At 71.7% G+C, this 57,671-nt stretch carries 48 protein-coding genes and 1 pseudogene; 20 read left to right on the forward strand and 29 right to left on the reverse strand.

Going from position 1 to position 57,671, the window contains the following annotated elements:
• The coding region (locus E1182_RS03435) for a sorbosone dehydrogenase family protein (RefSeq protein WP_243706008.1) at positions 1–1,108 on the reverse strand (1,108 nt) is incomplete at its 3' end.
• A gap of 514 nt (positions 1,109–1,622) precedes the next feature.
• Between E1182_RS03435 and E1182_RS03440 the strand changes: the two genes are divergently transcribed.
• From E1182_RS03440 to E1182_RS32790, 5 genes are all read left to right on the forward strand, one after another.
• Positions 1,623–2,630, forward strand: coding sequence for a LacI family DNA-binding transcriptional regulator (locus tag E1182_RS03440; RefSeq protein ID WP_132261149.1), 1,008 nt, complete (start codon positions 1,623–1,625; stop codon positions 2,628–2,630).
• A 181-nt stretch (positions 2,631–2,811) separates the two neighbouring features.
• On the forward strand, positions 2,812–3,954 hold the full coding sequence (chvE, locus tag E1182_RS03445; protein ID WP_132261150.1) for a multiple monosaccharide ABC transporter substrate-binding protein: 1,143 nt from the start codon (positions 2,812–2,814) through the stop codon (positions 3,952–3,954).
• An 87-nt stretch (positions 3,955–4,041) separates the two neighbouring features.
• Complete coding sequence (gene mmsA, locus E1182_RS03450; RefSeq protein WP_132261191.1) at positions 4,042–5,580, forward strand: multiple monosaccharide ABC transporter ATP-binding protein; 1,539 nt, start codon at positions 4,042–4,044, stop codon at positions 5,578–5,580.
• Positions 5,577–6,827 carry a multiple monosaccharide ABC transporter permease gene (mmsB, locus tag E1182_RS03455; RefSeq protein WP_132261151.1) on the forward strand — a complete coding sequence of 417 codons (1,251 nt, stop codon included), beginning with the start codon at positions 5,577–5,579 and terminating at the stop codon, positions 6,825–6,827. The genes mmsA and mmsB overlap by 4 nt, the downstream gene beginning before the upstream one ends.
• A gap of 434 nt (positions 6,828–7,261) precedes the next feature.
• Positions 7,262–9,763, forward strand: a complete 2,502-nt coding sequence (locus tag E1182_RS32790; RefSeq protein WP_305792119.1) for a rhamnogalacturonan lyase — start codon at positions 7,262–7,264, stop codon at positions 9,761–9,763.
• Positions 9,764–9,811: 48 nt separating this feature from the next.
• On the opposite strand, the gene E1182_RS03465 is transcribed toward E1182_RS32790, so the two are convergent.
• Both E1182_RS03465 and E1182_RS03470 read right to left on the reverse strand, forming a co-directional pair.
• Positions 9,812–10,525, reverse strand: a complete 714-nt coding sequence (locus tag E1182_RS03465) for a hypothetical protein (protein WP_132261153.1) — start codon at positions 10,523–10,525, stop codon at positions 9,812–9,814.
• Positions 10,518–11,072 carry an RNA polymerase sigma factor gene (locus E1182_RS03470; protein WP_132261154.1) on the reverse strand — a complete coding sequence of 185 codons (555 nt, stop codon included), beginning with the start codon at positions 11,070–11,072 and terminating at the stop codon, positions 10,518–10,520. The genes E1182_RS03465 and E1182_RS03470 overlap by 8 nt, the downstream gene beginning before the upstream one ends.
• A 99-nt stretch (positions 11,073–11,171) precedes the next feature.
• Here E1182_RS03470 and E1182_RS03475 point away from each other — a divergent pair, with 99 nt between their 5' ends.
• The 4 genes from E1182_RS03475 (at position 11,172) to E1182_RS03490 (ending at position 15,248) form a co-directional block, all read left to right on the forward strand.
• Complete coding sequence (locus E1182_RS03475) at positions 11,172–12,413, forward strand: YncE family protein (protein WP_132261192.1); 1,242 nt, start codon at positions 11,172–11,174, stop codon at positions 12,411–12,413.
• 97 nt (positions 12,414–12,510) lie between these two features.
• Positions 12,511–13,194 carry a hypothetical protein gene (locus E1182_RS03480; RefSeq protein ID WP_132261155.1) on the forward strand — a complete coding sequence of 228 codons (684 nt, stop codon included), beginning with the start codon at positions 12,511–12,513 and terminating at the stop codon, positions 13,192–13,194.
• 5 nt (positions 13,195–13,199) lie between these two features.
• On the forward strand, positions 13,200–14,885 hold the full coding sequence (locus E1182_RS03485; RefSeq protein ID WP_132261156.1) for a hypothetical protein: 1,686 nt from the start codon (positions 13,200–13,202) through the stop codon (positions 14,883–14,885).
• A 9-nt stretch (positions 14,886–14,894) separates the two neighbouring features.
• Positions 14,895–15,248, forward strand: a complete 354-nt coding sequence (locus tag E1182_RS03490) for a hypothetical protein (protein ID WP_132261157.1) — start codon at positions 14,895–14,897, stop codon at positions 15,246–15,248.
• A gap of 117 nt (positions 15,249–15,365) precedes the next feature.
• On the opposite strand, the pseudogene E1182_RS31925 reads toward E1182_RS03490, so the two are convergent.
• The 13 genes and pseudogenes from E1182_RS31925 to E1182_RS03550 form a co-directional block, all read right to left on the reverse strand.
• Positions 15,366–15,563, reverse strand: a pseudogene (locus tag E1182_RS31925) (IS1380 family transposase); the annotation flags it as partial.
• Positions 15,564–15,664: 101 nt separating this feature from the next.
• On the reverse strand, positions 15,665–16,255 hold the full coding sequence (locus E1182_RS03495; protein WP_132261158.1) for an L-2-amino-thiazoline-4-carboxylic acid hydrolase: 591 nt from the start codon (positions 16,253–16,255) through the stop codon (positions 15,665–15,667).
• A 103-nt stretch (positions 16,256–16,358) separates the two neighbouring features.
• The gene (gene fabF, locus E1182_RS03500) at positions 16,359–17,600 is read right to left on the reverse strand and encodes a beta-ketoacyl-ACP synthase II (RefSeq protein ID WP_132261159.1); all 1,242 of its coding nucleotides are present in this window, start codon (positions 17,598–17,600) and stop codon (positions 16,359–16,361) included.
• Positions 17,597–19,249, reverse strand: coding sequence for a class I adenylate-forming enzyme family protein (locus E1182_RS03505; RefSeq protein ID WP_207921250.1), 1,653 nt, complete (start codon positions 19,247–19,249; stop codon positions 17,597–17,599). Before E1182_RS03505 ends, fabF begins: the two co-directional genes overlap by 4 nt.
• Positions 19,239–20,270: a beta-ketoacyl synthase N-terminal-like domain-containing protein gene (locus E1182_RS03510; RefSeq protein ID WP_132261160.1), complete on the reverse strand. Its 1,032-nt coding sequence runs from the start codon at positions 20,268–20,270 to the stop codon at positions 19,239–19,241. Before E1182_RS03510 ends, E1182_RS03505 begins: the two co-directional genes overlap by 11 nt.
• A complete protein-coding gene (locus E1182_RS03515; RefSeq protein ID WP_132261161.1) occupies positions 20,267–21,448 on the reverse strand; it encodes a beta-ketoacyl synthase in 1,182 nt (393 codons plus the stop codon). Before E1182_RS03515 ends, E1182_RS03510 begins: the two co-directional genes overlap by 4 nt.
• Complete coding sequence (locus E1182_RS03520) at positions 21,445–21,684, reverse strand: acyl carrier protein (RefSeq protein WP_165942492.1); 240 nt, start codon at positions 21,682–21,684, stop codon at positions 21,445–21,447. Before E1182_RS03520 ends, E1182_RS03515 begins: the two co-directional genes overlap by 4 nt.
• Positions 21,685–21,689: 5 nt before the next feature.
• Positions 21,690–21,956, reverse strand: a complete 267-nt coding sequence (locus E1182_RS03525) for an acyl carrier protein (protein WP_132261163.1) — start codon at positions 21,954–21,956, stop codon at positions 21,690–21,692.
• Positions 21,957–21,989: 33 nt separating this feature from the next.
• On the reverse strand, positions 21,990–23,213 hold the full coding sequence (gene fabV, locus E1182_RS03530) for an enoyl-ACP reductase FabV (RefSeq protein WP_132261164.1): 1,224 nt from the start codon (positions 23,211–23,213) through the stop codon (positions 21,990–21,992).
• Entirely contained in the window at positions 23,210–24,637 is a 1,428-nt protein-coding gene (locus tag E1182_RS03535) for a class I adenylate-forming enzyme family protein (protein ID WP_165942493.1), read from the reverse strand. The genes fabV and E1182_RS03535 overlap by 4 nt, the downstream gene beginning before the upstream one ends.
• A gap of 43 nt (positions 24,638–24,680) precedes the next feature.
• The gene (locus E1182_RS03540) at positions 24,681–25,796 is read right to left on the reverse strand and encodes a 3-dehydroquinate synthase II (protein ID WP_132261166.1); all 1,116 of its coding nucleotides are present in this window, start codon (positions 25,794–25,796) and stop codon (positions 24,681–24,683) included.
• Positions 25,793–26,716 carry a 2-amino-3,7-dideoxy-D-threo-hept-6-ulosonate synthase gene (locus E1182_RS03545; protein WP_256370803.1) on the reverse strand — a complete coding sequence of 308 codons (924 nt, stop codon included), beginning with the start codon at positions 26,714–26,716 and terminating at the stop codon, positions 25,793–25,795. Before E1182_RS03545 ends, E1182_RS03540 begins: the two co-directional genes overlap by 4 nt.
• A 168-nt stretch (positions 26,717–26,884) precedes the next feature.
• Positions 26,885–29,737 (reverse strand): AAA family ATPase, encoded by a 2,853-nt coding sequence (locus E1182_RS03550; protein ID WP_132261168.1) that lies wholly within the window; start codon positions 29,735–29,737, stop codon positions 26,885–26,887.
• Between the two features lie 266 nt (positions 29,738–30,003).
• Between E1182_RS03550 and E1182_RS03555 the strand changes: the two genes are divergently transcribed.
• Entirely contained in the window at positions 30,004–31,449 is a 1,446-nt protein-coding gene (locus E1182_RS03555) for a glucose-6-phosphate dehydrogenase (RefSeq protein ID WP_132261169.1), read from the forward strand.
• A 44-nt stretch (positions 31,450–31,493) separates the two neighbouring features.
• On the opposite strand, the gene E1182_RS03560 is transcribed toward E1182_RS03555, so the two are convergent.
• From E1182_RS03560 to E1182_RS03590, 7 genes are all read right to left on the reverse strand, one after another.
• Positions 31,494–31,883, reverse strand: a complete 390-nt coding sequence (locus E1182_RS03560) for a peptidase inhibitor family I36 protein (RefSeq protein WP_132261170.1) — start codon at positions 31,881–31,883, stop codon at positions 31,494–31,496.
• A 204-nt stretch (positions 31,884–32,087) separates the two neighbouring features.
• Positions 32,088–35,255, reverse strand: coding sequence for a glycoside hydrolase (locus tag E1182_RS03565; protein WP_207921251.1), 3,168 nt, complete (start codon positions 35,253–35,255; stop codon positions 32,088–32,090).
• The gene (locus E1182_RS03570) at positions 35,252–35,989 is read right to left on the reverse strand and encodes a hypothetical protein (RefSeq protein ID WP_132261171.1); all 738 of its coding nucleotides are present in this window, start codon (positions 35,987–35,989) and stop codon (positions 35,252–35,254) included. Before E1182_RS03570 ends, E1182_RS03565 begins: the two co-directional genes overlap by 4 nt.
• A 7-nt stretch (positions 35,990–35,996) precedes the next feature.
• Positions 35,997–36,902: a carbohydrate ABC transporter permease gene (locus tag E1182_RS03575; protein WP_132261172.1), complete on the reverse strand. Its 906-nt coding sequence runs from the start codon at positions 36,900–36,902 to the stop codon at positions 35,997–35,999.
• Positions 36,899–37,813, reverse strand: coding sequence for a carbohydrate ABC transporter permease (locus E1182_RS03580; protein WP_132261173.1), 915 nt, complete (start codon positions 37,811–37,813; stop codon positions 36,899–36,901). The genes E1182_RS03575 and E1182_RS03580 overlap by 4 nt, the downstream gene beginning before the upstream one ends.
• Before the next feature lie 88 nt (positions 37,814–37,901).
• Positions 37,902–39,179: an ABC transporter substrate-binding protein gene (locus tag E1182_RS03585; protein WP_243706009.1), complete on the reverse strand. Its 1,278-nt coding sequence runs from the start codon at positions 39,177–39,179 to the stop codon at positions 37,902–37,904.
• A 42-nt stretch (positions 39,180–39,221) separates the two neighbouring features.
• Positions 39,222–40,235 (reverse strand): hydroxyacid dehydrogenase, encoded by a 1,014-nt coding sequence (locus tag E1182_RS03590; RefSeq protein WP_132261196.1) that lies wholly within the window; start codon positions 40,233–40,235, stop codon positions 39,222–39,224.
• A 167-nt stretch (positions 40,236–40,402) separates the two neighbouring features.
• On the opposite strand from E1182_RS03590, the gene E1182_RS03595 reads away from it, so the two are divergent.
• The gene (locus E1182_RS03595) at positions 40,403–41,500 is read left to right on the forward strand and encodes a LacI family DNA-binding transcriptional regulator (protein WP_132261174.1); all 1,098 of its coding nucleotides are present in this window, start codon (positions 40,403–40,405) and stop codon (positions 41,498–41,500) included.
• A 135-nt stretch (positions 41,501–41,635) separates the two neighbouring features.
• On the forward strand, positions 41,636–42,631 hold the full coding sequence (locus E1182_RS03605; protein WP_165942494.1) for a hypothetical protein: 996 nt from the start codon (positions 41,636–41,638) through the stop codon (positions 42,629–42,631).
• 168 nt (positions 42,632–42,799) lie between these two features.
• Here the strand turns inward: E1182_RS03605 and E1182_RS32795 are convergent, their stop codons facing one another.
• The 4 genes from E1182_RS32795 to E1182_RS03625 are packed head-to-tail and all read right to left on the reverse strand — an operon-like array spanning position 42,800 to position 47,696.
• On the reverse strand, positions 42,800–44,770 hold the full coding sequence (locus E1182_RS32795; protein ID WP_132261177.1) for a DUF2264 domain-containing protein: 1,971 nt from the start codon (positions 44,768–44,770) through the stop codon (positions 42,800–42,802).
• The gene (locus tag E1182_RS03615; protein ID WP_243706010.1) at positions 44,757–46,655 is read right to left on the reverse strand and encodes a heparinase II/III family protein; all 1,899 of its coding nucleotides are present in this window, start codon (positions 46,653–46,655) and stop codon (positions 44,757–44,759) included. The genes E1182_RS32795 and E1182_RS03615 overlap by 14 nt, the downstream gene beginning before the upstream one ends.
• Entirely contained in the window at positions 46,648–47,424 is a 777-nt protein-coding gene (locus E1182_RS03620; protein WP_207921252.1) for a sugar phosphate isomerase/epimerase, read from the reverse strand. Before E1182_RS03620 ends, E1182_RS03615 begins: the two co-directional genes overlap by 8 nt.
• 53 nt (positions 47,425–47,477) lie before the next feature.
• A complete protein-coding gene (locus E1182_RS03625) occupies positions 47,478–47,696 on the reverse strand; it encodes a hypothetical protein (RefSeq protein ID WP_132261179.1) in 219 nt (72 codons plus the stop codon).
• Between the two features lie 159 nt (positions 47,697–47,855).
• On the opposite strand from E1182_RS03625, the gene E1182_RS03630 reads away from it, so the two are divergent.
• The 6 genes from E1182_RS03630 to E1182_RS03655 all read left to right on the forward strand — a co-directional run bounded on the left by E1182_RS03630 (position 47,856) and on the right by E1182_RS03655 (position 54,270).
• Positions 47,856–49,535, forward strand: coding sequence for an extracellular solute-binding protein (locus tag E1182_RS03630; RefSeq protein WP_132261180.1), 1,680 nt, complete (start codon positions 47,856–47,858; stop codon positions 49,533–49,535).
• Positions 49,532–50,557: a sugar ABC transporter permease gene (locus E1182_RS03635; RefSeq protein ID WP_132261181.1), complete on the forward strand. Its 1,026-nt coding sequence runs from the start codon at positions 49,532–49,534 to the stop codon at positions 50,555–50,557. Before E1182_RS03630 ends, E1182_RS03635 begins: the two co-directional genes overlap by 4 nt.
• The gene (locus E1182_RS03640) at positions 50,554–51,477 is read left to right on the forward strand and encodes a carbohydrate ABC transporter permease (protein ID WP_132261182.1); all 924 of its coding nucleotides are present in this window, start codon (positions 50,554–50,556) and stop codon (positions 51,475–51,477) included. The genes E1182_RS03635 and E1182_RS03640 overlap by 4 nt, the downstream gene beginning before the upstream one ends.
• Before the next feature lie 56 nt (positions 51,478–51,533).
• A complete protein-coding gene (locus tag E1182_RS03645) occupies positions 51,534–52,511 on the forward strand; it encodes an aldo/keto reductase (RefSeq protein WP_132261183.1) in 978 nt (325 codons plus the stop codon).
• 97 nt (positions 52,512–52,608) lie between these two features.
• Complete coding sequence (locus E1182_RS03650; protein WP_132261184.1) at positions 52,609–53,448, forward strand: fumarylacetoacetate hydrolase family protein; 840 nt, start codon at positions 52,609–52,611, stop codon at positions 53,446–53,448.
• A gap of 66 nt (positions 53,449–53,514) precedes the next feature.
• Positions 53,515–54,270, forward strand: coding sequence for an SDR family NAD(P)-dependent oxidoreductase (locus E1182_RS03655; RefSeq protein WP_132261185.1), 756 nt, complete (start codon positions 53,515–53,517; stop codon positions 54,268–54,270).
• Between the two features lie 12 nt (positions 54,271–54,282).
• Here the strand turns inward: E1182_RS03655 and E1182_RS03660 are convergent, their stop codons facing one another.
• On the reverse strand, positions 54,283–55,257 hold the full coding sequence (locus tag E1182_RS03660) for a hypothetical protein (RefSeq protein WP_132261186.1): 975 nt from the start codon (positions 55,255–55,257) through the stop codon (positions 54,283–54,285).
• Positions 55,258–55,465: 208 nt separating this feature from the next.
• Between E1182_RS03660 and E1182_RS03665 the strand changes: the two genes are divergently transcribed.
• Positions 55,466–55,690 carry a hypothetical protein gene (locus E1182_RS03665; RefSeq protein WP_132261187.1) on the forward strand — a complete coding sequence of 75 codons (225 nt, stop codon included), beginning with the start codon at positions 55,466–55,468 and terminating at the stop codon, positions 55,688–55,690.
• Between the two features lie 51 nt (positions 55,691–55,741).
• Complete coding sequence (locus E1182_RS03670) at positions 55,742–56,344, forward strand: DUF1349 domain-containing protein (RefSeq protein ID WP_132261188.1); 603 nt, start codon at positions 55,742–55,744, stop codon at positions 56,342–56,344.
• A 93-nt stretch (positions 56,345–56,437) separates the two neighbouring features.
• On the opposite strand, the gene E1182_RS03675 is transcribed toward E1182_RS03670, so the two are convergent.
• Positions 56,438–57,541, reverse strand: coding sequence for a CaiB/BaiF CoA-transferase family protein (locus E1182_RS03675; protein WP_132261198.1), 1,104 nt, complete (start codon positions 57,539–57,541; stop codon positions 56,438–56,440).
• Between the last annotated feature and the right edge of the window lie 130 nt (positions 57,542–57,671).

The raw sequence follows: 57,671 nt of genomic DNA on the forward strand, positions 1-57,671 counted from the left end.
GCGGGGTGGTGTCGCGCGGTGGGAAGCGCAGGATCCGGTCGTCGGTGGCTGCCGGGGACCCACGCCCGTCCCGGTTGCTGCTGGTGACCCAGAGCCAGCCGTCCGGGCCGTACTCGACGGTCCGCAGCCGTCCGTACGTGCCGACGAGTTCGGCCACCGGGGTACCGACGCCGGTGCCGGCGAGCGGTACGTTCCACAACCGGGCGCCGCGCAGGGCGGCCACGTAGAGCCGGTTGCCGGCCACCGCCGCCCCGCTGGGGGATGCCTGGGCGGTCGACCAGACCAGCAGCGGGTCGCGGAACCGTGGGTCGTTGCCGCGGCCCTCGACCGTCGGCCAGCCGTAGTTGCCGCCGGCGATGATCACGTTCACCTCGTCCCACGCGTTCTGCCCGAACTCGGTGGCGAGCAGCCGGCCCTGCGCGTCCCAGGCCAGGCCCTGCACGTTGCGGTGGCCGAGGCTGTAGACCAGGGAGCCGGGGAAGGGATTGTCCGGGGGTGCCGAGCCGTCCGGCCGCATACGCAGGATCTTGCCGTTACGGCTCCGCGGGTCCTGCGCGGCTGCCGTCTGCCCGGCGTCGCCGACTCCCGCGTAGAGCATCCCGTCCGGGCCGAACGCGATCCGGCCGCCGTTGTGGACGTTGGCCCGGGCCAGGCCGGTGAGGATTGGCTGCTGGGTCTGCGGCGCGGTGGGCCGGAACCGGACGATCCGGTTGTCGGAGGTGGTGGTCAGGTAGACGTAGACGTAACCGTCCTGGGCGTAGGTGGGGGAGACGGCCAACCCGAGCAGGCCGCCTTCCCCGCTGGCGGCGACGCCGGAGATCTGGGCCACCGGTTCCGGGGACTGCCCGGACCGGACCCGGAGGATCTGGCCGGAGTTGCGCATCGCCACCAGGGCGCTGCCGTCGGGCAGGAAGTCCATCCCCCAGGGGACGGTCAGACCGGTGGCGACGGTCTCCGGTCGGGTGAGGTCGAAATCGCCGACGGCCAGCGTCGAGCCGTCTCCGCCGAAGGGAGCGGCCGACGTCGTCCGGGCGAGCGCGCCGGCTCCGAGACCGGCGACCGTGCAACCGGCGACGACCGCTGTCACCATCATCGACCGTACGCGCACGACGACCACCTCCACCAAAGTGACTTTTGTCAATATAGAGGATGGCGGGTCGGTGTGCAGGGGTGCTGTTGCCCGCCGCCGGACGGATGGGAGGTGACCGGCTGGCCGCCCCCGCCCACCGTCGACGGTCCGAACTCGCCGTGGCGAGAGGAATGTTATCGCTAACATTGTCGGCGGCCCTCTCGTCGCTCCGCGACCTTGAGAACCGGCCGCTGCGGCGACCCGGCCAACGACGATCATCACGGTCTGGGCGGCGGCAGGAATGCTCGGCCCCGCCGACGTCGAAAGCTGGTGGCCACCGCGCGTGAGGCGTCCTGCGTCCGCTGAACCGGCCTGACGCCCGGCCCACCGGGCGGGTCGGGCGTAACGCTGCCGCGTCACCGGTTGGCGTAGAGTGTCCCTGCCAGCGCTCTCCGCCCGATGAGACGTGCACCTCGGGTGCCGGGAGACGACCGGGCAGTGATGCCCCGGTCCGCCACGGACGGGGTGACCAAGGGGCAGGTGGGGTAGCGAGATGGCGGTACGCGGTCCGGCGATGACCGATGTGGCCCGTCTCGCCGGCGTCTCCCACCAGACGGTGTCGCGGGTGCTCAACGGGCACCCCTACGTCCGCGAGCAGACTCGGCTGCGGGTCGAGGCGGCCATCGCCGAGCTCGGCTACCGGCCCAACCGGGCCGCCCGTGCCCTGGTCACCGGCCGCTCGCAGGTGATCGGCGTGGTCGCGCAGAACACCACCCTCTACGGCCCGGCCTCCCTGCTGGCCGCCCTGGAGCAGGTCGCCGCCGAGGCCGGCTTCGCCGTCAGCGTGGGCAGCGTTCGTGACCTGGACCACCGGTCGATCTCGGCGGTGGTGGAGCGGCACCTGGCGCACGGGGTCGCCGGCATCGTGGTGATCGCGCCGGTCGAGTCGGCCGGTCCGGCGCTGGAGCGGCTGCCGAAGGAGGTGCCGCTGGTCACCGTCGACGGCGACCCGCGCCGGTTGGTCCCGCTGGTGACGGTCGACCAGGCGGCCGGCGCACGGCAGGCCACCCAGCATCTGCTCGACGCGGGGCACCGCACGGTCTGGCACGTGTCCGGCCCGGCCGACTGGTTCGACAGCGCCGGCCGGATCAAGGGCTGGCGGGAGGCGCTGCTGGCGGCGGGGGCCGAGGTGCCGACGCCGGTGCCCGCGGACTGGTCCGCATCCTCCGGGTACCGGTGCGGGCAGATGCTGGCGCGGATGCCTGAGGTCACGGCCGTGTTCACCGCCAACGACCACCTCGCGCTCGGCGTGCTGCGCGCCCTGCACGAGTACGGCCGGCGGGTGCCGGACGAGATCAGCGTGGTGGGGTTCGACGACGTGCCCGAGGCCGCGTACTTCATCCCGCCGCTGACCACGGTGCGGCCGGACTTCGCCGCGGTGGCTCGGGCGAGCCTCGATCTGCTGCTGACCCAGATCGAGGGCGAGAGCGGCGGCGAGCTGCGCCAGACCATCGCTCCCACCCTGGTGATCCGGGACAGCGTCGCCGCGCCGCCGGCCTGATCGACGGGCGTGCCCCAGCGCGAATGACACCTTTCCATCGCTCTTGCCCCTGTTACGAGACCGTGACGTAGAGATTTCGCCGCACCCGTTGACGATCCCTTTGTGAGCGCTAACACTCAGCCCCTGAACGTGTTACCGGTGCGGCCCTGCCGTCGGTGGGAGTTTCGAGAGGAGCAAGCCTGTGAGCAGGAAATTCCTGGCTGCTGTGGGTAGCGCTGCGCTGGCGCTGACCCTGGCTGCCTGTGGTGGTGAGGGTGCCGGTAGTGGTGGCGACACCAGCGACAAGAAGCCGGCCGATCTGACGATCGGCGTCTCGATGCCGACGCAGACCTCCGAGCGGTGGATCGCGGACGGCAACGCCGTGAAGCAGAAGCTCGAGTCGAAGGGTTACAAGGTCGACCTGCAGTACGCGGGCGACGACATCCCGACCCAGTCCCAGCAGGTCGACCAGATGATCACCCGGGGCGCGGACGTGCTGGTGATCGCGGCGATCGACGGCACCGCGCTGTCCAGCCAGCTGCAGACGGCAGCGGACGCGAAGATCCCGGTCATCGCGTACGACCGGCTCATCCGGGACAGCAAGAACGTCGACTTCTACGTCAGCTTCGACAACTACAAGGTCGGCGTCGCCCAGGCGACCGCCCTGCTGGTCGGCCTCGGCCTGCAGAACAAGGACGGGTCGAAGGGCACGGCGACCGGGCCGTTCAACGTCGAGCTCTTCGCCGGCTCGCTGGACGACAACAACGCCCACTTCTTCTACAACGGCGCGATGGACACCCTCAAGCCGTACATCGACAACAAGTCGCTGGTGGTCAAGTCGGGCCAGACGAAGATCGAGCAGGTGGCGACCCTGCGCTGGCAGCAGGAGACCGCGCAGAAGCGCATGGAGGACCTGCTCACCTCCGCCTACAACGACGGCGCGAAGATCGACGGCGTCCTGTCGCCGTACGACGGCCTGTCCCGCGGGATCATCACCGCGCTGCAGAACGCCGGGTACGGTGGCGCGGGCAAGAAGATGCCGGTGGTCACCGGCCAGGACGCGGAGATCGCCTCGGTCAAGCTGATCAACGACGGCGTGCAGGGCTCCACCATCTTCAAGGACACCCGTCTGTTGGCCGAGCAGGCCGTGGTCGCGGCGGAGGCGTACCTGCAGGGCAAGGAGCCGCAGGCCAACGACGTCAAGACCTACGACAACGGGGTGAAGGTCGTCCCGTCGTTCCTCCTGCCGGTGCAGACGGTCTACAAGGACGACATCAAGCCGGTCCTGATCGACTCCGGCTACTGGTCGGCCGAGGAGGTCGCCTCGGGCCAGGCCAAGAGCTGACCCGACCGTGCGGGCCCGGTGACCACGGCCGCCGGGCCCGCACCCCATTTCGCAGTACGACCAGGATCGACGATCAGGACGATGACCATGGACGACACCATCCTCGAGATGCGCGGCATCACGAAGAGGTTCCCCGGGGTGACGGCCCTCCAGGACGTCAACCTCGCGGTGCGGCGCGGCGAGATCCACGCCATCTGCGGCGAGAACGGCGCCGGCAAATCCACCCTCATGAAGGTGCTGTCGGGCGTCTACCCATCCGGCTCCTACGAGGGGGAAGTCGTCTTCGACGGCAAGCCCGTGCACTTCCGCGGCATCCGGGACAGCGAGGCCCAGGGCATCGTTATCATTCACCAGGAACTCGCCCTGGTGCCGTACCTGTCGATCGCGGAGAACATCTTCCTCGGCAACGAGCGGCGCGGGCGCGGCGGCCTGATCGACTGGAACCGGGCCAACGCCGACGCCGGAACCCTGCTGGAGTCCGTCGGGCTTCGCGAGAACCCGGTCACTCCGGTCATCCAGCTCGGCGTCGGCAAGCAACAACTGGTGGAGATCGCCAAGGCGTTGTCCAAGCAGGTTCGGCTGCTCATCCTCGACGAGCCGACCGCGGCCCTCAACGACGTGGACTCGGCGCACCTGCTCGATCTGCTGCGTCGGCTGCGGGAGCAGGGCATCACCTGCATCATGATCTCCCACAAGCTGAACGAGATCACCGCGATCGCCGACTCCACCACGGTCATCCGCGACGGTCGCACCGTGGAGACGCTCGACGTGCGCTCCGGCGGGGTGACCCAGGAGCGGATCATCCGCGGCATGGTCGGCCGTGACCTCGACAGCTTCTACCCCGACCGGGTGTCGTCCCCGGGCGAGGAGGTGCTGCGCATCGAGGACTGGAGCGTGCGGCACCCCACCCAGGACCGTCTGGTCGTCGAGGGCGTCAACCTGCGCGTCCGGGCCGGCGAGGTGGTCGGCATCGCCGGGCTGATGGGTGCCGGGCGCACCGAGCTGGCGATGAGTGTCTTCGGTCGGTCCTACGGACGCGACATCAGGGGTCGCCTGATCGTCCGAGGCCGGGAGGTGAAGGCCCGTACCGTGGCCGAGGCGATCGACAACGGCATCGCCTATGTCACCGAAGACCGCAAGCGCTTCGGTCTCAACCTCATTGACGACATCCGCCGTAACGTCTCCGCCGCCGCGTTGGGCAAGCTCGCGCGGCTGGGCTGGGTGAACGGCAACGAGGAGATCAAGGTCGCCGAGCAGAGCCGCCGCGACCTGAACATCAAGACCCCGAGTGTGATGGCGGTGGTCGGCAAGCTCTCCGGCGGCAACCAGCAGAAGGTGGTGCTGTCGAAGTGGCTGTTCACCGATCCGGACGTACTGATCCTCGACGAGCCGACGCGCGGTATCGACGTCGGAGCGAAGTTCGAGATCTACACGATCATCAACCGGCTGGTGGCCGACGGGAAGGCCGTGATCGTCATTTCCTCGGAACTGCCGGAACTGCTCGGAATGTGCGATCGGATCTACACCCTCTCCGCCGGACGGATCACCGGTGAGGTGCCGATCGGTATGGCGACCCAGGAGAACCTCATGGAGCTCATGACGAAGGACAAGGAGCCCGTCGGATGACCAGCACCAAGAACCCCTCGACGCGGCCCACCGCCTCCTCCGGCAGTACCCCCGCCGCGGCCCTGCACACCGGGGCCAGCGACGTGCGGACGCTGCTGATGGGCAACCTGCGGCAGAGCGGGATCTACGTCGCGCTGGTCGTCATCGTCGCGCTCTTCGCGATCATGACCGATGGCGTCTCGTTGAGCCCCGGCAACATCACGAACATCGTCCTGCAGTACTCCTACATCCTGGTCCTCGCGATCGGCATGGTGATCGTGATCATCGGCGGTCACATCGACCTGTCGGTGGGGTCGGTGGTCGCGCTCAGCGGCGCGGTCTCCGCCGTGCTCGTCATCCGGCAGGGGCAACCCTGGTGGGTCGGCATCCTGGCCGCGTTGGCCGTCGGTGTCGCGGTCGGTGCCTGGCACGGTTTCTGGGTCGCCTACGTCGGGATTCCGGCGTTCATCGTGACCCTGGCCGGCATGCTGCTGTTCCGCGGGCTCACCCTGCGGGTGCTCGACAACATCTCGCTGTCGCCGTTCCCGGCCGAGTACCAGCAGGTCGCGGCCGGTTTCCTCAACGGGCTGATCGGTGGAGACGGCTATGACGCCTTCACCCTGCTCGTCGGCGCGCTCGCGGTGGCCGGGTACGCGGTCAGCGGCTTCCGCACCCGCGTCGCCCGCGTCCGTTACCAGCAGCCCGTCGAGTCGTTCCCGCTCTTCGTGGCCCGGGTGGTCGCCGTCGGTGCCGTCATCATGTACTTCGCGTGGCAGTTGGCCCACGCCCGGGGACTGCCGATCGTGCTGATCATCCTTGCGGTCCTCGTCCTGGTCTACGGGCTGCTGACCCGGCGTACCGTCTTCGGTCGCCAGGTCTACGCGATCGGCGGCAACCTGTCGGCGGCGACGCTGTCGGGCGTGAAGGTCAAGACGGTCAACTTCTGGATGTTCGTCAACATGGGCTTCCTGGCGGCCATCGCCGGGGTCATCTACTCCTCCCGCTCCAACGGCGCGCAGCCGGCCGCCGGCAACATGTTCGAACTCGACGCGATCGCCGCGGCGTTCATCGGCGGCGCGGCAGTCACCGGCGGGGTGGGCACGGTCGTCGGCGCCATGGTCGGTGGCCTGATCATGGCGGTGATGAGCAACGGTATGCAGCTCATGGGCGTGGACCAGTCGTTGCAGTCGGTGGTGAAGGGGCTCGTGCTGCTCATCGCCGTGGCCTTCGACGTCTGGAACAAGCGCCGCGCCGGCGCCGCCCGCTGACGCGGTACGCCACGGGTCGGGCCAGCCGGCCCCACCCGTCGGCGTCCACCCCACCAACTTCATCAACACCGGCGGCAGGGCCGGCGCACACTCCGTGAGGGACGGGAGTGCGCCGGCCCTGCCGCCGTTGTTGCGCAGCCGTCCCCGATCGGTGGAGAGAAACCGCCGGGGTCGGCGATGTCGTCTTTCCGGGCCGTGTCGCCAGGAGCCGAGGGCCGCTAATATATCTAAATCCTTGATCCTTAAAACGTTTCACGAAGTGTTGGCATCCGGCCCCGTCGGGCACCCCGCGCCGGCAGAGGTCCGCTGGACCACCATCGGCCGCGCCCGGCATCGACCCAGGAGACCAGATGAGTCCTCGCACCAGATCCCGTCGCGGACTCGCCGCGACATCAGGGGCACTGCTGGCGGCTGTCTGCGCCATCGCCGTGCCCGTGGCATCCCTCCCGGCCTCGGCCGATCCTGGACGCGGCGGTTCCGGCCGCGTCCAACTGGAGCACCTCGACCGCGGGCTGGTCGCCGCGACCACCAGCGACGGCGTCTTCCTCAGCTGGCGCCTGCTCGGGCACGAGGTCACCGGTGCCTCCGCCACCGGCATGACCGGGTCGAACTTCCATGTCTACCGCGACGGCAAGCGGATCGCGACGGTCACCGACAGCACCAACTACCTGGACCGGGCCGGCACCGCCACGGCCAGGTACCGGGTGGCGGCGGTCGCCGACGGGCACGAGGTCGACCGGAGCGCGACGGTGACCGCCTGGTCGGATGCCTTCCGTGACCTGCCGCTGCGCAAGCCGGCCGACGGCGTCACCCCGGCGGGGGAGAGCTACACCTACTCCGCCGGCGACCTCAGCGTCGGCGACGTCGACGGCGACGGCCAGTACGAGTACATCGTCAAGTGGGATCCGTCGAACGCCAAGGACGTCTCGCAGGTCGGCTACACCGGCAACGTCCTCATCGACGCGTACGAGTCGGACGGCACGCTGCTGTACCGCGTCGACCTGGGCGTCAACATCCGCGCCGGCGCGCACTACACCCAGTTCCTGGTCTACGACTTCGACGGCGACGGCCGCTCGGAGATGATGTTCAAGACCGCGCCCGGTACGAAGATCACCCGGTACGCCACGACCGGCGAGGTCATCTCCGAGCGGTACATCAAACTCCCGCAGAAGGACGTCCGGGCGGGCGTCTCGCACACCGACGACTACCGCCTCAGTCCGACCGACTACTACGAGCACGTGGTGGAGATGTTCCGGCAGTGGCACCGCCACCCCGAGGTGGTGGCCGGACGCTGGCCCGCCACCCTGGAGCAGGCCTTCGGCATCGAGCCGCGCTACCAGTACCCGCTGTCGCAGCAGGACGCGCAGGCCCTCGCGGACCACTTCATGGACGTCTACGCCCCCAGTCGCAGCACCCGCAACAACCTGCGGGCGTTCCAGGGCTTCATCCTGCACGGGCCCGAGTACCTCACCGTCTTCGACGGCGCCACCGGACGGGACCTGCACACCGTCGACTACCAGCCCGGACGGCACGACGACGGCCTCAGGTGGGGCGACTACGCGATGGCGCGCATCGAGCCGGGAAACCGGGTCGACCGGTTCCTCGCCGGCGTGGCGTACCTGGACGGCCGCCGCCCGTCGGCGGTCTTCGCCCGTGGCTACTACACGCGTTCGACGCTCGCCGCCTACCGCTGGGACGGCGAGCGGTTGACGCAGAACTGGTACGTCGACAGTGGGTGGACGCCCATGACCAACCCGTTCAACGACAGCCCCCACGGCCGGGACGGCGCCGACCCGCGGTTCGGCACGATCACGACCCAGGGTCAGCACTCGCTCAGCGCGGCCGACGTGGACGCCGACGGCAAGCAGGAGATCGTCTACGGCGGGGCCACCATCGACCATGACGGCACCCTGCTGTACAGCTCGTTCGGGCCCATGCCGCCGGAGAGCGCCGACCCCGGCGCGTCGGCCAGGATCGGTCACGGCGACGCCATGCACGTCACCGACATCGACCCCGGCCGTCCAGGGCTGGAGATCTACGAGGTGCACGAGGGCGGGCGGTGGGCGCCGTACGGCTACAGCCTGCGCGACGGCGCCACCGGCCAGCTGATCTACGGTGGCTACACCGGAGTCGACACCGGTCGCGGCATGATCGGTGACGTCGTCCCCGAGCACCCCGGCCTGGAGACCTGGTGCTCGCAGCCCTCCGGGTCGATCAGCGGCCTCGGGCTGCGCGGCGCGGACGGGGCGCGACTCGGAGACCGGGTGCCCGGCACGAACCAGAGCATCAGGTGGGCCGCCGACATGACCACCCAGATCGTCGGCGGTTCGCTGGAGGTCACGCCGACCATCGGCGACTGGCGACGCGGCACCCTGCTCACCGCCGAGGGGACCCGCACGAACAACCACACGAAGGGCAACCCCGGCCTCGTCGCCGACGTCTTCGGCGACTGGCGGGAGGAGATGCTGGTGCGGACGGCGGACAGCTCGGCGATCCGGATCTACCTGAGCACCGAGGTGACCGACCGCAAGCTGTACACGCTCATGCATGATCCGCAGTACCGTGCCGAGGTGGCCCGGCAACAGACGACGTACAACCAGCCGTCGTACCCGAGCTTCTACCTCGGCTCGGACATCAACTTCTCCCAGGTGCCGGTGCCGAAGATCTGGGCTCCGGGCAGCGTCGCCGCGCTCGGCGACCAGCTCGACGCGCAGGTCCGTGCGGGCGAGGTGTCCGGCCTCGTGGTGCTGCGGCTGAAGGTGGCGCTCGTCGAGGCCGAGTACCAGCTCGACCGGGGCCGGCAGTCCGCGGCGGTCCGGGCGCTGGAGCGCTTCGTCCGGGACCTCGGGCAGGTCAAGCGCCCGAGCCGGGTCTCCGATTCCGCGTACGCGACGCTCACCTACCAGGCCAGGGCCGTGATCGCGATGCTGTCCTGACCGGGCGGGCCGGGAGGGCTTTCCACGGCCCTCCCGGCCTGCCGCACGTCACCTCAGGGAGGCCGCGATCCCGACGGCCTCGGCTGCGGTGAGCTGGCCCTCGAGCCGGTAGGTGACCCCCGCGTCCTGCCAGACCAGGGTCGCGGCCGCCAGGCGGGCGCTCTCCACCCGGACCGCGCCGTCGCGGTCCACGTAGGACACCGGGTGTGGGCCGCCGATCCAGATCGCCGGCTCCTCACCGACCTGCACCCACTGGGTGCCCGGCCCGCCCGCCTGCTTGAAGAAGACCCCGTCGAGGCGACCGTCGAAGGCGTCCAGACGCAGCGCGCCGCCCCGGTAGAGCAGGGTCGCGACCCGGTGGCTGCCGGTGCTGTCCGGGTCGGCCACCAGCACCTGCTCGGGCGGGCCCAGCTTCGCCGGTACCCGGATCGGGAACCGCACCGCGCGCTGCGCCTCGTCGAACCCGGCCGGCCGCTGCGCCGGCAACGGCGACGGGGAGCCGGTCGGCAGCGCCGGCGGGGACGACGTGCTGATGGTGATCCCGGCGAAGCGCAGCAGACCCGCCACGGCGTCGGCGAGCGCGGCCCGTCCCGGCGGCAGCGCCGCGACCACCAGCGCGGTCGACACCACCGCGACCAGATACCGCCACCGGCGCCGCTTGGGTGCGGCGAGCCGCGCGCGGACCCGGGTCACCACCTCGGGCGGGTCGGGGGTCTCCAGCCAGGCCGACAGGTCCCGCAGCTCGCGCTCCAGGTCATCCACGGGCGACCTCCTCGACGGCGAGCAGACCGCGCAGCTTGGCAAGGGCCCGGGAGGTCCGCGACTTCACCGTGCCCCGGGGCCAGCCCAGCATCGTGACCGTCTCGTCCTCGTTGAGGTCGAGGAAGTACCGGCAGACGATCACCTCCCGGTCCTTGACCGGAAGCATGCGCAGGGCCCGCACCAGCGCGGCGCGGCGCTCCCCGGCCAGCACGGTGCCGACCGCGGCGTCCTCGGCGACCTCCGACTGCGGGTTCGCCGTCGCCGCCCGCAGCACGAGCCCGTGGCGCCGGTCGCGGGACCGGTGCAGGTTGCGCGTCTCGTTGGCCACGATCGCCAGCAGCCAGGAGCGGAAGGACGACTCCCCGCGGTATCGGGAGAGCTTGTGGTACCCCTTCACGAACGCCTCCTGGATCACGTCCTCCGCGTCCGAACCCGCGCCCAGCAGCGTCGCCGTCCGGTACGCGGCCGCGGTGTACCGGGCGACCAGAAACTCGTACGCCTTCCGGTCACCTGCCCGCGCGCGGGTGACAGCCTCGTCGTCGTTCAGGGCAACCTCCGCCTTCGATCACACTGTTGACACCGCCGGGCCGGCGTCGGTTCCACCACGCCGGAACCCGCGTCCGGTCGGTGGTGTCAGGGGAGCATGATGGCGAAGAGCACCTTTCCGCGTCGCACCGTCCTGACCGCGCTCGCCGGCGCCGGCGCCGCTGCGCTGGTCGGCTGCGAGCCGGCCCGACGTCCCCCCACGGCGATCCCCGATCCACTGCTGGTCGACCTCGACGGCGGAGTCGGCCTGTTACGCGGCACGGACCGGGAGACGATCCCGCACGCCGTAGCCGCTCCGGACGGGCGGGTGGTGCACGCGACCGCCTCGGAAGGAGCCGACACCGCCTGCTGGCGCCTCGACGTGTCGACCGGCCACACCTCGCAGCACGTCACGTTGCCCGGCCGCTGGGTGCCGCAGACGGTTTCCACCGACGGCTCGCTGGTGGCGCTGACCCCGGACGCGGTGAGCGTCACCGCCGCACGTCCCGGCCCCCGGGACGTCACGCCCGTGCTGGTCGTCGACTCCGACGGGATCCGGCACCGGCTCCGGTTGCCGGGCAACGTGGTGCCGGAGGCGTTCACCGACGACCGGTCCGGGCTCTTCGTGCTGGAGTGGCTGCCGCCGCACGCGCCGGACCGCTACCGGGTCCGCGTCGTCGACCTCGCCACCGGCACCGCCGCCGCGTTGTCCACCCGGGACAAGAGGCCCGTCCCGGCCGGCGCGGAGGAGGAGATGCGCGGCGACGGGCGGCAGGCGGTGCTGGCCCCGAACCGCACCATCCTCTACACGCTCTACACCCACCAGCCCGACCACCAGCACACCCGGGACCTGGTCAGCGGGCGGCCGGGCGACGTGCACGCGTTCGTGCACACCCTGCACCTCGGCGGCCGGTGGGCGTACTGCATCGACCTGCCACACCCGTTCGGCGAGGGGCCGGCGAACGGGCACGCCATGGCGCTCAGCCCGGACGGCAGCCGCCTGCTGGTCACCGACGTCACCTCGGGCGCCGTCGCGGAGATCTCCACCGAGGAGTTGACGGTGCGCCGCACCGCCACGCTGGCCGGCGGCACCGGGCCCGCGTACGCGGTGGCCGACCGGGACCGCCTGATCGTCGGCGCCGGCCGAACCCTGCGCGTCGTCGACCTCGCGGGCCTCCGCGTCGCCGCCGAGCGGCCCGTCCGCGACCCGGTCACCGGTCTGCTCCGCGGTCCGGGCGGCGCACGCCTGTACGTGGGCCAGGACGCCGCGGTGAGCTGGCACGATCCCACCACCGCCGAGGAGGTCGGCCGGGCGGCCGTGCCGGGGCTGGCGGGACTGTGTGCCCCGGCCGTCCCGGCCTGACGACGCGCGTTCCTCGCGGACACGCCGGTCAGCCGGTAACTGGCGCATGTCGGACAGTAGCGATCACGGTGCTGCCGGGTGCGTCGATGATGGACCCATGATTCCGTGGACCTCGCCCGGTCCGGGCGGCGGGGAGCCACCGACGGCGCGCGGCCCGCTGGCCGCGTCGCCGCTGGATCCGCTGCCGCCGCGCATGGTGCCGCCGCCGCCCCCGCCGAGCGGTCGCACGTTGCCGCCCACCGCGCATGTGCTGGTGGCCGCGGTCCTGATCCTCGGCAACCCGTGGGTGTTCCCGGTGCTCTTCGAGTGGGTGTACGACCTGCCCGACGCCGACGGTTTCGCCGGGCTCGTCGCCGAGCTCGGCGAGATGACCGTGTTCGCGCTGCGTTGGCCGCACTGGGATCCGCGGCTCGCCGACCCCCGAATGCTGGGCTACGCGCTGGCACAGAATTCGCGGACGCTGCTGTTCGTCCTGGTCACGGTCTGGCTGCTGCGCCGGCTGGCCACCGGCGCCCCGCCCCGGCGGGCGTACCGGGTGCTCGCCACGTTCGCCGCGCCCCTGGTGGGTGCGGCGGTCGCGGCGATCGGCGTCACCGCCCTGCTCGTCATCGTCGACGGCGTGCACGTCTACGGCTACCGCGACGATGCGGCGCGGATGGTGCGCGACATGCTGGCCGGCGGGCTGCACGCCGGGTTCGTGCTGGGGACGCTGCTGGCCTGGATCCAGGCCAGCCGGCCCGGCCCGGCCGCCGCCGACGTTTTCGCGACCGACCGGAGGTGAACGCGATGCTGCGCCAGAGCGTGGGGTCCGGGCGGGACGCGCCGCGACCGCGACCGGAAGCCAGCGAGGCCACCCGCTATCTGTGCGCCGCCGCGCACACCGACGAGTCCTTCGCCGAAAGGGCGCTGGCCGAGGCGGTCGACGACGACCTGCGTGCGGTGGCTCCGTCGGTGGGCTTCGACCTGACGTCGGTGCTGCGGCACTGCCTGCACGCCCGTCAGCGGCGACGTCGGCGGGACCTGCGCCTGGTGGTCGCCGGCGGTCTCGCGGTGCTGCTCGCGCCGCTGTGGACGCTGCTGGCCGGTACGGTGATGGTGGTCGGCACGAAACTGGCCCCGTTCCGGCCGAGCCGACACGGCCTGGTGGGGCCGGTGGCGGCGCTGTTCTCGGTGGCGTTGGTCGCCCTGGTGCTGCTCGTCCAGCTCCCGGGCGTCGGCGGGTCCGAGGGGGAATCCGGCCTGCCCGGCTGGTTCGTCGGCCGGCCGGTGCTGGCCCTGCCCTTCGGTGTGGTCGCGTACCTGGTGCTGGTGGCCCATCTGCTGGGCACCCGGCGGCTGCTGGTGACCCAGTTGCGGCGTGGCCGGTTCCGTCCGCCGGGCGCCGACGCCGCGCGGGACGGCCGGTACGCCGACCGCCTGGCCGCCGTCGACGAGGCCCAGCGGGGCAACGTCACGGTCTACGGCGGGTACGTGCCGTTCGTCGGACACGGCACCCCGGTCGCCGGCTGGTCGTTCGCCCTGCCGATCGTTCCGGCCGGCCATGGGTCGCTGCTGTCCGGCGTACCACCCGACCCGGCGGACCCGCCGGTGTCGTTCGCGGTGGACGACCTGATCGATCACGTCCGGTCGCGGCTCGGGGCGGTCCGGCTGGACGCCTCGGACACCGACCGGCTGCCGGACCTGCGGCTGGAGGACCGGATTTTCGTCGGGGGGCGGCTGCTCACCGACGATCCGCGGTTGCTGCCCGACCGGGAACGAATGCCCCGGCAGCGCTGGACCGACGAGGAGGTCCGGGAGGTCGCCACCCACCCCCGGGGGGTGGCCCGGCACTACCTGTGCGCCCTGGTCCCGTCCTGGGGCGGCGAGGTGGTCGCCAGCACCTTCCTGCACTTCTCCACCGACGGTCGGGTGCTCTATCTGGAGTGCGCCCGTACCCTGCTGGAGCCGCCCCGGTGGGACCATCACGACGTGGACCGGCTGACCGAGTGGCTGCCGGCGAACCAGTTCGCCCAGCTGCTCGTCACCGCCGGCGAGACGCTACTGCGTACGGCGCTCGGGGCGCCGCTGCGGTTGTTGCAGGATCTGATCCGCGCCGTCCGCTTCCACCCGCGGCGGGAGCGGGCCCGGCGGCTGGCCCGGGAGGATCTGGGCCACGACTACGGCGCCCGGGTCGGGGTGCGGGAGCTGGCGGCCGGAACCGGGTACCACAACTACTTCCAGGTGTTGGACGCCGCCAAGCACCTCAAGGTCGTGGAGCGGCACGTGCTGGCCGCCATCGTCGACTTCCTCGACGACCGGGGGGTGGAGACCGCCGAGTTCCGCAACCGGCAGACGATGATCCTCAACCAGGGCGTCATCCAGACCGGCGGGCTCAGCGTGGTGGGTAACCAGGCGGTGGGCTCGGGAGCCCGCGCGGAGCAGCGGAGCGAGGCGGTGCCCACGCCTCGCGCCGGCCAGGCGCCAACGGGGTGAGGGAGCGGCATGGCCGAGATCAACTACGGGATTCAGCAGTCCGGCGGGACCAGCCAGGTCGGCAACCAGGCGGTCGGCCCCGGGGCGTCCGCCACCGGGGGGAGCCTGCACGCCACCGCGCCGCCGGCCGTGGACGTCGCCGGACTGCTGCGGCAGCTGACGGAGGTGGTCGACCGGCACCGCGGTGCGCTGCCGGAGCCGGCGGTGACGGTCGCGGCGCAGGTCCGCGCGGAGCTGTCCCGGCCGGAGCCGCGGCCGGCGCGGGTGGCGGAGCTGCTGCGCCGGCTGGCCGAGCTGGCGGCCCCGGTCGCCCCGGTCGCGGCGGCGGTGACCGAGGTGATCAGGGCGGTGCAGTCCGTCTGATTAGCCTGGATCCGTGGACCCGGCATGGCAAGTTGTGGTCTTCGGCTGCTTGTGAATGCTTGCGTTTGGGGGTGTGTCGAGTCCGCTGGCCTGCGCTGCCAGCTTCCTCCGTCCTTGTGGTCGGCGTTGTGGCCGGGCCAGGCGGGCGGGGACGTTGATGATGTGCTCGCGCTGAGTGGCGCCGCGGGCCACGGCGTAGCAGGTGGTGTTGGTGAGGGTGCCGGCAGCGCGTAGCAGGTTGTGGGTGATCGCGGCGAGCGTGGTCCAGGCGGCGTTGGCCGGGAACGAGCCGGACGGTTGGTGTGCCCAGGTCCCACGGCTGCACCAACGTCTCCTCCGCCGCCGACCTGGCTGATGGGCGTCACCCAGGTCGGCGATCTGGTCACGATCCAGCGCACCTGGGTGGAACTGGCCCGTCAGCGGGCGTCAGCCGCGGGTTCCTCCGGATCGCGCTCGGCGCCGTCCGGCTCCTCCGCGCCGTACCCGTCGACCCGCGCGACGAAGGTGCAGCACGAGGCGCCCTCGCGCATGCACTGCTCGACGCGGTTCTCCACCGGCCGCAGTCCCAGACCCTCGAACCACCCTTCGCGCATCCGCAGGCACGGGCACTGGTAGTGCTCCAGCGTGCCGGCGCGGCGGAGCATGGACAGCGCGAAGTTGCGCCTGCTGTGGACCACGAACTCTCCCGGGCCGGTCGGCTCGCAGTCGAAATCGACCAGCTCCGGCGGCCACATCAGCGTCGGGCAGCGCGCGAACGCGTCCACGACGTCCAGCCACTCGAGTTCGTCGACGGGCTTGCCCAGGCCTTGTGCGACGCTCCGCGCGACGCGCGCCGACACGAACTTCAACGCCTTCGCGTTGATCTCGTTGGCCGCCTCGAACCCGAACCGCGCGGCCACCTCCTGGTACCAGCGGGCGTCGTGCAACCACCACCATTGGAAGAGCTGGTTGGGCACCGGCTCGTTGGCGGCGGGCTTGTCGGTCATGGGCTTGTCGTCGCTTGCCATCGCGCCTCGCTCGTTCTCGTGGGTTGTAGGGACGTTCAGCGTGCCGCCGGTCGGCTCGCTGGGCTGCCGGGCCGGACCAAACCGGCGGTCGAGTGGGACATGCTCACGGTTTCTTGAAGACCAGGCAGGCGTTGTGGCCGCCGAAGGCGAAGGAGTTGGAGATCGCCGCGCGCACGTGGGTACGCCGGGCCGCGTCCCGCACGTGGTCCAGCACGCATTCGGGGTCCGGGTCGGTGAGATTGATCGTCGGCGGGACGGTGTCGGTCGCCACCGACATCACCGCGATCAGCGCTTCGAGCGCGCCGGCGGCGCCGAGCAGGTGTCCGGTCATGGACTTGGTGGCGCTGCACGCCGGGATGCCCGTGCCGAACACCGCCCGGATCGCCCGCGCCTCGCTGACGTCGCCCAGCTTGGTGCCGGTGGCGTGCGCGTTGATGTGGTCGATGTCGGCCGCGGCGAGATCCGCGTCGGCAAGTGCCTTGCGCATGCAGGCCACCGCGCCGGCGCCGTTCGGCTCCGGCATGGTCACGTGGTACGCGTCGGTGGCGACGCCGTATCCGGCCAGCTCGGCGAGGATCCGGGCACCGCGAGCCCGCGCGTGCGCACGGGACTCGAGCACCAGCATCGCGGCACCCTCACCCACGACGAACCCGTCCCGGCTTCGGTCGAAGGGCCGGCTTGCCCGTTCCGGCTCGTGGGTTCGGCGCGACAGCGCCCGCGCCGCGGCGAAGCCGGCGATGCCGAGCGGGTTGAGCGCCTCGGCGGCTCCGGCGATCACCACGTCGGTCTCCCCGCGCTGGATCATCCGGTAGCCGTCGCCGATGGCGTTGGCCCCGGTCGCGCAGGCCGTGGATATCGCACTGCTGGGACCGGTGATGCCGAGGCGGATGGCGAGCTGCGCGGCGACCATGTTGATCAACATCATCGGCATGTAGTACGGGTTGATGTCCCGCATGCCGGTCTCGTGCAACGCCACCGCGTGCTGCTGCACGGTGCTCTGGCCGCCGACGCCGGAACCTACCACCACGCCGGTCCGCTCGCCGGCCACGTCCCGGCCGATCTCGAGCCCGGCGTCCCGTACCGCGAGCAGGCCGGCCACTAGGCCGAGCTGGACGAAACGGTCCATCAGCCGGGCGTCCCGGGGTGCGATGAACTGGCCCGCGTCGAACCGCTTGACCTGCCCGGCGATCGTGACCGGCAGGGCGGCGACGTCGAAGCCCTCGATCGTGCTCACTCCGGACTTCCCGTCGCACAGCCGCTTCCACACCCCCTCCGGGTCCTGGCCGTGCGGCCCGAGCACGCTGAGGCCGGTGACCACGACCGCCGGTGCCGTCCCGCCGCTCACCACTGCTCTCCCCGCTCGGCGAGATCCCGGTACCGCTCGCGCAGCTCCCGTTTCTTGACCTTGCCGGTCGGCCCTACCGCGAGGTCGTTCTCGGTGATCGGCAACGCCGTGGCCACCGCCGGTAGATGGTGCTCGCGGAGCACCTCGTTGACCCGCTTGGTCCAGTCCATCTCTTCCGCCGCCTGCCCCGCCTCTGGCACGAGCTGGAGCAGCGCGTACACCTGCGGCTCCCGGCCGGGCAGGTCGACACCGACCACTGTGCAGTCGGCGACCTCGGGCAGCTGGCGCAGCACCAACTCCTCCGCCTGCACGGTGTGTAGCGTACCGTGGCGGGTGCGTACGGCGTCGGTAACCCGGTCGACGTGGTAGAAGTGCCCGCCGTGGTCGCGATAGGCCAGGTCGCCGGTCAGCCAGTACCCGCGCAGCCGGGACCGGTAGGTGGTCAGCGAGTCGTTCCAGTACCCGGGCGTGATGGTGGGTGACTTCACGCCCAGCCGCCCGATGCTCATCGGCGGCAGCGGGTCGCCGTTGTCGTCGAGCACCGCCGCCTCGACGAACGCGTACGGCCTGCCCACGCAGCGGGACGGCGCGGCCTCGCCCGGACGGTGCAGCAGGTAGAACAGCGAGTGGCCCATCTCGGAGGAACCGAGACCGTCCAAAAACGACGATCCGGGCACGATCGTGCGGGTGCCGTCCGCGGCCACCTCCACATGCTGGCCCAGGCCCAGGATGACCTTGATGTGGCTCTCGTGCGCGGCGTCCCCGCTGTTGTACCAGACGCTCACCGAGGACAGGTCGTACCGGTCCAGGTCCGCCGCTGCCGCGATCTCCGCGTACGTCACCGAGAACGCGCACACCCCGGTCGGCCGGAACTCCTCGACCGCACGCAGCGCCACGCCCGCCCGCTGGCTCGACAGGATCTTCACCGGCAGGTCGTTGAGGAGGGCAAACATCAGCACCGAGAGCGCCGAGTTGTGCGCGCCGGGCAGCGCCGACAGGATCCGTTCGCCGGCCTGGGGCACCGGCAGCGAGAGCCGGTAGCGGGTCGCGTGAAACAGGCTCTGGTGGTTGTGCAGCACCGCTTTGGGCAGGCCGGTGGTGCCCGAGGAGTGGGTGATGACGACCGGGTCGGCGGCGTCGTGCCGGAACGGGTAGTGGCCGGGCAACCGGTCCCGGTCGGTCGGCGTGACGTCGGCCGAGGTCGCCGCGAAACGCGCCGTCTCGCCGCCGGTCAGGATCGACCGGTGCGCCTCGTCGGTGAAGACACCAACCGCGCCGAGCGGTGCCGTGTACGCCCGCGCCAGCTCGGCCGGCAGCTCGCCGTTGACCAGGACCGGGATCGCGCCCAGCCCGGTCAACGCCAGGTAGTGGACGATCAGCTCGATCGCGGAGTCGCAGTACACCACGACCGGGTCGCGAGGGCGGACCTCCCGGCCGTGGTACCAGCCCGCGTATGTGTCGACGACCTCGCACAGCTCGCCCAGCGTCAGCGCGGACCGCACCCTGCCACCGGGAAGCCGGAACTCCGGCTCGAACCAGAGGACCGGTGTGTCCAGCGGCCGCCCGAGCGACCGGATCCGCTGCAGGAAGTTGCCGGCTCCCAGGTCCGGGTCCACCGACAGGCGCCTGCGCTCCGCGCTACCAATCATCAGCTGTTCCCCTTCGACTGACCGCGACCTCACCGGCGGTCTCCTGACGGTCGGCTTCGGTGCCCGCGCCCGCCCCGCTCACCGCGGGCTCCGGGTGGCGGCGCAGCACGCACAGCGGCCGACCGTCCATCGTGGTGTCATGTACGAGCGCGACGGCGGGCTCGTCGCGCCGCCTCATGTGCTCGTGCGCGAGGCACAGGTGGACCAGGCCCTGCACGCTCCCCGCGCCGTCGAGAGCGCCGGTCGACACCTGGACGGCGGTGGGGGAGCTGTCCCGGTCGGCCGGAGCCGGCAGCAGGACATACGCCGCCGTGCTTCCCGGGCCGGATCCCGGCGGTCCCGGGGGATGCTCGCCGGGCGGCTCGATGGTCACGCGGTCCCGGTCCGCCGGCGCGGCGGCGGGAGCCGCGCGCCGCAGCAGCACCGCGACGGCGGTGTCCCAGGCCGGCGGCCCGACCGCCTGGCCGGCGGCGCTGAGCTGGGCGAAGACGAGCTCGCTGCGCGGGTTCGCGGCCAGCTCCACGCCGATCGCCAGCACCTGCTCGATCCCGTCGTCGGCCAGCGTCAGCGCGGCGGTCGCCAGCAGGTCGGCGGCGAGCCGGTCGGTCGACGCGACGCACGAGATCGGTCCGGTGATGCCGAACTCGCGCGAGACGAAGCCGAGGATCGAGTTGGGGATCGACTGGTAGAACAGCAGCGCGTTGCCCGGCTGCCCGGCGGCCAGCTGCCGGCTCGCCAGGTCGGCGGTGGTGGTGTCGCCCAGCACGCTGCCCAGCACGATCGCGGTCGCCGCGCCGGCGGTGCCGGACTCGGGTGCCGGCCGCACCGCCACCCGCTCCAGACACCGCCGCGCCACCTCGCGGACCAGAGGGTTGAAGCTGGACTCCAGGAAACCGGGCACGGCCAGCAGCGCCGGCTGGCGGTGTGCCGGCCGGCGCTCGCGGAGGCAGGCGTCCAGGGCCTCGGCGGTGCCACCCCAGCCGCCGAGGCAGGCGCTGGCGGCGAGCGTGACGGCGGTCATCGGCGCTCCAGCACGAGCGCGGTGTTGAGGCCGCCGAAGGCCGAGTTCACCGACAGCGCGTACCGCGGGTCGGCCGGACGCGCCCGGTTGGGCACGTAGTCGAGGTCGCACGCCGGGTCGGGGCGGGAGTATCCGGCAGTGGGCGGTAGCTCGCCGTGGCGCAGGGCCAGCATCGTGATGACCGCTTCGACCGCGCCGGCCGCCTCCAGCGTATGCCCGGTCGTGGTCTTGGTGGAGCTGACCGGCACGCGGTGCGCGCGCGAGCCGAACGCGGCCCGGAGTGCGCGGGTCTCGGCGCTGTCGTTGAGGGCAGTTCCCGTGCCGTGCGCGTTGACGTAGCCGACGTCCTCGCCGCGCACGCCGGCCCGCCGCAGCGCCTGGCCGACCGCGGCGGCCAGCCCGTGACCCCCCGGGTCGGGACGGCAGACGTGGTACGCGTCCGAGGCCATGCCCCACCCGGCGACCCGGGCCAGGGAAGGGGCCGACCGGGCCCGCGCCGACCGTGCCGCTTCCAGCACCAGCACCGCCGCGCCGTCGCCCAGCAGCAGCCCGCTGCGGTCGGCGCTGAAGGCGCGCAGCCGCCCGTCGGTGGCGAACGCCCGGCCCGAGTCGAACTTGGCGAAGAACTCCTCGTCCACGACGTAGGCCCCGCCGCACACCGCCACCTCGGCGTGGCCGGCCGCGATCAGCCGGTATCCGTGGATGATCGCGTTCGCCGAGGCGACGCAGCCGTTGACGAACGCCATCCGCCGCCCCCGGATGCCGAACGCGTCGGCGATGGCGTCGGCGTGTGCCGCCGGCGCGCTGTGCCCGAGGTCCGGCCGCGGAACCGGCTCGGCGCCCGGCCGGGCCGGGTCGTGGTGTCCCCGCCAGAACTCGTTGATCGTGGTGTAGTCGCCCTGCGTGCCGATGAGCACCGCGGCGTCGAACCCGCCGGCCAGCCCGGCCATGTCCAGAGCGGCCCGCGCGCACCGCAGCAACACCTGCCGCTGCCGGGGCACGGCCCCCGGCCCGTCCCGGTACTCGGCGGCCACCCGCACCCGGTATCGCGACGCGTCGAACCGGGTCACCCCGGCGAACGCCGGTACGCCCGCGAAGACGCCCTTCCGGATCGCCGGCTCGCCGAACCCGAACGCGGTGAACACGCCGTAGCCACTGACCACCACCTCAGCCGTCACGCGCGTAGCCCTTTCCGGCCCTCGTGGATGCGGTCGTAGATCCGGTTGACCGAGGTGAACTCCACCAGGTCCTCGTCATCGACCTGAATCCCGTGCCGCTCGCTCAAGATGTGCACGAGCCACGCGGCGGACAGGGAGTCGAGCACCAGCTCGGCGTCGTCGTCGGGGATGTCGGCCGGCTGGCCCAGCTGCGCCGCCTCGGCGACGGCCTGCCGCAGCTCGCCTTTGCTGAGCACCGACCTCACCCTGGGTGGGACGCCTGGGCCCGGCGCCGGGACACGTCCGCGACGAACTCGCCCAGCGTCGCCTTGGCCAGCTGTTCGAAGACCTCATCCGGGTAGGACACTCCGTACTCGTGCTCCACACGGGTGGTCAGCTCCACGAGGGCGAGCGACTCGAGGTCCCAGCCGTCGGCCCCGAGTGGCGTGCCGTCGTCGGTCCGCTCCAGCGGGATCTGCATCTCGTCCCTGAGTGTCCGCACGACGAACGACTTGATTTCCTCCTGCACGGCGTTCCCTTCCTTCTTTGAATCCGACACTTCTTACGTCGAGGACTGTCGTTTGGCCGGGTCGACCTCGATCAGGCCAGGTATTTCGCGCACCGGGGAGATATCACGTCCATAGTGGACATCTGGGCGGCCGAAGCCGTTGAGCCGGGCCACCTCGCTGAGGAACTCGTCGAGCGCACCGACCTCCGCCAGGCTTTCCGTCGTCACCGTGCGCCACCGCCGGCGTACCTCGGCCTGCACGTCCGCGCGCAGCTCGCGGTCGTCGAGCCGGATGCGGCCGGCGGCGTCGAGGGCGGGCGCAGCACCGTGGTAGAGGCGGTCGGCGAACAGGCGGTGGACCTGCTCGATCGGGCCCTCGTGCAGGCCCCTCTCGCGCATGACCCGGATCAGCAGGATCGTGTAGAGCGCACTCATCGGGATGGCCAGGCTCGCGTGGGTGACCAGGGCCTTCATGACCGCGGTGTACGCGCGGCCGCCGATGCTGCCGAGCCGCCGGTCGATCTGGGCCGCGGTCGCCTCCAGGTGGAGCTTGGCCCGGCCGATCGTGCCGCCCCGGTACGTCGGTGCCAGCTCGTCCCCGCCGATGTAGGAGTAGGCGATTGTGGTGGCGCCCGGGGCGAGCAGGCCGGCGCCGGCGAGCGCCTCGATCCACCGCTGCCAGTCGTCCCCGCCCATGACGGCCACCGTCTGGCGGATCTCGTCGTCCGTGGCAGGTGGCGTGGTCGTTTCGACGACGGTCCCGGTCGCCGCGTGGAATGCCTTGTTGCGGTACGGCTCGTGGATGGTCTTGAGCACCGACTGGTACAACTCGCCGGTCACCGGGTCGACCCTGCGCGGCGCCGCGATGCTGTAGACCACGAGGTCGACCTGACCCAGGTCCCGCGCGATCGTCTCCACGGTGCGGTGCCGGGTCTCGTCGGCGAACGCGTCACCAACGACGGTGCGCGCGTACAGGCCGGCCCGTTCGGCCTCGGCGTGGTAGGCCGCGGTGTTGTACCAGCCGGGCGTGGCCGTGCGGCGCGGACCGCCGGGCCGCTCCAGGCAGACCCCGACCGTCGCCGCGCCGGCACCGAAGCCGGCCGTCACCCGCGAGGCCAACCCGAGGCCGGTCGAGGCGCCGATGACCAGGGCCCGCGCGGGGCCGGGTAGCTCCTGCTTGCCGCGCGCGTACGCCACCCACTCGCGCACCATGGCCGCGCAGCCGTCCGGGTGGGCGGTCACGTAGAGGTGTCCACGGTGGACCGGCTCAATGATCATGGCTGGGCTCCGTGGAGCCGCGCGCGGGTCAGCGGGGCCGCGGCCGCAAAGTGCGCCTGGCGCAAGGCGTCGTGGCTGCGGATGAGCTTGCCCGAGACGGCGCGGGGCAGGGCGCGCGCGACGTGAAAGCGCTTTGGGATCTTGTAGTCGGCGAGCCGGTCGCGGCACCAGATCACGATCTCGTCCACGGACGGGTCGGCGTCGCTGCCGACGTACGCCTCGATGCCGCCGGCGTGGATGACGACGGCCTCGGTGATGTCGGGGTGCTCGCACAGGGCCGTCTCGATCTCGGTCAGATCGACCTTGAGCCCGCCGACCACGACCAGCGAGTCCGACCGGCCGCGGACCGACACCAGGCCGCCGTCGCCATACTCCGCCAGGTCGAAGGTGCGTAGCCAGCCGTCCCGGAAGCGGTCCGGCCCGTCGGACCGCAGGTAGGGGGAGCGGTCGACCGCGACGTACAGCTCGCCGTGGTCGACCTTGACCTGGATGCCGGGCGCTGGCGGGCCGACCGCTGGGCGGTGCCGGCCGGTCAGGTCCGCCGCGATGATCCCCACCTCCGTCATGCCGTACGCGTCGCCGACGCGTACGCCGTACCTCTGCTCGAAGCGCGCCGCCACCCGGTCCGGCAGGACCTCGCCGCCGGAGACGGCGATACGCAGCCCGGCCGGCACCGGTGGATCCGGCAGGGCGGACAGCAGGTCGTAGTGGAACGGCGCCCCGAAGATCGTGTCGACCTGCTCGCGGTTGGCCAGCTCGACCAGGTCCCGGGCCGCCGGGGGACCGGCGAACACCACGGCCACGCCTCTCGCCAGCGCGTGCAGGATGCCGCCGACCAGCCCGAACGTGTGAGCCACGGAGCTCAGCAGCAGGAGCCGGTCACCGCGCCCCGGCATGCCCTCGATTCGCGCGAACCTGTCGATCTCCGCCAGCAGAGAACCGGCGGTCCGGCCGATCACCTTGGGGGTTCCCGTGGTTCCTGAGCTGACCTGCACCAGGCAGTGGTCGGTCTCGGCGCGGCGCCCGGACCGCCGGACCTCGATGATCAGCTCGCGCTCCGCGCGGAAGGTGGCCGGCGTCCGGGCGGGGTCGGTCGAGTGGATATAGAACTGGCTCCGGCAGGCCTCCAGCAGGCGGTCGACCTCCGCCCGCTTGAGCCGGTGGTCCAACAGCAGGACCTGCGCGCCCGAGCGCCACAGCGCGAGCAGTGCGTGCACGTACGTGTAGCTCGGCGACACCTGCAGCGCCACGGTGGCGCCCGGGCCGATCCCCGACGCGGCGAGCAGGCTCGCCGCCTCCTCCATCCGGCGGTGTACCTCCGCCCGGGTGACCCCGCCGCCGCCGTGCCGGAAGACCACGCTGTCGTCGTCGGCGTCCAACAGGTGGCTGCCCCACCAGTTGGCGTGTCCTGGTGCCCCAGTCATCGACCGGCTCCCCCATGTCATCCGGACCGGGCCGGTGGCCCGGTCACTGCTCGACGCAGAACTCCCCGATCGGCAGGCCGACGTGGCGCTTGTCCGTCGCCAGGTAGCCGAGCACCTCGTCGCCGGGCCCGAGCTCGGTCACGTTGAGGACCGCACCGCCCGGCCCGAGCACGCGTACGTGCCAGTCGTCCTGAACGGTCAGGCTCACCGCGGTGCCCTGCTCCGACCTGGCCCGGATGGTCAGCAGCGGCCGGGACTCCAGCTTCGCCCGGCCGACCACCACCGGCCTGGTCCGCCCGTCCGCCCCGACCGCCAGCACGCGGCTGCCGGAGCGCAGCTCGCTGAGGTAGCTGGTGCGGTTGTCCAGCCCGACGACGTACGAGTGCAGCGCCCCCGCGTTGACCCGGAACGGGCGGGTGGGCATGTACGGCAGCGGATGGGTCTCGCTGCAGACCAGGATGAAGCCGGCGGAGTACGAGCCGACGAGGATGCCCTCGTCACGGTCGAAGTGCGAGCAGGTGTCCACGCAGACCCGGTCGCCGATGCCGACGTGGTCGACGGCCTCGACGACGAGCTTCTCCAGCGCGAGGGCCGGGGTCTGGAAGCGCAGCAGCGCCGCGATGCCGAACACGTCGTTGGCGTCCGCCGGCGCGAGCAGGACGCCGTCCGAACCCTTCTCCAGCACTCCGCTCACGATCTCCGCTTCCTGGACGCTGCGTACCTCTGTCACCAACTGGCCGGCGGCGCTGTCCGCCGCGGCGATGACGATCTCCAGCGGGATCTTGGTGGGGTCGGTGAAGGCAACCAGGGTGTACGGCAGCTCTTTGGCGCAGGCGCAGGCCAGAGCGAGAGTCCGGTCGTCGTCCACCTGGACGAAGGCCACGGAGGTCCCGTCCCCGCCGGCGTGGCGCCGCTTGAGCCCGTCGAGCCCGGCCTGGTCGGCGACGACCTGGACGGCGAGGTCGCAGTGCGGCCGAGCGTCCGGCGGCGCGACGCCGTCGGGCGCGAACAGCACCCGGCGCACGGTCGGCGGGAGGGACGCCAGCGTCTCGGCGCTGTCGGCGACGACCGCCTCGACACGGGCGTGGATGGCCGCGTCGACGATCGCCTCGTGTTGCTCGGGGGAGGCCTTACGCAGGTCGATCCAGGCGGTCTTCATCGCAGCGCCCCCGAAGCGGGTCCGTCGCACCCGGAATCCCCGGCCGGCTCCGGTAACTGGCCGGATCCCGCGCGTCTGCCCTGCCTCGGATGCACCAGCGTGGCCAGGGACCGCACGACCGCGTCCGGCTCGGGATCCTGGAACACCCGGCGCCCGATGGCGAGGCCGCGGCACCCGGCGGCGAGCGCCTTGCCAGCGAAGTCCAGCAGGCTGCGGCCGTCCGCCTGGCCACCGCCGACCACGATCGGGATCGGACAGCTCGCGACCACCGAGACGAGGTCTTCGACCTGCTGCGGCGCGGGCGTCTTGACGATGTCGGCGCCGAGGTCGACGGCGATGTTCGCCAGGTGGGCCAGTTGCGTCGCGTCCACTGCGGCCGGGATGCCCGGACCGCTGGGGTACATCATCGCCATCAAGGGGATGCTCCATCTGTCGCAGGCTGCGGCGACCGCGCCGAAGTCGGCTAGCTGGGCCGCCTCACTGAGTGATCCGACATTGACGTGAATGCTGACCGCGTCGGCCCCGATACGGACCGCTTCCTCCACTTCGCCGACGAGGACCTTTTCGTGGGAATCTGGTGCGTAAACGGTGCTCGCACTCAAGTGGACGATGATCGAGCATTCGATGAACAGGTGGGGATCAAGTGCCCTTACCCGCCCCTTGTGCAGGACAATTCCATCCGCGCCGCCGTCGACGACCTTGCGCACGAGGTGATCGAAATCGCGCCTTCCCGCGATTGGTCCACTCGTGACGGAATGGTCGAGTGGCACGAAGAGGTAGCGCGCGTCACCTCGGCGCGACAATCTGGTCAGCCTGACAGCTTTCCGGGCATCGTACAAGACCTGCAAAAGATCCCCCGCTCCTAGTGCCCCGCGACAGCACAAGAGAAATTGGCGCCCTCTGTGATACCCCCGCGCCACAAGGATGGGTCAGGGCGGGCCGGCGGCGCTTCCGTGAAAATACGCAAAGCTTGAGGGTGGCCGAGCGGGAAACCGCTCAATAATAGGACATGTCCACTCTCGCGCATTGACGAGGATCGATTAAGAATCGATTGGCGCGTCCGGTTTGGACCTTTCCGGTCCGTTCGGCTAGGGAGACTCGACGACCGGATGGCTTCCGAGGGCGTGCAGCCTGTTGGCCATCGCGGTCCGGGAGCGGACCTCCAGCTTGGTGAAGATCCGCGACAGGTGGGACTCGACGGTGCGGCGGCTGAGGTTGAGCCGCTCGGCCACCTCCTGGTTGGAGAAGCCACCGGCCACCAGGTCGGCGATCTCCCGTTCGCGGGTGGTGAGCGTGTGCGCGTCGCCGCCGGCACGCCGGTCCAGCCGGCCGGCGGCGCGCGCCCCCTCGCGCTCGTCGCGATCCAGAACGGACAGCAGCCACGTCGCCCCGCATGCCTGGTATCCCGCCCGCGCGCGGCCGAACGCCACCCGGGCACGCTGTGGCTGGCCGGCCCTCGCCCGCACGTTGCCGGCCAGGTGATACGCGAGGGCCTCCTCCAGCGGCGCGGCGACCGCAGCAAACTCGGCCGCCGCCTGGACTGCCAGGGCGTCGGCCTCCTCGAACCGGCGCGCCCGGGCCGCCGCGTAGGCGCGCGCGTAGCCGGCCAACCCCTGCTCGGGGGCCAGGCACACCTCAGCGGCGATCTCGGTGGCCCGCTCCGCCGCGGCCCGCGCCCGGGCGACGTCACCCGAGGAGCAGAGGGCGACCGTACGCAGCACCTGCCGCAACACCGCGATCGGCGCGCCGGCCGGCCAGGAGTCCTCCGGGGCGTCCAGCAGGTCCAGGCACGTCCCGGCGTCTCCGGCGACCGCGTGCGCGAGGGCGAGATTGACCTGGGCGGTCCGCCACCACGTCCGCGAGCGTGGCCGGTCGCCCTCGCTGAACCGCGCGCCCACCGCGATCGCCGCCGCCGGCCCGGCCGTCCACAGCAGGGGGCGCAGCAGCACGGCGTACGCCATCGCGCGCATCTCGGCGCTGTGTACCCGCCGTGCGGTCGCCGCCGCTTCCTCGGCCAGCTGTACGGCCAACGCCAAGTCGCCCAGCCGCGTCTGCAGGGCGGTCTCCACGACCAGCAGGTACGGCAGGGCACTGCTCTGCCCGATGCCGTCGACCACGCACTTGGCGCGGGTCAGGTGGCGGGCCGCCGAGGGCAGGTTGCCGAGGTGCATCTCCACCCACGCCAGCGGCCCGAACAGCTCGACGTGTGGCTGGACCGCCGTGTCGGGAACCGTGTCGACCAGCCGCGTGGCGGCGGCAACGTACCGGCGCGCGGCGGTGGTGTCCCCGCCGTACAGCGCTCCGAACGCGCGCAGTGCCTGTGCCGCCGCGGCCATGTTCGAGTGGTTGGCGTCCAGCAACGCGAGGGCGCGCTCGGCGTGGCTGATCGCACCGACCGTGTCCTCCCGCAGCGCGCAGATGGCGGCCCGCTCGACCCACAGCTTCGCCTCGGCAGCCGGCCGCAGCCGTCCACCGCGCAGCTGGGCGTCGACAAGCGCGGCCGCCTCGTCGAGGTCGCCCCGCAACCGGGCCACGACGGCGCCGAACGCCGCCGCCCGCGACCGCACGGGCTCGCCGCAGTGCCGCAGCTCCGCCAGGATCTCCCGGCACTTCTCCAGGTTGCCGCTCAGGCCCAGAGCCCGGGCGTATTGAAGCAGGATCAGCGGCCGCTCCTGCCGCAGCGCGCCCTGCTCGGGCAGGATGCGCAGCGCCGTCCCGAACCAGCGGGCGGCCTGTGCGGGCGTGGAGTACGCGAACGCCTGGCCCCCTTTGATCAAGATCTCGGCGGCCGCCTCGTCGCCGGACTGTGCGGACCGCTCGGTGTGGTGGACCAGGATCTGCAGGGGGCAGTCACGCCCGCGCAGGTAGGTGGCGGCCCGGGCGTGTGCGGCGGTCCGCCAGGCGGGGCCGGCCAGCGCGTGCGCCGCGGCGCGCATGAGCGGATGCCGGAACCGGAACTGGACCCCGTCGACCTCGACCAGCCCCAGCCGGTGCATCTGGTCGACCCCGTCGACCACTGTGTCCGTGGCGAGCTGCGACACGTACGCCGCCAGCTCGACGGTGGCGTGGTCGCCGATGACGGCGGCGGCGTGCGCGATCCGCTGCACCGAGGGGTCCAGGACGGTGAACTCGGCGCCGAGCCCGGCGAGGATGTGGTGCTCCGAACCGTCCGCCCAGTCCGGCACGCCCAGGCCGGGGTCTCCCGCCACGGTCGCGAGTGCGCCGTCGTGCAGCCGGGACAGCGCCTGCACGTACAGGGGATTGCCTCGGCTGGCCCGCAGGATCAGCGCGCGCCGGCGCCGGGCGACACCGGGCAGCAGCGCCTCCAGGTCGGCCGAGCGCAGCGGCGGGATGCTGATCCGGATGGCCGCCGGGCCGTGGTACGCGATCGCGTCGATCAGCTTGACCGGTGGCCAGGCGCTGCGGAACGCGACAGCGACAAGCATGGGAATCTGCGGCGGCTTGCGGATCAGGTACTCGGTGAGTTCCAGCGAGGCATGGTCGGCCCAGTGCAGGTCGTCCAGGAGCAGCACCACGCCGGCCGCGCGGGCCCCGTTGAGCAGCTGCCGGACGCCGTGGAACACGCGGAACCGGTCGACCGACTGGACTTTGCCGGTGCCGGCCGGGTCGCCGTGCAACGCGCTGAGCACGCCGCGCACCTCGTCGGTATCGGCCTCGGTCGCGGCGATCAGCGGATTGAGCGTCTCCAGGTACATCCCGAAGGGCACCTCTTGCTCGAACTCGCTGGCGCCGCCCGCGCAGACCAGCAAGCCCGACTCGGACGCGCGCCGCCCCAGCTCCGCGAGAATCCGGGTCTTGCCGATGCCCGGCTCGCCGGCGACCTCCACCACCGCGAACCGGCCGCCGGCCACCAGGGCCACCGCGCTGTCCAGCATCTCCAGCTGCGCGGCCCGGCCAACGAGCGGCAACACCGGGCTCATCGCAACGGTCCCCCAGCCGCCACTTCCGTGCCCCCCAGGTCACGCCCATGCATATGTATCAATGGCAGAAGCATAGGTAACTGTACTGAGGGCACCGAGTTTCCACCCCTGACCCAAAGGTCAATCTCAAACATGATCTGCATCACAGCCGCTTTGGGAGTTTGAGGCGCCGGTCACCTCGACGCTGACCAGGCACCTGGCGAGCCGCGAAAGCGCCATCGGGCAACCAGCGGGTACGTGGCCGGTTGGCAGGGCATGGTAGGTGCATGACGACATCGACCGCGAGTGCCGCGGTTTCCCGCGCCGAAGGTCCGGGGCGGCAACCACCGCGCCAGACGCTGCTGTTGCTGGGGGCCACCGGTGACCTGGCGGCCCGACTGCTGCTACCCGGGCTGGGGCGGCTGGTGTCCGAGGGTACCCAACCCGGGCTCACGCTGATCGGCAGCGGCCAGGAGGAGTGGGACGACGCGCGGTGGCGTCGCCGGGTGGCCGACTCCTTCGCGTCGGCGGGCGCGGACGGGCCCCGGGAGACCGAGCTGATCCGGGCCACCCGTTACCTGTCCGCCGACGTCACCCGGGAGGAGGATCTGCGCCGGCTGCTGGCGGCCTGCCACGGCCAGCTGGTGATCTTCTTCGCCCTGCCCCCGATGGTCACCGCCCGGACCGCCGCCGCGCTGTGCCGCATCGGGCTGCCGCCGGGCACCCGACTGATGCTGGAGAAGCCGTTCGGTACGGACGCCGTCTCGGCGCGGTCGCTCAACGACATCCTGGCCCGGCTCGTGCCGGAGGACCAGGTGCACCGCATCGACCACTTTCTCGGCAAGTCCACGGTGGTGAACATCCTCGGGCTGCGGTTCGCCAACCGGATCTTCGAGCCGGTGCTCACCTCAGCTCACGTGGCGTGCGTGGACATCGTCTTCGACGAGACCCTGGGCATCGAGGGCCGGGCCGGCTACTACGACGGCGCGGGTGCGCTCGTCGACATGGTGCAGAGCCACCTGTTGCAGGTCCTGGCGCTGATCGCGATGGACCCGCCGCCCACCCTCGCCGCCGGGGACCTGCGCGGACGCAAGGCGCAGGTGCTGCGGGCCACCCGGGTCTGGGACGACGACCCGGTGAGGTGGAGCCGGCGGGCCCGGTACACCGCCGGGGAGGTCGCGGGGCGGCGACTGCCCGCGTACGTCGACGAGTCGGGCGTCGACCCGGCCCGCCAGACCGAGACGCTCGCCGAGGTGGTGCTGGCGGTGGACACCTGGCGCTGGGCGGGTGTGCCGTTCCGGCTCCGTTCCGGCAAGGCGCTGTCCGACCGGCGCAAGGAGGCGGTCATCACCTTCAAGCAACCGCCCCGGGTGCCCACCGGGCTCACCGGGTACGACCAGCCGGACCGGCTGCGGATCGGGTTCGGCCCGGACCAGGTGGGTCTCGACGTGAACATCAACGGCCCGGGCAACCCGATGGAGCTGGACCAGGTGCATCTGGTGGCCGACTTCGGCCCGGGCGAACTGCCGCCGTACGGTGAGGTGCTACGCGGCGCCTTCGAGGGCGACCCGACGCTGTCCGTGCGGGGTGACACCGCCGAGGACTGTTGGCGCATCGTGGAGCCGGTGCTGGCGGCGTGGCGGACGGAAGCGGTGCCGTTGCAGGAGTATCCGGCCGGCAGCGGCGGACCGGATGACTCGCTGCTGGTGCCGGCGGGTGGCGAGTGGCCGTGACGGGGGTGGACGGCCGAGGAACGCGCCCACCCCGCCGGCACTCGTCAGTACACGTACACGCTCTGCGACCCGAAGGTGATCGAGCTGTACGTCCCCGACGGCATGATCGTGTACGAGGAGCCCGTGCAGTTCTGGTTGGCGTACAACCTGGCGGGCTGGTTGGCGGTGTTGCGCGCGGACTTCACCCGACCGTTGCCCCAGCCGTGCGCGGCGAGGTCCACGCAGGTGCCGGTCGTTGGGTTGACGGCCTGCGCGGTGAACCGGTTTCCCTGGTACGCCTCCTGGTCCCAGACACACAGCGTGCGGACGAAACCGCACGAGCTGTCGGCGGCCCGGACCGCCGACGACGCGGCGGCGGCACCGCTTCCGCCCGCGGCGGCGACGAGCGCCGCGGCCGACAGCGCGCCCACTGCCAGTGACCTCCGGACGATCATCTCGATCACATCCTTCCCACCTGTCGCCGGGGCGTCGTGCGGGCACGACACGAACCGGCCGCTATGGCATCGACACCACCCTATTGATCAGGGCGTCGGCGGGCATCTCCTGGGATGCGGTCACCGGGCACGGGCGTGGTGCCGCCCCGTGCGCGCAGCGCCGCCGGGGCGGGGCCGGTTCTTCCGGCCCCGCCCCGGCCCCCGTCAGCGCCGGAACCGCACCCGATAGGTACGGGTCTGGGTTCCGTCTTCGCTGGTCACCGTGACCGTGGCGGTGCGTTCGGCACGCACCAGGGCGGTGGACACCCCCGCGTACGGGTCGCGCGGGGTCGCCGTCAGTTGTCCGCTGGCGGGGAGGGTGTATTCGAGGACGTCTGGCGTGAAGCCCGGTAGGGCCTTGCCGTTGACATACAGCGCCGACAGGGCCGCGTCCGAGGACCGCCCGGGTGCCGCGGTGAGGATCTGCACCTCGCCGACGGTCATCCAGAGTCCCGGGCGGGCGGTGAGGACCACCCGTACCCCGTCGGTCGTCGTGACGGTGGACAGCGGCACGGTGAGAGCCGGCGCGGGCGCGCCGCCCGGCACGCTGATCTCGTCACTGGCCCGCACCCAGGCGCCGGTCGGGTCGCGAACCTCGGCGCGCAGCGACTGGGCGTACGTGTCGCTGTTGCCGTCGCGGTGGAAGTGGACCGTGACGCTGGCGACGTCCCGGCGGGACGGCAGCAGGAAGGTCAGCGTGTCGCTGCTGTTCTTGGTACCCGAGCGCCAGTTCGACCAGCCCTTCTCCGTACTGATCCCGTTGCGCAGGCGGTCGGCGGAGTAGCCGCTCTCGGTGTAGGTCGCGCTGGCCTGTACACCGGAATCGGTCGCGGCGTTGACCAGTATCGGCGTGGTGACCTGCACCCGGGCGGTCGCCGGCTGGGTGCTTCCGCCCGGCACGGTGGCGGTCCCGGAAAGCTCGAAGACGCCGGTGCGTTCGTAGGCCGGGGGAGCGGACCAGGTCACCGGCAGAAAGACCCGGGCGCCGCTGGCACCCACCCCGGTCACGGTCGTGGGCAGGTTCGGGCGACCACCGGGGTACGCCTTGGCCCGGGCCGGTTCGGTGGCGACGACGGTGTCGACGGTGACCACGGCCCGGGCGGAGATCCGGCGGCCGAGCGGATCGGTGGCGGTGCCCAGGACGGTGACGGTGCCGGGCTTGGACCACCTGTGGTGGGGGATGGTCCGCCATACCACCGGCAGGAGGCCGCGGGCGCCGTCGGGGTGGACCGGCGTGACGGTGGCGGGCAGCACCGGCGGCGTGCCCGGGGTGGTGAAGACGGCAGTGTCGACGGTGGACAGCACGGTTTCGTCGACGATCGTCCAGCGCTGGTTGTTCTGCGAGGTCGGTGTCCAGGTGCCGACCCGGGAGCCGTCGGCGGTGGCGTGGTCGCTCACGTCGATCAGCCGGCCGGTGGCCGCGTTGACCAGGGTGTACGTGCCATCGCCGGTGGTGGAGAGGATCCACTGCGCGACCGGGTCGGCGGCGAGGGCGGTCGAGGACCGCTCCAGGGTGAGGGATCCGTCGCGCAGCACCAGGCTTCGATCCCCGGTGGAGAGCAGGTAGCGGGACCGGTTCCCGCCGGTGGTGGTGACGGGGGTGATCCGCCAGAGCTGGTCGGCGGCGAGCGCGTCGCTGGTGCGGATCACCACGGACGAGCCGGCGGGCGTCAGCGACCGACCGCTCGGTACGCCCTGCAGCCGGTACACGTGGCCGGCCCGCACGAGCGCGGCGTCGTCGGCGACGCCCTGTACCCCGTCGACGACGAAGGTCGTCACGGACTTCGCCGGCACGGTGAAGGCGGCGGACTTCTTGTCGACCGGGATGGGCCGCTGGCGGACCAGGGCGCCGGAGGCGTCGGTGACGATCGGCGTGACGGTCGCCTCCGGCGTGACATGTCCGAACCGGGACAGGTCGAGGCTGATCCGCCGACCGGTGTCGGCGCTGTTGACGTGCACCACGGTCGCGGCCCTGCCGTTGGCCGACACGGCGGCGACGCTGGCGGTGTCGTTCACCTCGATCACGTGGTCGCCGGGGCGGATGTGGTGGGTGAAGTTGCGCAGGGTGTGGAACTTGGTGTTGATCCGGGCGGGACAGGTCTGCAGCGTGTCCTGGGCGGTGCAGTCGAACGGGATCTGGATCGCGCCCCAGTTCTTGTTCCCCGCGTGCTGCGGGTTGTAGTCCTCGATGGGCTGCCACAACATCCACGCCGAGGGTTCGAGCTCGCGGAGGTCGCCGACGATCCGTTCGGCGATGCCGAGGCCGGGGTCCATGCTGGTGAAGCTCTGCCCGGTGCCCCAGTGGCCGTCGACCTCGCTCATCCACAGGGGCTTGTCGGCGCCCTTGGCGACGTCCCGGGCGGAGGTGCGCTGGCCGGTGCCGTAGGTGTGGACGTTGAGCTGGTCGATGACGGCGCGGGTGTCGGCGCGGTAGCCGTTCCAGTTGGTCACGAAGGTGCCGGGGTTGGTCTCGTCCATGGCGGCGAGCCGCGCCCGGGTCTGCGCGTTCTCGAGCCGACGGGCCAACGCCAGGATCACCTGCTGTTGCAGGGCCGGGGAGGCGTGGGCACCCTCCTGCCGACCACCGGTGGGCTGCCCGTCCGGGCCGAGCTGGGTACCCCAGTAGGAGGTGTTCGGCTCGTTGAGCGGTTCGATGGTGTGGAACTCGATGCCGTGCGCGGCCTCCAGGTGCTCGGTCACCCGGACCAGGTAGGTGGCGAAGTCGTCGACCCGGTCGGCGCGGATCTGGTCGGCGCTGGAGTTGAAACCGCCGGAGACGTAGCCGCTGACGGTCTGGAAGTACGGCGGGGAGTTGCTGAACGCCTCCCAGGTGTCGACCCGGTCCTTGATCTGGTCGACCCACCAGCGCTGGTTGGCGTCGGCGTCCCAGTTCCAGTGCTCGGGATCGTCCGGATTCCACCAGTCGACATCGGTGCGGGTGGTGCCGGGCGGGGCCGTCCAGAAACCGGGCATCGTGGCGCCGACCTTCATGTAGTCGGTGCGTACGTCGGGGGCGTTGCCGCCGCCGATGTTGTACCGGGCCATGTTCAGCCGCAGCCCGTCCGCACCGAAGAGCAGGTCGACCAGGTGGTTGCGGATCTCGTCGGGGTAACCACCGGTGGCGTTGGCGAACCAGACCAGGCTGGTGCCCCAGCCCTCCCAGGTCGGCTGCCGGTAGGACGGATCCGGGGTCACCACGACGGTGGGGACGGTCTCGGCGGCGGTGCCGGTGGTGGCCACGGCGGGTGGAGACCCGACCGCGGCGGCGGCCACGGCCATGGCGGTCGCGGTGAGCACGGACGCCAGCCGGCTCGGGGTGGAGGGTCCGGTCATGGTCTCTCCTCGCGGGGTGGGTGATGGCCTTCCGGCTCGTCGTCGGGGAGGAGGTGGGCCAGCGCGGCCCGGCTGTTGGCCCACACCGCGACCAACGCGCAGCCCGGTACGGTGGCCAGCCCCAGCAGCGGCGCCTGGTTGACCGACAGCGCGGCCACCAGCAGCAGGACCAGGCTGAACAGGCTCAGTGGGGCCCGCCGCACCGCGGTGTACGCGGCGATCCGGACGGCCGGCCCGAAACCCAGGTGCGGAGCCAGCACGGCCAGTGCCAGCGTCAGCAGGCTCGCGGCGAGCACGAGGACCGCCGTGACAGCCAGCAGCGGGACGAGTAGCGCGCCGTGCCGGGAGTCGTGCAGGACGACGATGTCGGTGGTGAGCACGGCGAGCAGCGCCACCGTGGCCGTCCACCGGCCGATCGCGGGGCCGAAGGACCGCCGGTAGGCGCGGACGAAGACGCCGACGGGGGGCTGGTCGGCCGGGGTCTCCGCCCGGCCGAGGTAGCCGAACGCGGCGGCCAGCGACGGGCCGACGCTGATCGACAGCAGCCCGAAGAAGACCGGGTGGCGCCAGGGCTGCGCGACCACGGCCAGCGCCACGAGCAGCGGCAGGTTGGTGACGGCCAGGCCCAGGTTGACCACGAGCACCCGGTGGACGAACGACCAGACGGTCGTCCAGGTGTCCGCGCTGACGTTGACCCGGGCCGAGAACGTCCGGTGCGGGGTGGGAGCGGTCATGCGGTGGTCACTTCAGCCCGCTGGTGGCGATGCCCTGGACGAAGTAGCGCTGCCCGATGAGGAAGACGGTCAGGATCGGCAGCACCGACAGCACCGAACCGGTCATGATCATGGCGTACTCGGCGTCGTAGACGCTCACGAACGAGCGCAGACCGATCTGCACCGTCCACAGGTCGTTGCTGGTCAGGTAGATGAACGGACCCATGTAGTCGTTCCAGGTGTTGACGAAGGTCAACAGGGCGAGGCTGGCCAGCGCCGGCTTGGACAGCGGCAGCACGATCCGGGCCCAGATGCCGTACTCGCTCAGGCCGTCCACCCGGGCGGCCTCGCACAACTCGTCGGGGATGGTGAGGTAGTACTGCCGCATCAGGAACACCCCGAACGCGCCGAACGCCTGCAGGAGGATCAGCGACAGGTGGGTGTTCACCAGGCCCGCCCGCTCCATGATGATGTACTGCGGCACCATGTACGCCTGCCACGGCACGGCGATGGTGGCGATGTACGCCACGAAGAGCGCGTCCCGTCCGGGGAAGCGGACCTTGGCGAACCCGTACGCCGCGAAACTGCCGGTGAGCACCTGCAACGCCGTGATGACGACGCTGAGGAACAGCGAGTTCCTCAGGTAGGTGACCAGCGGGATGCGTTCCCAGATGCGGGTGTAGTTGTCCCAGTGGAACTCCTCGGGAATCCACTGGATCGGGATGGTGAAGACCTGGGAGTCGAGCTTCAGTGAGGAGGTCACCATCCACAGGAACGGAACCATGACGGCGAGCCCGAGGACGGTGAGCAGGACGTGCAGGGCGATCCGGCCGGCCACGGCGGGGGGCCGCCGGCGCGGCGTCCGGGGCCGGACGTGGGCGGCGCCGGTGGGGGAGCCGTCCCGGTGCTCCGGTGTGGTGGCGGTCGCGGTCATCGTTCTTTCCTCTGCTGAAGTCGGAACTGGACCACCGTGATGAGCAGGACGATCACGAACAGGACCATCGCGATGGCGGAGGAGTATCCGAAGCGGCCCTGCTCGATGCCCTCCCGGAAGATCAGCTGCGAGAGGACGAGGGTGGAGCGGCCTGGACCACCCTCGGTCATCACCTGGACCAGGTCGAAGATCTTGAAGCTGGAGATGGTCAGCATGATCAGGACGAAGAAGGTGGTGGGGCGCAGCGAGGGCAGCGTGATGTGCCAGAACCGCTGCCAGGGGGAGGCGCCGTCCATCTTGGCGGCCTCGTACAGCTCACCGGGGATGGTCTGCAACCCGGCCAGGTAGAGCACCATGTAGTAGCCCATGTCCCGCCAGACGCTGGTGATGATCAGCGCGGGCATGGCCCAGGTCGTCGAGGTCGTCCAGCCGGGCGGGCTGTCGACGCCGACCGCGCGCAGGAACTGGTTCACCGGGCCGGCGTCGGGGCTGAACAGCATGTTCCAGACCACTGCCACGGCGACCAGCGAGGTGATGTACGGGAAGAACAGCGCGGTACGGAAGAACCGCACCCCGCGCAGCTTGCGGTTGAGCAGGACGGCGAAGCCCAGGGCGGCGACGAGGGTGAGCGGCACGTGGCCGACGGCGTAGTAGGTGGTGTTGTACAGCGCAATCCAGAAGTTCTCGCTGTCCACCAGGCGGCGGAAGTTGTCCAGGCCCACCCACTCGGGCGTGCTGTAGGAGTTCCACTTCATGAAGGCGAGGGCCAGCGAGGCGACGACGGGCACCAGCGTGAGGGCCGCGAAGCCGATGAAGTTCGGCAGGATGAAACTCCAGCCGGCCAGCGTGTTGCGCCGGCGGAGCCTGCTGCGCGTCCGGGGGGTGGACGCGGATGCGGTGGTGGAGACCATGGTGGGTGCTCGTCCGGGGCCCGGACGTTCCTCCTTCCCTGAGGTGGACGGTGCCCCGGGGGCGATGGGCCCCCGGGGCACCCGGCGGTCAGTCGACCTCGGACTTGACCCGCTTGCCCATCTCGGCGATGCCGGCGTCCACGGACTTCTCGCCGCTCATGATCAGATCGTGCTCCTCGTTGAGGATGGTGTCGACGTCGGAGGACTTCTCGCTGACCGGCATCTCCAGCTTCACCTCGCCCGGCTGGAACGCCTTCTTCGCCACCTCGTCGTTGGCCATCCCGTCCACCCCGAAGTACAGGTCGAGAATCGCCTGGTCGGCGTAGGCCGGGAAGACCCCGATCTTCGCGATGGCCGCCGCGCCCTTCTCGCCCGATGCCCAGGTGACGAACTTCCGCGCCGCCTCGGCGTTGCGGGCCTTCTTGTTCACCCCGAACGCCGTCGGCGAGCCGAACGTGGTCGACCCACCCTCGGCGGCCTGCGGCAGCGGCGCCATGCCCCAGTCGACCTTGATCTTGCCGGCCTTCTTCTCGTCGATCAGCCGGGCGGCGTACCAGGTGCCCATCGGCAGCATCGCCGCCTTCTCCTCAGAGAACATGGAGTGGTAGGTGACCTTCTGGGTCTTGGCGGTGGCCCACTTCAAGGTCGCCCCCGACCGCTCCAGGTCGAGCGCGATGGTGTACTGCGGCTTCATGAAGGTGTAGTCACCGCCGAGTTGGTCGCCGCCGGTCTGGGCCGCCGCGACGGCCTGCACCACCGACCGCCAGATGTGCTGGTACGTCCCGTACACGGTGTCCGCGCCGCTGCCCTTGGTCGTCTTCTTCGCCAGGTCGGCGTACTCCTGCCAGGTGAGGCTGGTCAGGTCGGCGCCGGAGTTCGCCAGCAGCTTCTTGTTGTAGTAGAGCACCCAGAAGTCCTGGCGGTAGGGCAGGGCGAAGTAGTCGCCGTCGAGGTCGAAGGCGTCCAGGCCGCGGTACTTGCTCTTGTCGAGCTTGCCCACCTCGTCCTTGAGGGAGGCCAACTGCCCGCGGGTGCCGTACCGGGCGTAGTCGATGACGTTCTTCATGGTGATGACGTCGGTGGTGTCCCCACCGGCCAGCATGGTGGTGACCTTCTGCGGGTAGTCGTCGGCCAGGATGTCGACCGGCTGCACGTCGACATCCTTGTGCTCCGCCTCGTACGCCTCGACCAGGGCCTTGAACTCCGGCGTGGTGTCGTAGTTCCACAGCGCCACCGTCAGGATCGTCTTGCCGTCGGAGGTGGTGGCGGACTTCCCGCCGCTGCCGCAGCCGGTGGTGGCCAGCGCGATACCGGTGGCGATCGCCAGGGCCTGGGTGAACCTTCTCTTCACAAGGAACTCCTTCATCGGGGGATTCAAGCGCGACGACCGGGGGTAGTCGCCAGCGGATCAGGCGTGCAGGATCAGGGCCTCGGGGGTGACCTCGGCCCGGAGCGGTTCGGCGGCGATCCACCGGGACAGCTCGTCGAGGGTGTGGTCGGTCAGCCGCAGGATCTCCGAGCCGAGCGACCCCGCGATGTGCGGAGTGATCATGACGTTGGGCGCGTTACGCAGCGCGGCGTCCGCGGGCAGCGGCTCGGGTTCGGTGACGTCGAGGATCGCGAACAGTCGGCCCGATCGGCACTCCGCCGCGAGGGCCTCGGAATCGACCAGGCTGCCTCGGGCGGTGTTGATGACCGTCGCGTGGTCGGGCAGCAGCGCGAGTTCCGCCGCCCCGATCATGTGGTAGGTGCTGGGCAGCGCGGGGGCGTGCAGCGACAGGATCTCGCTGCGCGGCAGCAACTCGTGCAGGTCCACCAGGGTCGCGCCGGCCAGGGCGACCTCGGTGGGGTCGGCGTGCGGGTCCGCCACCAGACACTGCGCGGAGTCGAGACAGCCGAGGAGGTCGACGACCCGGCGACCGATCCGGGAGAAGCCGACCACGCCGACGGTCCGGCGGTAGTTCGACAGGTCCCCGTATCCGTCGCGGTGGCCCCAGCCCTGGTACGCCGCCTCCGGGTCGGCGGCGATGAACGGCGCCTTCTTGCCGGCGAAGATGATCGCGGCGAGGGTGTACTCGGCGACCGGGATGGCGTTGGCGTCCGCGGCGTTGGTGACCCGGATGCCGCGCCGCCAGACCTCGCTGGTGACCAGGGACCGGACGCTGCCGGCGGCGTGGAAGACGGCCCGTAGGGCGGGGGCTGCGGCGAGCCGTTCGGCGGTCAGCGTCGGAGTCCCCCAGGAGGTCACCAGCACCTCGACCACCGCCAGCCGGGCGCGGGCGGCCGGGGAGTCCAGGTCGTCCACCCAGATCGGGTCGGCCAGGGCCACCAGCTCGGCGAGCCGTGCCAGCCGTGCCTCGTCGAAGTGGGCGCGGAAGGAGTCCCGGTCCATCACGACGAGTGCCTGCTGCTTGGTCTGCACCGTCAATGTGTCTCCCCGGTTACGGATCGCTGGCCGACGCTCGACCGTCGCGGAGCCTTTGAATTCGTGTCGGTGACATGGATAACCTATTCCGAACACGGTCGCTACGAGCCGGTCTCGATCGATCCGAAACGTTCGTAAACGAACACAGTCTGGAGGACGACTCCATGCCGAGAGACCGGATGTTCAACCTCCAGCGCCGCGAGCGACTCATGGAGGAGCTGCGTCGCCACGGAGCGGTGCGGGTCAAGGAACTGGCCCGGACCCTCGGCGTCAGCGAGCTCACCGTGCGCCGCGACATCACCGCCCTGGCCGAGGAGAACCTGCTGACGAAGGTGCACGGCGGGGCGACGCTACCCACCCAGCTCGGGCCGGAGCCCCGGCGGCAACGCCCGGCGCCCACCCGCTTCACCATCGGCATGGTCGTGCCGTCGCTCGACTACTACTGGCCGTCGATCGTCACCGGCGCCCGCACCGCCGCCGCCTCCCTCGGCGTACACATCCAACTACGCGGATCCAGTTACGACCCGGAGGAAGACCGTCGGCAGATCACCCGACTCATCGAGTCGCAGCAGGTCCAAGGACTGCTGCTGGCACCCAGCCTGGAGGGCGACGGGGTCGACGAGATGATCGGCTGGATCGGGAACCTGCCCGTGCCGACGATCCTGGTGGAGCGGCAGACACCACGATGGACGCCCACCCTGCGCCAGCTGGAGTGGGTGCGCAGCGACCACTCGCTGGGCCTGGAGATGGCGGTGCGTCACCTGCACCAACACGGCCACCGCCGGATTGGACTGGTGCTCTCCAAGGGCAGCCCCACCTCCGCCCACCTGGCCCGCGGATGGGCGCTGGCCTGCGCCGACCTCGGCCTGCCCGACGACATGGTGATCCGGGAGGCGGTCGCGCTGGACGCACCGGGGCACCGGGAGATCATCGACAACATCCTGCGCCGGTGTCGGCAGTCACGCACCACGGCGCTGATCGTGCACGGCGACCCCGACGCGATGTCCATCGCCCAGTACTGCGCCGAGCAGCAGGTGTCGATCCCCGACGACCTCGCCCTGGTCTCGTACGACGACGAGGTCGCGCACCTGGCCGAGCCGGCCCTGACCGCGGTCCGGCCGCCGAAGAGCCAGGTGGGCCGGGTGGCGGTCGAGCTGATGGTGGGCCGGCTGCTGGAGGGCAGGCGCCGCTCCTCGCAGCGCGTGCTGATCACCCCCGAGCTGGTGATCCGGGAGTCCTCCACCCCCCGCCCGTCCCGCTGACCGGCGGTGGTGCCCCTGGCCCGCGAGCCTCAGCTTGAATTTCGACGGTCGGGCGTGGGCGGATGAGCGACAGGCTGACGTCAACGACAGCCGGGTGCCGCAGTGGTCCTCACCGAGTGACCCGCAAGTGGCCCGTTGCGCGGCACCTGCCGCTTGCATTCTCGACAGGTGCCACCGCGGCTCCGCGCGGGCGGCACCTGTCGAGAGGAGAGCACCATGCGCCGATCACTTCCGGTGCTTCTGTCCGTCGTACTGTCCACCGTGGCCGTGGTGGGTCTGCATTCCTCCGCCGCGACGGCCACGCCCGCCGCGGCGGATGCCACCGGGCGGGCCGCCGCGGCCTCGTCCGGGACGGTGGTGCACAGGTGGTTCACCGGCACGCTGGCCGCCGGGGCGACGACGAACGGTCGCTGGCGGAACGTCGTGACGGACCATGCCTTCCACGTCAGCCTCTCACCGGTCGGTGCGAGCACCTCGAACGCCTGCCGTTTCAAGGTCACCCGGGTCTGGAACGAGCAGCGTCCGGAGGGAAACAAAGACTTCTGGTACACCATCCAGAACATCGGTTCCATCGCCTGCGCGGCGAACGTCATGGTGTACATGATTCCTGGCGCGATCGTCAGGTCGACCGGCGGCATCGCGCCCGGCGGAACCAAGCAGTTCGTGGAAAGCGCCGTTGACGACTGGAAAATCTACCGGCTGGGCCTGTTGCCCTCCGGGTCCACGAGTAGCGATCCGTGCAAGCTGGAAGTCACTCGCGTCCGGTACACGCACCGCTTCCAGGGCGATGTCGCGACGGTCTTCGACGTGGCCTACGAGGTGAAGAATGTCGGCAGCATCACCTGCCAGGGTGATGTCGTGCTCGGCTCGACTCCGATCGAACACTCCTGGTCGATCGGCGCACTCGCCCCCAATTCACAGCGTACCGAGCACTGGAACAACGCTCCCGCGGCGACCGCGTTCGTGCCGGGGGTGCAGCCGGACCTCGGCTGCGAACTGGAACTGACCGGTTCCCACGACCTTCAGCTGATCGACAGCAGCAACGGCACCGCCGAACGGGAGGTCCACCTCACCGCCAAGAACGTCGACACGAAGACCTGCGACGGGAAATACACCCTCGCCTCCATCTGAGCACAACCCGTTGCGTGGCCCGGCGACCTCGCCGGGCCACCGCCCGTGGCGCGCGACGTCTGACCCGACCCGACGGTGAAACGGTCCGCACCTTGCGCTGGGCGACGCTTCCGCCCCGCGCTGATCAGGCTGTTGTCGGCTTCCGCGTCGGCTGAGGTGATCGCGGTCCTAACGATGGTCCCGTGTGGGGGGCGCCGGCAGGGACAGGGTCGACGTCAGGCCGTCCGGCCAGCGGACCGTGACCGTGTCCGCCGCCCCGTCCGGGCGTACCGTCACGGTGGGTAGCGCGTGCTGCGCCGCGTCCGCCCCCCGCAGGACGACCGCCGCCACGTACACCCCGCCCACGCGGGGCGGCTGCGTGGTGTGCAGCAGCGGCACCGCCACGTGCTCGCCGAGCGGGCAGGTGTGCCGCTCCCGGCGTACCTCGGCGGTGTCCAGCCCGACCAACCCCACCAGACAGGACACCAGCGGGCCGGCGGCCACCTCGACCCCCGGGAGGTCGGCGGGCGTACGGGCCTCGGGCGGCGCGTCACCGGCCACCGGCCAACCGCTGAACTCCAGCCGGGTCGCGGCGTCCAGCCCGACCGTCGAGTCGACCCGGACCGCCCGTACCTCCACCGCGCCGCGCAGCAGCGACCCCATGGTCAGCGTCGGACCGTGCCGCACCGCTCCTCGGCGGCCCGAGCCGTGGTCCGGACCGTGGTCGTCCTCCGTCGCGACCCAGTGCGCCCGGGCCCGCGACACGGCCCGACCCACGCCGTCCACCAGCTCACAGCCCAGCGCCTCGAAACCGTTGCGATGGGTGCGCCGACCCGCCCCGTCCACCACCGTCACCGAGTTGTCCGACGGGTCGCCGACCGCCGCCCCGACCAGCGGCGGCAGGGTGGCCGTCGAGTAGCCCAGTCGGGCGTACAACGGCGAGTCCGCCCGCTCGTCGTGCGGCACCGAATGGTCCGTGCCGTGGTTGACGATCCGCACCAGACCGTCGCGGCGGGTGCCGCTGACCAACCAGCCGGGCACCGGCAGTGCGGCGGCCACGTCGTCGCGTTCGACCGGCAGCGGCCCCTCGGCCTCCGTCCAGACCGGATGGTCGGCGGGCAGGGCCAGACCGAGCATCCCCTTGGCCGCCCAGTACGGCGAGCCGGGGCCGGAGTAGGACTGCGCCATCGCCGGCCACTCGCGGTGCCAGCCGAGCGTCAGCAACCCTCGCTCGTCCGGCACCCCGTTGGCCTCGAAGTGCGCCAGAATGCCGCTGCACGCGCGCCGGAGCACCCCGGGGGCCAGATCGCTGGTGCCGGTCATCGCGCCCACCCAGAACGGTGCGGCGGCGGCGAACCGGTAGCTGAGGCTGCGGCCCTGCAACAGCGGGGAGCCGTCCGCGCCGATCAGGGACACCGCGTCGTCGAGGAACCGGGCGAGCCGGGTGCGCCAGGAGCGGCGCAGCTCCTCTGGGCAGAACTCGCCGGCCAGCTCCGCCCAGAGCAGCGGGTAGACGTGCAGCGCCCACCCGCCGTAGTGGTCGTAGGCCCGCTCGGGTCCGTCGCTGTACCACCCGTGGGCACGGTACAGCGACTCGTGGACCCGTAGCCCGCGCTCCACGTCGTCGGCCGACCACGGGCCACCCACCGAACGCAGGAACGTCTCGACGACGATCTGGAACCACACCCAGTTGATCGGCGGGTACTCCTGTCCGACCACGGTGCCGAGCCAGGCCACGATCCGCTCGCGGTCACCGGGCGTCAGCAGATCCCACAGCCATGGCCGGCTCAGGTGCAGGCCCAGCGCGATCGAGCAGGCCTCGACCTTCGCCTGGTCGAGCCGGTCCGGACGCGGCCACGCGGTCGGCGAGGAGGGATCGGTGCCGGCCCGCAGCCCGTCGGCGTACCACTGGGCCAGTCCGTGCGGATCCGCGCCCGACTCGCCGCGCAGGCGGATCGCGGCCAGCAGGAACGACCGGGCGAACGCCTCCAGCGAGTCGCTGTCCCGGCCGTACGCGCTGGCGTGCCCCGGCAGGTCGATGCGCGCGTGGTCGACCGAGGCGTACGGCCGCAGGGCCAGCAGCATCCGGTCCGCCGAGGCGGCCCAGTGCGCCCGGGTGTAGCCGGTGAACGGGGACAGCCGCCGGTCATCGACGGTCATGCTGGCCTCCCGAGGCGGTCAGGGTGAACGAGCCGGCGGCCGCTGCCGGCGGTACGAGGACCAGCCGGTGGACGGCCGCACCCCAGACACCGCACAGCAGCGGATCGTCCACGACGTGCCGTTCGAGCCGGCCGGCACCGGCGTGCGGATCCCACGCCAGGGTGAGCACGCGCCCACCGAGGGAGCGGATGGCCAGCTCCCCGGCCTGGTGGGCGAGCGGCTCGCCGGCGATCACGTGGTGCAGTCGGACGTCGGCCGGGTCGTCGACCTGCCAGGTGTCGGTCACGGCGACCGTCCCCGTACGCCGGTCGACGCGTACCTGCCGCTGCCACGACCGGCAGCCGGCCTCCGGGGCGTACGCGCCGGCGAGGTCGAGCCGGGCGGTGTCGCCGTCCGGGCCGAGGTCGACGGTCATCGCCACGGCCCGGAACCCCGGCCCCGGGGACTGCCCGTGGCCGTTGACGACCGGCAGGTTGTGCCACTGGCTCTGGGTGACCCACTGCTCGTACCGCCGGGCGGTGAAGGAGATCGCCGTGTAGGTCGGCTGCCCGAGGTCGACCAGCACGGGCGCCCCGTCGAGCGCCACCAGGTAGGAGCCCACGTCGTTGTGGTTGTGGTTCTCGTCGTTGTGCCCGCCCTTGACCGCCACGCACAGCCCTCGGGTGGCGCCGGGGTGCTCGCGGCTGACCAGCACCTCGACCTCGGGCAGCCAGGACGTCGCGGGCAACGGCGCGGCAGCCGGCGACTGGGCGGCCCACGACCCGTCGGCGAGCCCGAGCACGGCCCTGCCCAGCCCGGCGTCGGCCGTCACCGCCGGCGTACCCGGGACGCGGTGGCTCGCCGCGTGCGCGACGACCTGTTGGTCGCCGGTGGCCCGACCCCACCGGTGCACCACGTGCCACGCCTGCCCGGCGTCGGGGCGGGCCGGGCCGTCGCCGACGTTGACGTACCACCCGTCGCCGAGCGCCATCCGGTGCGGGTACCGGGCCAGCTCGGGCAGGGGCGGCCAGTGCCACGGGTCCAGTAGCCCGTCGGTGGCCCGGTCGAGCAGGTCGAGGGCCTCGGCGAGCCGGGCCGGCCCGTTCCACCAGTAGGCGTACCCCTCGTCGCAGCCGCCGTCGGCGGGCAGGGCGGTGAGGTACCGGTCGAGGCCGTCGACGACGAGGTCGACCACCCGAGCCCGTACCGGTGCGTCGTCGACCAGGAACAGGGCGGTCGCGAGGAGGTGACCGTGGATCCACGGGTTCCAGTTGTGCAGGTGCCCGTCCAGGCCGAGCCAGTGCCACTCCCGGCTGCCCAGGAACGGCTCGACCACCCGCAACCGGGCCTCCCGACGCATCCGGTCGCGCAGTCCGGGCACCCGGGCGTCGAGGCCCGGCGCCAGCAGCAGGTCGGCCCAGGCCAGCACGGCGACCGTCTCGGCGGCGCCGAGGTCGAGGTAGGGGTGGTCGAGGTCGGGCACCACCTGCCCGCGCTCGGCGGCGAAGGTGTCGTGCGCCGCCCAGCACCAGGTGGTCTGCTCGCAGAGCGCCAGCAGGCCGTCCGCCGCCTCGTCCAGGTACGGCTGCCCGGCGAGCGCGGCGGCCAGCACCGCCACGGAGGTACGCCGGCGCAGCTCGCCGGCCGGCTCCTCGTAGGCGGTGCGGTTGCCGTCGCGCCAGTAGCGCGCGTAGTCGGACAGCCGCAGTTGCGGCCACGGCTCGCGTCGGTCCCTGTCGGCCCGCTCGATGATCGCGTGAACGGTCACCTCGTCCACCTGGGACCAGGCCCGCCGGTCACCGGGCGGGGGCAGCCCGATGGCCTTGCGCCCCCGGGCGAGGGCAGCTTCCCGGGCATCGGCGCCGAGCAGTTCCCAGCGGCGGGCGAGCAACCCCCGGTCAGCCACGGTCGTCCTCCCCGATGAGGCGGGTGAGGGTCGCCGCCTCGTCGGCGACGCGGTCGGCGTCGTCGTCGACCACGAACTCCAGCAGGGTGTCGTGCTGGCGTCCGGTTCCACGCAGCAGGGTGAACACGTCGCGCCAGAGCCGGTCGCGGGCCGCCAGCGGCAGGCGTTCCTGCCGGGGCCACCAGGAGAACACGTGCACCGTGTCGACCCAGGGCAGCACCTGCCGCAGGTCGTCGAGGGCGTCGGCGTCGGCGAGCCCCACGTTCGGCTGCCAGTACGTGCGCACGCCGGGATGCCCGACGTCGGCGAGCAGGTCCAGCGTCGACCCGACGGTGTCGGTCAGTGTGCCGGAGTGGTACTCGAAGGCCAGCTCGATCCCGGCGTCGCTGGCCTGCCGTGCCGCGGCCCGGGTCTCGTGGACCACCGCCCGGCGCTGCTCGACGGTGGCCGCCGCGGAGCCGACGGTGCCGGCCCAGATCCGGATCCGCGGGGCGCCGAGCGCGACCGCGCTGGACAGCACGGCGGTGAAGTCCTCGGCGGTGTGCGGGCCGGCGCGGAAGTAGGAGCCGTAGGAGGCGACCCGGATGCCCCGGTCGAGGCCCTCGGCGCGTACCCGGGCCGCCGTCACGCGGTCACCCGGCGGGACGTGCACGTCGGCTCCCCACTCGACGCAGGACAGCCGGGCGGCGGCGGTGACGTCCAGCACCGCCGACGCGGGCAGGTGTCGCAGGGTCACCGAGCAGATGCCGGGGGACAGGGGCCGGTTCACTGGTGGCACGCTCGCCCTCTCGACAGACGGGGTGGGGTAAGCGCTTTCCGACCCTAGGTCAACCGGCGGCACGGAGCAAGGGACCGCGCGTCGGCCGTGGTGCCGTACACCACCCAACGATCCCGCCACCGCACCACCGTGGGGTCCTTGACCGACACCACGGGGTGCGCCGCGGCCGGCTGGGGGCCGATCAGCACCTCACTGCGGCGCCAGGTCAGCCCGGCCCGGGAGGTGAGGGACCGGTCGGTGGTCGTCGATCTCCCGGGGGTCATGTGTCGAGCCTCCTCGTCGCCACGGCATCTGCCTCGGCTCAGGGTCCTCGGCCCCTTGTGGGAGCCTTCGATCGTCCCTTAGTTTGTTTGGTATCCAGACCAACTACTCACTCTAGCCGTGTGCGTCCTCTCGACACCGCCCTTCTCGAAGGGGAACCGATGACATCTCCGAACTCCGGCGCGGGAGCCTCGCGCCGTTCCTTCCTCGGCCTCGCGAGCCTGGGCGCGGCGGCGGTCGCCGGTGGTCCGCTGCTGGCCGGGTGCAGCGAGAAACCCGCCGGTTCCGGCGCCGCGCAGAACCTGGACAAGTTCGCCGACCTCCTGCCGGCGCGGAAGGATCTGGCGTTGAACCTCACGCCGGACGTCAAGGGCACCCGCCCCGTCCCGGACGGATACACGAAGTACCCCGGGACGCTGGTCGACGCGATCACCGACAAGCCGGGCACCAGCGGAGCGCAGGTCACCGCGATGACCCCGGCCTGGGGGCCGGCCCCGCCCGGGGTCGCCCAGAGCGCCTACCTGCAGGCGGTGAACGCGGAACTGGGTACGCCGGTGAACTTCACCGTCCAGGACGGCACCACCTACGCCGACAAGCTCAACGCCATGCTCGGTGCCCGGGACGTGCCCGATCTGCTCTGCGTGCCGGGCTGGGAGGTGGAGAAGATCCCGCGCTTCTCCGAGGCGGCCAAGGCCATCTTCGAGGACCTCACCGACCACCTCAAGGGTGACGCCGTCAACGCGTACCCCATGCTGGCCACCTTCCCGACCGGGGCGTGGCGCCACGCGATCTGGAACGAACGGCTGATGGCCGTGCCCAACCCCACCGACGGGCCGTTCCCCTGGGCACTGTTCGCCCGCAAGGACATGCTCGACGATCGGGGCCTGGCCATCCCGAAGAACCTCGACGAACTGCTCACCATGGCCAAGCAGGTCACCGACCCGGCCAAGAAGGTGTGGGCGTTCAGCGACATCTTCGCCATGATCCAGATGTTCCACAAGGCGCCCGGTTCCAAGGGCGGGTGGCGGCTGAAGTCCGACGGGACGCCGGAGTTCAAGTACGAGACCCCGGAGTTCCGGCAGGCACTGGAGGTGATGGCCAAGATCTACAAGGACGGTCTGGTCCACCCCGATCTCGTCGCCAGCAAGGGCGCGGACGCCGGCCAGCTGTTCGCGAAGAGTGGCCAGGTCGTCTTCCACCAGACCGGCACCGGCTTCTGGCAGGGCGCCCAGGCCGAGCACCAGAAGGTCAACGCCAAGCTCAACATCCAGGCGGTGCCGATCTTCTCCGCCACCGGCGGCGACCCCCTCGTCTGGGGCGACGACGAGCCGATCTCCTACACCTTCGTCAAGAAGGGCCTCGGCAAGGACCGGGTTGAGGAACTGCTGCGGATCATCAACTGGTGCTCCGCGCCGCTGGGCACCCAGGAGGCGCAGCTGCGCGACTACGGGGTGGAGGGCAAGCACCACACCCGGACGCCGAACGGGCCGTCCAAAACCGATCTGGCGTTCAAGGAGATCGCCAACCAGTACTTCTTCATCAGCGGCCGCAACCCCACCATCGGGCCGTACCCCGACACCCCCAACTACGTCCAGGACCTCCTGACGTACTCCAACGACATGGTCAAGTACCTGGAGAAGGACCCCTGGGACGGGGTGAAGCTGGAAATGCCGGCCACGTACAAGGCCAACCAGGTGCCGGTCGAGGACAAGTTCACCGACGTCCTGCGCGGGCGCCGGCCGCTGTCCGACGTCGACGCCATCGTGGCGGAGTGGAAGGCCAACGGGGGTGAGGAGGCGAGGCGACTGCTCGCCCAGTCGCTGCCCAAGGCCGCCCGATGACCACACGCAACACCACCGTCGCGGCCGGGTCCGACCGGACCCGGCCCGACGCGTCGACCACGCCGGTGCCGGCCCCCCGCCGCACCGGCCGCCGCCTGTCGCTGCGGGCCCGGCTGCGCCGCGACTGGCAGCTGCTGGCCATGGTCGCGCCCGGCTTCGTGATCCTGCTGGTCTTCAGCTACGTGCCGATCCTCGGCAATGTCATCGCCTTCCAGGACTACAACCCCTACCTCGGGGACAACCCCCTCCAGGCGTTCGTCAACAGCAACTGGATCGGGTTCGGGCAGTTTCAGCTGCTCTTCGAGGACCCGGCGTTCTGGGACGCGTTCCGCAACACCCTGGCGATCACCGCGTTCCAGTTGGTCTTCTTCTTTCCGCTGCCGATCGTCCTGGCGATCATGCTGCACAACCTGCTCTCCAGCCGGCTGCGCGGCTTCATCCAGACCGTCGTGTACCTGCCGCACTTCTTCAGCTGGGTGCTGGTCGTCAGCTTCTTCGTCGCCATGCTCGGTGGCGCCGGTCTGCTGGCCCAGACCATGCGCGAGGCCGGGATGCAGCCGTGGAACATCATGACCAACCCGGACACGTTCATCATCCTGGTCACCGCCGAGGCGGTGTGGAAGGACATCGGCTGGGGCACCATCGTGTTCCTCGCCGCCCTCTCCACCATCGACCAGAACCTCTACGAGGCCGCGGCGGCCGACGGTGCCGGGCGGTGGCGGCGGCTGTGGCACATCACCCTGCCCGGCCTGCGGCCGGTGATCGTGCTGCTGCTCATCCTGCGTCTGGGCGACGCGCTCTCCGTCGGCTTCGAGCAGTTCCTCCTGCAGCGCGACGCCGTCGGCCGGCAGGCGTCGGAGGTGCTCGACACCTTCGTGTACCACTTCTCCATCGCCACCGGGAACTACGGGTACGGCGCGGCGGCCGGCCTGTTCAAGGCTGCCATCGGGCTCTGCCTGATCCTGGCCGCCAACCGGGTCGCGCACATGCTCGGCGAACGAGGGATCTACTCAAGGTCATGACCGACACCGTCGTGCAGCAGTCACCCACGCGCCGCGGCCGCCGGCCGGTGTGGGAGGAGAACCCGACCGCGATCGGCCAGGGCTTCAAGGCCGTCCTGCTCGGCCTGCTGGTGCTCAGCGTGCTCTTCCCGCTCTGGGTGATCCTGGTGACCAGCCTCTCCTCCCGCGAGACCATAGCCGAGGCCGGCGGCCTCGTGGTCGTCCCCAAGGGCATCGACACCTCCGCGTACGCGACGATCTTCGCCGGTGGGGCGGTCACCCGGGCACTGTGGGTCAGCACCCTGGTCACCGTCATCGGCACCGCCGTGGCGCTGACCGTCACCGTGCTCGCCGCCTACGGCCTGTCCCAACCCCGGTCGCTCGGCTACCGCTGGCTGCTCGCGTACTTCCTGCTGCCGTTCCTGATCTACCCGCCCCTGGTGCCCAGGTACCTCGTGGTGACCGGGCTCGGGCTCAAGGACACCATCTGGGCGCTGATCCTGCCGCCGGCGATCAGCGTGTTCAACCTGGTCGTCGTGCGCGGCTTCTTCCAGGGCATCCCGCAGGAACTGCTCGACAGCGCCCGCATCGACGGCGCCAGCGACTTCCGCACCCTGGCCCGGATCGTGCTGCCGCTGTCCCGTGCGGTGATCGCCGTCGTCGGCCTCTTCTACGCGGTCAGCTACTGGAACGTCTGGTTCGACGCGCTGCTGTTCATGGACCGCAACGACATGTATCCGATCCAGCGGGTACTGCAGAGCTACCTGCTGGCCGGGCAGGCACCGCACACCTCCGGCGGCACCACCGGCGTCACCATGCCTCCCACCGAATCGATCAAGATGGCGGTCGTCGTCCTCACCGTCGCGCCGATCGTCGCCGTCTACCCCTTCATCCAGCGGCACTTCGTCAAGGGAGTCCTGATCGGCGCCGTGAAGGGCTGATCGCCGCTCCCGCGGGCACGGTCCGTGGGAGGACCAGCTCACGACAGGAGGACACCGTGCGGGCCACACAACTGGTGCCGCTGGGGCGCACCGAGGTACGCGTGACCCGGCTCGGTCTGGGACTCGCCCCGATCGGCGGGATGTTCACCAGCGTCGGCGACGAGACGGCCCGGGCCACCGTGGCGGCGGCCTGGCGGCTCGGGCTGCGCTACTTCGACACCGCACCGCTGTACGGCTGCGGACTGTCCGAACGTCGGGCCGGCGCGGTGCTCGCCGGCCGGCCCCGGGCGGAGTTCACCCTGTCCACCAAGGTCGGCCGGCTGCTGGTCCCCGGCGAGGGCCGGGGCCAGGAATTCTGGGCCGAGCCGAGCGGTCTCGTCCCGACGTTCGACTTCTCCGCGGCCGGCGTACGACGCTCGTACGCCGAGAGCCTGGAGCGGCTCGGTCTGGACCGGATCGACATCGCCTACCTGCACGACCCGGACGACCACGTCGGCGAGGCGATCACCGAGGCGTACCCGGAGCTGGCGCGGCTGCGCGCGGCCGGTGAGATCGGCGCGGTCGGCGCGGGCATGAACCAGGCGCCGGTGCTGACCGACCTGGTCCGGGCCGTCGACCTCGACTGCGTCATGCTGGCCGGGCGGTACACCCTGCTCGACCAGTCCGGGCTGGACACCCTGCTGCCACTGTGCCGGGACCGGGGCGTGGCGGTGATCGCCGCGGGCGTCTACAACTCGGGTCTGCTCGCCGACCCGCGACCCGGCGCCCCCTACGACTACGCTCCCGCCGACCGGGCACTGCTCGAGCGGGCCAGCGCGGTCCGCGCGGTCTGTGACCGGTACGGGGTGCCGTTGCGGGCCGCGGCGATCCAGTTCCCCCTCGGGCATCCGGCGGTCACCGGTGTGGTGGTCGGTGCCCGTGACCCGGATCAGGTCGCGGACAACCTCGCGATGTTCGAGTGGGACATCCCCGGTGAACTCTGGGCCGACCTCAAACGGGTTGGTCTCCTGCCGGAGGAGGTGCCTACTCTATGATCATCGACGGCCACCATCTGGCGCGGCTCCCCGCCGACGAGCCGTCGGCCCGGCTGGGCCGCACCGCCGTCCGTGCCCGTCCACTGGAGGTTGGTTCGTGAGACTGATGCGGGTGGGCCCGGTGGGCGCGGAGCGCCCGGTCCTGTGGGCCGAGGGCCGCCATCTGGATCTGACCCCGGTCACCGACGACATCGGCCCGGCGTTCTTCGCCGCCGACGGACTGCGCCGCGTCGCCGAGGCCACCGACCTGCCGGAGATCGACATCACCGGCCAGCGGATCGGGTCGCCGATCGCCCGGCCGGGGGTGATCCTCTGTGTGGGACAGAACTACGCCGCGCACGCCGCCGAGTCGGGGGCGCCGCCACCGGTCACCCCCATCGTCTTCTACAAGGCCCCCAACACGGTGGTCGGCCCGTACGACGACGTGCTCATCCCTCGCGGCTCGGTCAAGACCGACTGGGAGGTGGAACTCGGCGTGGTGATCGGCCGCCGGGCCCGCTACCTCTCCTCGCCGGCGGAGGCCCTCGCCCACGTCGCCGGTTTCGTCTGCGCCAACGACGTCTCCGAACGCGACTTCCAGCTCGACCACTCCGGCGGTCAGTGGTCCAAGGGCAAGTCCTGCGAGACCTTCCAACCCCTCGGGCCGTGGCTGGTGACCCCCGACGAGGTCGCCGACCCGCAGGCGCTGGGCCTGCGGTCCTGGGTCAACGGCGAGCCCCGGCAGGACTGGACCACCGCGGACATGGTCTTCGAGGTGGCCCACCTCGTCTGGCACCTGTCGCAGTACACCGTCCTGGACCCGGGCGACCTGCTCAACACCGGCACCCCGCCGGGGGTGGCCCTGTCCGGGCGCTTCCCCTACCTGCGACCGGGTGACGTCATGGAGGTCGAGGTCGACGGTCTCGGCCGGCAGCGCAGCACGCTGCGGAGCGCCTGATGGCCGCCGCCGAGCCCGGCCCGGCCCGGCGTCGGCCGGGACCGTCGGCGCGCAAGGAGGACGAGCGTGCGGTGTGACGGGCTGGTCGCGGTGGTCACCGGTGGCGGTTCCGGGATCGGCCGCGCCTGCACCGAGGCGCTGCTGGCCGCCGGTGCCCGGGTCGGGGTGCTGGACCTGGACCCGTCCGCGGCGCCACGTGACCCGGGGGTCCACCCGGTGCGCGCCGACGTCGCCGACCGGGCGGCGGTCACCGCCGCTGTGGACGCGGTGGCGGAGGCTTTCGGCGGCCTGGACATCGTGATCAACAACGCCGGCATCTCGGCGGTTGGCACCATCGAGGAGAACGACGACGAGCAGTGGGCGCGCGTCCTGGACGTCAACGTCACCGGGGTGGCCCGCACCACCACCGCGGCGCTGCGGTACCTGCGCCGCTCCTCGCACCCCGCGATCGTCAACGTCTCGTCCGTCGCCGCCGCCGCCGGGTTGCCCCGCCGCGCCCTCTACTCCGCCTCCAAGGGTGCCGTCCACGCGCTGACCCTGGCGATGGCCGCCGACCTGGTGGGCGAGGGTATCCGGGTCAACTGCGTGGCCCCCGGCACCGTGGACACCCCCTGGGTGGCGCGGCTGCTCGCCGCTGCCCCCGACCCCCAGGCCGAACGAGGGCGGCTCGCCGCCCGCCAACCCACCGGCCGGCTGGTCACCGCCGGAGAGGTGGCGGCGGCCGTGGTCTACCTCGCCTCGCCGGCGGCCGGCGCGGTCACCGGGACGGCGCTGGCCGTCGACGGCGGGTTGGCGGGCCTGCGGATGCCGGCCCGCCACTGACCGGCATCGGGATCACCCGTCGATACTGCCGAAGAAGATCTCGTGCCCCGGGCCCCGGACGAAGACGACGGAACCGGCGGCGGCCAGCGGCGCGGAGGTGGCCCGAGGAGCCCCGGCCACGACACGCCAGGCGGACCAGGCTTCGGCCGGCACGTCGTAGCGGATGGTGTGCAGCAGGTCACCGCGGGCGCGGACCGTCAGGTAAAGGGTGCCGTCGTGGGCGCTGGAGGTCGGTGCGGACGCCGTCGCCGGGGTGCCCGGGACGGTCGTCCAGGAGGCCCAGTTCCCGGCGTCCAGGGTGTAGCGGGTGACCCGGAGCGTGTCCCCGCTGCCGCGCACCGCCAGGTGCAGGTGACCGTAGAGAACGGCGGCGGTGGGAGCGGACGTCGCCTGCGGCACGCCGGGCACGGTGCCCCAGCCGGACCAGGAGTCGGTCGTCAACGTGTAGCGGACGGTGCGCAGCGTGCCGCCGGCGCCCTGGACGAACACGTGCAGATCGCCGCCGTAGACGGCGGTCGCGGGCGCTGACTCCGCTCCCGCCGAGCCGGGCACCGTCACCCAACCCGACCAGGTGCCGGTCATCAGGTTGTACCGGATGGCACGGACGTGACCGGTGGCGGTGCGGACGAAGACGCGCAGATCGCCGCCGTACACCACGGCCGACGGTGCGTCCCTCGCCACCGGCCAGCCCGGGACCTGCGTCCAGTCCGACCAGGTCTGGGTGGTCAGCGAGTAGCGGATCGTCCGGACGTGACCCCGGCTCGTGGTGGTGAACAGCCAGCGGTCGCCGCCATAGACCGTTGTCGCAGGCGCAGTCCCGGGACGGGCGGGCCCCGGCACCAGTGACCAGGGCTCCGCCGATGCGGCCCGGCGCGGCCCGTCAGCCGCGCGGGCGGACGCGGCAGGCCCGGCGACACCGCCGAGAAGAAGGACGACAACGAGTGCGAGCACGCGGTGCAGCGGTCTCGCTGACGGGGTGCCGGGCATCTGGGCTCCCTGGTGTAGTGGGGCGGGGGACGGTGACGCTGCGTCCCTCCGAGGCTTCCACGCCGGCCCTCACCGTGCTGCCCCGTGCGTAAAGACGCAACTCGTGCTGAGCCGTGTACGTCGTGGCGCCGCCCGGGTTGCCGTATCGTGCCCGTACCGTTGCCGGCACGCCCCCGGACGGCTCCCGATCGGCTGGTACGGTCGCCAGGTGATCGTCGAAGAACACTGGTGGAATGGGGACGCCACGCCTCGGGGGCGCCGTGATGTGTACATCCGTACCGACGGGCGACGCTGGGAGGTCCAGGCGCAGATCGGTGGCGCGCAGGGCCGTTCCGAGGTGATGGAGTGCGGCAGCCGCAGCTCGGCGAGCATCCTCGCCGACTCGTGGCGGGCCGGCGGACAGGGCTGGCGCGAGCTGCGCCGCTCGGCGTAGGGTACGCGCCGCGGGCGGCACGGCCGTACCGTCGCCGAAGGGGAGGATCGGATGACCGTCGACCTCGCTGGGCTGCCACCGCTGGCCTGGGTGCCGCGCGACGGCGAGGGCGCCTACCACGCAGAACGCGGTGAGCTGCTGCTCGTGGCGGACGCCGGCGTCGACTGGACAAACGACTCCCTGGGCGGTGGGCGGCAGCACCGGGCCGCCGCGCTGAGCTTCCCGGCTCCCGCCGAGTTCAACCTCGTCGCGCGGATCCGCGTGGACCCGCCGCGGACGACGTTCGACGCGGGCGCGCTGGCCGTCTGGGTCGACGAGGACCACTGGGCGAAGGTCTGTTTCGAGTGGTCGCCGGCGGGCCAGGCCATGGTGGTCAGCGTCGTGACGAACGACTGGTCCGACGACTGCAACTCCAGCGTGGTGACGGCGGCCGAGGTGTGGCTGCGGATCACCCGGACGGGGCCGGCGTGGGCCTTTCACGCCTCGTCCGACGGCGTCGACTGGCAGTTCGTCCGACTGTTCCGGTTGGCCTCCCGCCAGGACGCCCGCGTGGGCTTCCTGGCCCAGGCCCCGCTCGGTGACCGGTGCGTCGTCCGATTCGACCAGATCCGGCTCACCGGGACGGCACCGGCCGATCTGCGGGACGGTTCCTGACACGCGTGGCACCGCCCGACACCACGCCGGTGGCGAGGCGGATGCGACCCTGCTTGGTGTGCACCTGCGCCAGGTCGGGGCACCGTTTAGCGATCACCACCGTTGCGGCCACCCCGCCAGCACGTCCGCCACGTCCAACAGGTCCCGCTGCGGGTCCGGTGCGGGCCGCGGCACCGCCGCCGGGGTACGCCCGAACCGGGGGGCCGGCGCGGGCTGCAGCTGCTCGCCGACGGTGACGAAGGTGCCCCGGGCGGCGTTGTGCGGATGGCGGTGCGCCTCGGTGGGCGAGAGCACCGGCGCCACGCAGGCGTCGAGGTCGGCAAAGACCTCCTCCCACTCGTCCCGGGTACGTTCGGCGAACCGCTCGGTGAACCGGCGGCGCAGCCGCGGCCAGCCGCTCGGGTCGTACTGGGCGGGCAGGCCCTCGTCGGCCAGGTCGAGGCCAGCCAGCAGCGCCGCGTAGAACGTCGGTTCCAACGCGCCGACGGCGACGAACCTGCCGTCGGCGGTGCGGTAGGTGTCGTAGAACGGTGCCCCACCGTCGAGCAGGTTGCCGCCACGCGACGCGGGCCACGACCCGGCGCCGATCATGCCGTGCAGGAACGCGGTGAGCAGCGCCGACCCGTCGACCATCGCGGCGTCGACGACCTGACCGACGCCGGACCGTTCCCGCTCCAGCAAGGCGGCCAGCACGCCGACGGCGAGCAGCATCCCGCCACCGGCGAAGTCACCGAGCAGGTTCAGCGGGGCGTGTGGGCGTTCCCCGGCACGGCCCAGTGGCTCCAGTGCCCCGGCCAGCGCGATGTAGTCGATGTCGTGCCCGGCCCGGACAGCCCTCGGGCCGTCCTGACCCCATCCGGTCATCCGCGCGTACACCAGGCGGGGGTTACGCTCCCGGCAGGTGTCCGGCCCGACACCGAGCCGCTCGGCCACCCCCGGCCGGTACCCTTCGACCAGCACGTCGGCGCGCTCCACCAGGCGCAGCAGGTCGGTCACCCCGTCGGGGGACCGCAGATCCAGGGCGACGATCCGCCGGCCGCGCTGCAACGGCCCGGTCGCCGGTGGGGCGAGCCGGCCGGCGGCGGGGCCGCCGGGTCGGTCGACGCGGACCACGTCGGCACCGAGGTCGGCCAGCATCATGCAGCCGAACGGTGCCGGCGCGAGACCGGCCAACTCGACGACGCGTACGCCGGCCAGCGGCCCGCCGCGCCGGTCGGTCGCGCCCTCGGCCGGGCGATCGTCCTGATCATTCCGCTGGTTGCCGCAGCCCGGCCCGTCGTCGACCACGATCGCAGTCTGGCCGATCCGCCACCCCACGTCGCCCCCA

Origin of the sequence: Micromonospora sp. KC721 (assembly GCF_004348355.1) — a bacterium.
Classification (GTDB): domain Bacteria; phylum Actinomycetota; class Actinomycetes; order Mycobacteriales; family Micromonosporaceae; genus Micromonospora.

Bases quoted from the DNA above. Each gene is read 5' to 3' on its own strand.
- E1182_RS03440 (WP_132261149.1), top strand. From the start codon at position 1,623: ATGGCGGTACGCGGTCCGGCGATGACCGATGTGGCCCGTCTCGCCGGC.
- mmsA (WP_132261191.1), top strand. From the start codon at position 4,042: ATGGACGACACCATCCTCGAGATGCGCGGCATCACGAAGAGGTTCCCC.
- mmsB (WP_132261151.1), top strand. From the start codon at position 5,577: ATGACCAGCACCAAGAACCCCTCGACGCGGCCCACCGCCTCCTCCGGC.
- E1182_RS03475 (WP_132261192.1), top strand. From the start codon at position 11,172: ATGGCGAAGAGCACCTTTCCGCGTCGCACCGTCCTGACCGCGCTCGCC.
- E1182_RS03480 (WP_132261155.1), top strand. From the start codon at position 12,511: ATGATTCCGTGGACCTCGCCCGGTCCGGGCGGCGGGGAGCCACCGACG.
- E1182_RS03485 (WP_132261156.1), top strand. From the start codon at position 13,200: ATGCTGCGCCAGAGCGTGGGGTCCGGGCGGGACGCGCCGCGACCGCGA.
- E1182_RS03490 (WP_132261157.1), top strand. From the start codon at position 14,895: ATGGCCGAGATCAACTACGGGATTCAGCAGTCCGGCGGGACCAGCCAG.
- E1182_RS03495 (WP_132261158.1), bottom strand. From the start codon at position 16,255: ATGGCAAGCGACGACAAGCCCATGACCGACAAGCCCGCCGCCAACGAG.
- E1182_RS03505 (WP_207921250.1), bottom strand. From the start codon at position 19,249: ATGATTGGTAGCGCGGAGCGCAGGCGCCTGTCGGTGGACCCGGACCTG.
- E1182_RS03510 (WP_132261160.1), bottom strand. From the start codon at position 20,270: ATGACCGCCGTCACGCTCGCCGCCAGCGCCTGCCTCGGCGGCTGGGGT.
- fabV (WP_132261164.1), bottom strand. From the start codon at position 23,213: ATGATCATTGAGCCGGTCCACCGTGGACACCTCTACGTGACCGCCCAC.
- E1182_RS03535 (WP_165942493.1), bottom strand. From the start codon at position 24,637: ATGACTGGGGCACCAGGACACGCCAACTGGTGGGGCAGCCACCTGTTG.
- E1182_RS03540 (WP_132261166.1), bottom strand. From the start codon at position 25,796: ATGAAGACCGCCTGGATCGACCTGCGTAAGGCCTCCCCCGAGCAACAC.
- E1182_RS03550 (WP_132261168.1), bottom strand. From the start codon at position 29,737: ATGAGCCCGGTGTTGCCGCTCGTTGGCCGGGCCGCGCAGCTGGAGATG.
- E1182_RS03555 (WP_132261169.1), top strand. From the start codon at position 30,004: ATGACGACATCGACCGCGAGTGCCGCGGTTTCCCGCGCCGAAGGTCCG.
- E1182_RS03560 (WP_132261170.1), bottom strand. From the start codon at position 31,883: ATGATCGTCCGGAGGTCACTGGCAGTGGGCGCGCTGTCGGCCGCGGCG.
- E1182_RS03565 (WP_207921251.1), bottom strand. From the start codon at position 35,255: ATGACCGGACCCTCCACCCCGAGCCGGCTGGCGTCCGTGCTCACCGCG.
- E1182_RS03570 (WP_132261171.1), bottom strand. From the start codon at position 35,989: ATGACCGCTCCCACCCCGCACCGGACGTTCTCGGCCCGGGTCAACGTC.
- E1182_RS03575 (WP_132261172.1), bottom strand. From the start codon at position 36,902: ATGACCGCGACCGCCACCACACCGGAGCACCGGGACGGCTCCCCCACC.
- E1182_RS03580 (WP_132261173.1), bottom strand. From the start codon at position 37,813: ATGGTCTCCACCACCGCATCCGCGTCCACCCCCCGGACGCGCAGCAGG.
- E1182_RS03585 (WP_243706009.1), bottom strand. From the start codon at position 39,179: ATGAAGGAGTTCCTTGTGAAGAGAAGGTTCACCCAGGCCCTGGCGATC.
- E1182_RS03595 (WP_132261174.1), top strand. From the start codon at position 40,403: ATGCCGAGAGACCGGATGTTCAACCTCCAGCGCCGCGAGCGACTCATG.
- E1182_RS32795 (WP_132261177.1), bottom strand. From the start codon at position 44,770: ATGACCGTCGATGACCGGCGGCTGTCCCCGTTCACCGGCTACACCCGG.
- E1182_RS03625 (WP_132261179.1), bottom strand. From the start codon at position 47,696: ATGACCCCCGGGAGATCGACGACCACCGACCGGTCCCTCACCTCCCGG.
- E1182_RS03630 (WP_132261180.1), top strand. From the start codon at position 47,856: ATGACATCTCCGAACTCCGGCGCGGGAGCCTCGCGCCGTTCCTTCCTC.
- E1182_RS03635 (WP_132261181.1), top strand. From the start codon at position 49,532: ATGACCACACGCAACACCACCGTCGCGGCCGGGTCCGACCGGACCCGG.
- E1182_RS03640 (WP_132261182.1), top strand. From the start codon at position 50,554: ATGACCGACACCGTCGTGCAGCAGTCACCCACGCGCCGCGGCCGCCGG.
- E1182_RS03660 (WP_132261186.1), bottom strand. From the start codon at position 55,257: ATGCCCGGCACCCCGTCAGCGAGACCGCTGCACCGCGTGCTCGCACTC.
- E1182_RS03670 (WP_132261188.1), top strand. From the start codon at position 55,742: ATGACCGTCGACCTCGCTGGGCTGCCACCGCTGGCCTGGGTGCCGCGC.